Source organism: Halobellus inordinatus, from assembly GCF_024464655.1.
GTDB classification, from domain to species: Archaea; Halobacteriota; Halobacteria; order Halobacteriales; family Haloferacaceae; genus Haloquadratum; species Haloquadratum inordinatus.
Window position 1 is genome coordinate 442763 of the sequence record NZ_JANHAV010000002.1, and the last position, 55234, is coordinate 497996.

Genomic DNA, 55234 nt, shown 5'->3' on the forward strand with positions numbered 1-55234 from the left:
GCGCTGGCGCTGTTCGCGGCGACCGCGTTCGTCGGCCTGGGCCAGTCGCTGTACCCGATCGCGCGGATCACGATCCTCGCGACCATCTACCCCGATCGAATCGGGAGCGCGCTCGGCGTGACGATGGCGACAGGAGACCTCGGACAGACCGTCCTCCCGCCGGTCGCGGGGGCGCTGGCCGTCGCCGTCGTCTGGCAGGCGGGGCTCGCGTTTATGATCCCACTGCTCGCCGCCGCGGCGATCGCACTCTGGGTGTTGCTGCCGCGACAGACTGACTCCGAGAGCGGTATCGACGAACTCTCCGCCGACACGGCGCGGCACGTACTCGCCGAGATCCGCGCGAGCAACGTGGTCTTTCTCGCGTTCATCCTCTTTCTCTACATCCTCGTCTGGCAGGCGTTCACGGGGCTGTATCCGACGTATCTCGTCGAGGAGAAGGGGTTACCCTCGTCGACGGCAGCGCTTCTTTTCAGCCTCTTTTTCGCCATCGGCGTCCTCGTCAAGCCCGTCGCCGGAGCGGCCTACGACCGGATCGGGCTCCGTCGATCTCTCGTGATCGTGCTCTCGGGCCCCGTCGTCGGCTTTGCGCTGCTTCCGGTCGTCGACAGCCTCGTCGGACTCGTCGGGATCACGGCGCTCGTGAGCACGATGCTCGGCTCCGGCGCGATCACGCAGTCGTACTTCTCGGATGCGTTCTCAGAAGAGATCCGCGGGACCGGCCTGGGTGTGGTCCGTACCACGACCGCGACGCTCGGGGCTGCCGGTCCGGTCCTGTTCGGCGCAATCGCCGACCGCGGCTACTTCGACGAGGGGTACTGGATCGTCGCCGTCGTTCTCGCGGTCGTGATCCTCCTCACTCTCCGCGTCTCAGAATCGTAGGCAGTGACCGGCCGGGAGCGATGCAGGATCAGCCTGCGGCTGTCGGCTCACCAGTCTTTGCAGTCCACACAGACGTGTCGGCCGTCCTGCGACCAGAGCCGGTCGGCGACGTTGCCACAGGCAGGGCACTCGACGCCGTCTGGGTCCCAGCGGTACGTGGCCGTCGCCGCCTCGACGTCGTCAATGGGGGCTTTGCCGTCGTCGGCGTCGCCGCTGCGAGTTCCGGTGTCGACCTCGCCCTCGCCGTCGCCTGATTCCGTCTCGGCGCCGCCGTTTTCTGACTCCGTCTCGGGCTCGCCCGCTCCCGATTCCTCTGCGGCGTCGCCGACGAATTCCTCGAGGGACCGGTCCCGCTCCATACGAGTCTCCAGTGGCGGCGTCGGCTTAGCGGTGGCGACTCGCCACGCGGAGTTCCGCACACACATATACGATGAGGACGAACCCCCGGCTATGGTCTCGGTCATCGACTTCATCGTGCAGTTGGTCACGAGCATCGTCACTCTCGTCAGGACGTTCCTCTTCGAGGTGTTCCTCGGCGTCGATCCGCTCACCGCGGTGCTGTTCCTGTTCGGCGGCGGGCTGACGACCGCAGCGGTGCTGTACTTCACCTACCTCACGCTCGGTGCGCTCGTGAACCAGCTCACCGGCCTGGGATCGAGCGCCCGCGAATCGTCGCCCAACCGGCCGGTCCAATAAGCCGCACCGCGCTTTTCTTCCGCTGTACGAAGACCGCCGCCGAGCTACTGCGCCTGCTCGAACGCGTCGGCTGCGAGTTCGATCGCCGTCTCGGGATCGGGCCCGAGCGGCGATCCCACGACGATACCGTCCGCGTGATCGAGGAGTGCGCTCATTCGCTGGACGGCGTCCGCGGGTGTGCCGGCGATCGAGAACGCGTCGATCATCGCCGGCGTGACGCGCTCGAAGGCCTCGCCGAACGCGCCCGCACTGATCTGCTCGCCGATCTCTTCGGCCAGCGACGCGTCGATGCCGTGTCTGTCGAGCACCGGTGGAGCCGCTCCGGCGACGATGAACGCGACCGGTGGCCGGGCCGCCTCGCGTGCCGCCTCGGCGTCGTCGTCGACGCTGACGCTGGCGTACGCCAGCAACTCGAAGTCGCCGCGGTGGTCGGGGCGGTCTTCGCTGCCCTCTTCGACCCGGTCGCGCGCCCACGCGAGATCGTCCGGGTGTGAGCCGTTGTACAGCAGTCCGTCGGCGTGTTTGCCCGCCATCCGGCACATATGCGGTCCCTCGCCGCCGACGTAGACGGGGATCTCGCCGGGCACCTCGAAGTTGAGGCCGGCGTCGTGCGCCTCGAACGTGCCGTCGTGGGTGACGCGCTCGCCCGCCCAGAGGTCCTGTGCGACTTTGAACGCCTCCAGCACCGACCGCAGGCCGCGCTCGTCCTCGAGGCCGAGGTTCCGGAGCGTCGAGGGGTCGCCCGGGCCGATCCCGAACGCCGCCCGGCCGTCCGACAGTTCCGCGACGGTGGCAGTCTTCGAGGCGAGCGTCACGGGATGCAGTTCGTAGGGGTTCGCGATGCCCGGACCGATCCGCATCGTCTCGGTCTCGCTCGCGAGTCGCGTCAGGGTCGCGAAGGGGTCGCGATTGTTGTAGTGACACGTCACGAACGCGACGTCGTAGCCGACGGATTCGGCGGTGACGCCCTCGTCGACGACCGCCGAAATCCGGTCGTCGGGCACCAGTTCGATGCCGAGCGTGGGTCCGTCGTCTGCTCCGCTCTCGTCGTGAGGCTCGCTTCCGGCACCGGTCGCGTCGTCACTGTGCATACGACCACCCCCGGACCGCCTGGCGAACGAAGTCGGTCTCGATCTCCCGGAAGTGCGCGTCGCTGCCGCCGTGGTCGCCCCACTCGAAGTCGCGGACGACGACCGCGGGGGTGCCGTCGTCGCCCTCGCCGGCCACGAGGTTCGCGGCGGCGGCGAGTTCGTCGACGACGTTTTCGACGGTGACGCCGAGTTCGCGCCCGTCGCGGTCGGTCTCGCCGCGCCAGTCACGGGACGCCGAGAGTCCGGCCCAGCCGATGGCGACGCCGCGCTGGCCGTGCCGGAACGGTCTCCCGCAGGTGTCGGTGACCACCACGCGATCGGCGGGAAGGCCCTCCCGGATCCGTTTTGCACTCTCTGTGGGGCGCTCCGGGAGCAACAGCAGGTCGCCGTCGGGGACGTTCGAGCGGTCGATACCGGCGTTGACGCCGACGTGGCCGAACCGCGTCTCCGTCAGGAGGAACGGCGCGTCCATCAGAATCTCGACGCTCTCTTCGAGGACGGCCTGTGCGAAGCGCGGGTCCTTCTCCTCGCCCGTGTGCTCGGCGAGCGAGTCTGCGATCTCGCGGGCCCGCGGTCCGGCCGGGAAGTCAGACAGATCGGCGCTACGCCCCTCCGCCTTCGAGACGATAGTCGAGGCGACGCAGACGACGTCGTCGGGGCGGAGATCGACGCGCTCGCGGATCAGCGCTGCGACGTCGTCGCCTGCCCGTACCTCTGGCAGATCGGGGACAGCGAACAGTTCCATACAGAGTGAGCGTGCGCGGCGGTAAAAAGCGAACAGGTGATGGCTAGCGTCTCCGGTATACGGCCGAATACCACAGTTTTGCGACGCGTGTGAGTTGGACGACCGACGGTATCTCGGTGACCCACCGAAAAGACGTTTCGCCCGGCGTGCGAACTACTGGCAATGGCACACGTAGTCACTAGCTTCCTCAGAAACCGCGGGCAGATCCTGCTCACTCGCCGCAGCGACGCTGTCGGGACCTACCGGGGCCGCTGGGCCGGCGTCTCGGGGTACGTCGAGGGCGACCCGGCCGACGCCGAGCGCGACGCGTATCGGGAACTCCGCGAGGAGGTCGGCCTGACGGACACCGACCTCGCATTCGTCCGCGCCGGCGACGCACTCGCGGTCGACGACGAGCAGGGCTCGTTCACCGTCCACCCGTTCCTGTTCGAGACCGGGACGCGCGAACTCACGACCAACGAGGAACTCGCCGCCGTCGAGTGGGTCGACCCGACCGCGATCAGAGACAGAGCGACGGTCCCGCGCCTCTGGGAGACCTGGCTGCGAGTCGCCCCCACGGTCGCGGACGTGCGAGACGATCGGACTCACGGCTCGGCGTGGATCGCCGCACGCGCGCTCGAAGTGCTCCGCGATGCGGCCATCGAGGCCGACGACTGGGCGACGGTCGCGGAGGTCGCGCGCAGTCTCGGCGACGCGCGACCGGAGATGGCTGCCGTCCCGAACCGCGTGAATCGCGTCGTCGCCGAGGTGTGGCAGGCCACAGACGACGGCACGGCGCCCGACCCCCACGCGGTCGCAGAGCGCGCGATCGACGCGATCCACGACGCGTTCGAGGCTGACTCCGGCGCGGCGACGACGGCCGCGACCCGCCTTCGCGACGCCGATGCGACGGCGGTGGCGACGCTCTCGCGCTCCGGGACCGTCCGCGAGGCACTCGCGGCCCTGAACCCCTCGACGGTCGTCGTGGCGGAATCGCGCCCCGAATGCGAGGGCGTCGGCGTCGCGGAGTGGACCGCCGCCGAGACGGACGCCTGGGTGACGCTGACGACGGAGGCCGCGCTCCCGACGGCGCTCGACGACCGCGAGGTCGACGCCGTCCTCGTCGGCGCCGACGCGGTGTTCCCGAACGGGGACGTGGTGAACAAGACGGGGACCCGCGTGCTCGCGCTCGCCGCGCGCGACGTGGGCGTTCCCGTCTACGTCGTGGCCGCGCGGGATAAGACCCAGCCGGCCGCGATCGATGAGTCGGCCGCGACCGGTGGTGAGCACGGCGATGCCGAGCGCGCCCCCGCAGCGACCTCGCCCGCAAGCGCCGTCTACGACGGCGACGCCGACGTCGACGTCCACGCGCCGACGTTCGAGATTGTCCCCGGAACGCTCGTCGACGGCGTCGCCACCGAGGCGGGGCTGCTCGGCGGGCGCGACGTACAGGCGGTGGCCGAAGCCCACGCGGCGAACGCGGCGTGGGACGCGGAGCGCACGGACTGATAATGATTACTCTCGTCTCTTACCGCCGACCATCGCCACCGGGAGTGGCGCTCGGCGGTACACAGTGAGAGTAATCACTATGGGGGGCGCAGCGAGCGCGGCGAGGAACAAGCGCGACGGTCGGACAGAAGTACGAGAAGCGAGAGGTTCTTCACTCGCGCGCGCCGATCGTCTACTGGTGGCGATGACGAGGGTTACCCCCACTCAGCCCCTTGTGATGACGCCTCTTTACTGAGCCACCGTTTCCGAGACACGCACCCGAGTAGCAACGCCGCTAGCTGACGAACTTCAGCAGATCGTCGCGCTTCTGCTCGTGGAACTGCGTCCGGAGCGCCTCGTTCAGCGCGTCGACGTCCCCACGCTTCGCGCTGATCGGGGCGATCGTCTCGCGCCACTGTTTCCACGGCGGGTGCAGGCCGAGTCGGTCACAGAGCGCGTCCAGCCGCTCGTCGCGGTCGCCGACCTTGTCCATCTTGTTGACGGCGACGACCGTCGGTACGTCGAGTTCCCACAGGAAGTGGAACAGTTCGACGTCGTGGGGAATCTCGTCGGGACCGGAGTGCCGATCGATGATGTCGATGACGCTCTTGCCGTCGACGACGAGCACGGCCGCGAGAATGTCGTCGGCGTTGGACTCGATGTACTGGACGACGTCGGTTTTGATCTGCTCGCGCCGCTCCTCGTCGACGCCGGACATAAAGCCGAATCCGGGCAGGTCGGTGAACATAAAGTTCTCCGAGACCCAATCGAAGTGATTCGGCGACCGCGTCACGCCGGGCTTCTGTCCGGTCGTGATCTTCGAGTGCCCGGTCAACTCCCGCATCAGCGTCGACTTCCCGACGTTCGACCGGCCGACGAGCACGACCTCCTCGCGGTCCGGGCGATCTTCGAACATACGCGAGCGGAGGCCGTCGCCGCGGTTAACGCTGACGCTCACACCCCGAACCGGATTCGCCACCTGGACGCGGCGCTACAGCAGTCCTTCCTCGCGAGCCAGCAGCACGCCTTCCAGCGTCGCGTCGTTCGTCGGTTCGGCACGGGCGACGTCGATGGCTTCCTCGACCGGCACCGAGTGAACCGAGAGGAACTCGTTGTCGTCCAGGTCGCGCTCGACCGGCGTGAGATCGGTCGCGAAGACGAAGCCGCGGCGGTGCCGCAACACACCCGTCGAACACCAGAAGTCCTGCAGGAGCGCCGTGCTTCCGGCCTCGAAGCCCGTCTCCTCGCGGAGTTCGCGTGCCGCGGCGGTCGTGAACGACTCGCCCGCCTCGACGATCCCCGCGGGCAGTTCCAACTGCGTCTCTCGGATCGTCGGCCGGTACTGTTCGACGAACACCACCGAGTCGTCCTCGACGGCGACGACGACGACGGCCGTGGCGAGTTCGGCCCAGTAGTACTGCTTCGTCGTCCCGTTCGGCTGTTCGACGAGGTCGTAGCCGCCGGTGTACCAGCCCGTCTCGTACTCGGTTTCGGACTCGCGGACGGGCCACTCGGGATCCGGTAACGGTTCGTGTCTGCGTCCGTCGTCAGTCATCACCCGACAGTCCGGCGGGACGCGGCTTAATCGTGGTTACTCGGGGCCGTTCGTCTCGGTACTGCTATCTGCTTCGTTGCCACTGTCTCTCGTCTCGCTGTCCGTGTCGCTGGTCTGACTATCGTCGTCTGCCGATGCGCCGTCGCTGTCGACCTCGAACTCCGGCCGGTACAGCCGACTGAACGCCTGTTTGCGGAGCGTCCCGACCGCAGCCTCGCGCTCGTTCTGGAACGTCGCCGCGACGGCCGTCTCGGCGAACGGCGCGGCGTGCCAGGCGACGCGGTCGACGTCGTCGCTGCCGAGCGTGATCACTTCGTAGTCGGGATGCTCGTCGACCCACGCGTCGAACTCCGCGCGTGACCCGACGGTGACAGCTAGCTGATCGGCGAATAGGACGTTTCGCGCCCGTTCGACGACCTCGCCCGTCACGCGCTCGCGGTACTCCTCGCGATCGAACGCCATCGCCTTGGCCGCCTCCCGAACGACCTGCTTCGCGGTCGGGCCGGCCGACTCGAACGCCGCACGCGCCGTCGCCAGCGACTCCGGCGAGAGGGTTCCCTCGGTCTCCATACGCGTCCGTCGGCCACTCGCGAACAAACGTTTTCGGTCTCGTCATAGAGATTATCGTAACTGTTCGGAGATTCTCGCCGTCCCGTCCGGCGAGAAATCTATGCGGACTTACGATAGTCCCTATCAGTTCTCCGGCGCTACTCGTCTGTGTCTTCGCCCGCCGCACCCGTGTTCGGACCAGGTTCGGGTTCTGACTCCTCATCTGCCTCTCCGTCGGTCTCCGCGTCGGTCTCCGCGTCCGAGTCGATCATCTCGGCGGTCATCTCCCGCGCCTCCGCGAGAATCGAGCGGGCCTCCTCGTCGAGCGACCCTTGCCCGGCCGCGGCGGCCGCTTCGGGATCGACCGCGCCCGGACCGGACTGGTCGTGCTGGTGCCCGTGCTGATGGCCGTGCTGGTGGGTGTGCCCGTCGTGTCCGTGCGCGTGGGCGGTGTCTTCGAATACCTGTTCGTAGTCAGCCTCCGATGCAAGTTCGGCCACTTTCGGAGCGAGTTCCGCCTCGCCGTGCTCGGACCACTCGGGGACGTGCTCGTCGAGCCACGTCTCGTGGTCGTCGTTGTTGACCATCGCGGTGAACGCGAGATGGTTCGCGAGGTGGGTCGCATCTTGCTGCGGAACCTCACAGACCGGACAGGAAAAGCCCATACCCGCGGGTACGGCGTCGGAGTACAAGGGCGTGTGGTTCCCGAGCGGCCGTATGTTGCAGCCGTGGGCTATCCGTCGCTGTCCCGGCTCTGGAGGTCGACGACGAGCAAAAGGGCGTCCTCGCCATCGGAGTAGTACTGCGGAATCCGCCGGGTCGGTTCGAAGCCCTCGTCGCGGTACAGCGACCGGGCGACGTCGTTGCTCTCACGAACTTCGAGCTTCACGATCGCCGCGCCCGCGAGCGAGAGCCCGAACAGTGCTTCGCGGAGCAGCCGGCGACCGACGCCCTCCCCGCGCGCGTCGGGACGGACGGCGAGGTCTTTGATGTGGCCGATGTCGTGGCCGTGATTCGGCATCACGTCGCCGACGACGTAGCCGAGAATCTCCTCGTTGCTTCCGACGGTCTCTGTGGTCCGAACCGCCACCAGAAACGCCGGCGCGTCGAGTACCGACTCGAACGCCGCGTAGGGCCACGGCTCCGAGAAGGACGCGCGCTCGATGCCGAGAACGTCGAGCAGGTCGGCGCGGTCGACCGGACGGACCCGGACGTCGGGTGCGATGTTCGATCCGTCCGCACCGGATTCCGTCTCGTCCGTCCGGTTTCCGCGGTCACTCTCGGAGTCGCTCACGCCAGTGGGTTCGACAGTGAGAGGCAAAAATCCGCTGGCTCGGGGCAGTTCGACTGGCGATGAGACAGGGGTGTCGCGATCGTAGCCCCGCACCCCAGCGACGCGACGCTGCGGCTGCTGTGGCTCCGAGTCGATCGCAACGAAAGAAAAATCGCGCTGTCGTGAGTGCCGACGGAGCTGCTCCGATCAGTCGTCGGCGGGGGCTGCGCCGCTGCCGTCCTCTTTGTACTGCTCCTTCGTGAGTCGGAGCTTGCCGCCGGCTTCGAGGATGCCGCGCTCGCGCTCGGAAGCGTTGAGCTCCGCGGTGGCCTCCCAGTCGTCGTTCACGCGGATGGTGAACTCGGTTTCGCCGGACGCGACGGCTTCGGCGACGTCGGTGACGATCTCGACGTCGTCGCCCTGCTCGATGTCCGCGTAGGTCTCCTCGTCGATCGAGAGCGGGACGATTCCGAAGTTGAACAGGTTCGCCTTGTGGATGCGAGCGAACGACTCGGCGAGAACGGCCTCGATGCCGAGGTACTGCGGACACATCGCCGCGTGCTCGCGCGAGGAGCCCTGGCCGTAGTTCTCGCCCGCGACGAGGACGCCGCCGTCCGCGTCGAGTGCGCGCTGTGCGAACGTGTCGTCGACGCGCGAGAGCGTGAACTCCGAGAGCTTCTCGATGTTCGAGCGGTACTTGAGGATGTCGGACGTGGCCGGGATGATGTGGTCCGTCGTGATGTTGTCCTCCATCTTCAGGAGCACCTCACCCTCGATGTCGGCCTCGAGCGGCTCGCCGATCGGCGCGGAGCCGATGTTGGGGCCCTTGACGAGTTCGTCGTCGACGGCCTCCTCGGGCTCGATGATGTCGGTCTTCGAGCCGTCGTACGCGTCGGGGAGTTCGACGCCGGGCGCTTCGAGGTCGCCGAGTTCGTCGGCGAGGTCACGCGGGTCGACGAGTTCGCCTTTGATCGCCGCGGCGGCGGCGACCTCCGGCGAGGCGAGGAAGACGGAGTCGTCTTCGATGCCCGAGCGGCCCTCGAAGTTGCGGTTGAACGTCCGCACGGAGACGGAGTCCGAGGCGGGGACGTGGCCGATGCCGATACAGGCACCACACGTCGCCTCCGAGAAGTTGACGCCGGCCGCCATCATCTCGGCGGTCCAGCCTTCGCGGGCGAGGATCTCCGACGCCTGCTTGGAACCGGGCGCGACGATCATCTCGGTCTTCATGTCGACCTCGCGGCCTTCGAGCATCTTCGCGGCCGGGAGGATGTCCTCGTAGCCACCGTTCGTACAGGAGCCGACGATGACCTGCTCGACGGACTCGCCTTCGACTTCGCGGACGGGAACGACCTTGTCCGGCATCGACGGCTTCGCGACGAGCGGCTCGATCTCCGAGAGGTCGATGACGACCTCGTCGGCGTACTCGGCGTCCTCGTCGGGCGAGAGCTCGACGTACTCGTCTTCACGACCCTGTCGCGCGAGGTAGTCTTCGGTCTTCTCGTCGGTCGGGAAGATCGAGGAGGTCGCGCCGAGTTCGGTACCCATATTCGTGATCGTCGTCCGCTCCGGAACCGAGAGCGTCTCGACGCCGGGACCGGTGTACTCGAAGACCTTGCCGACGCCGCCCTTCACGGAGAGCCGACGGAGCATCTCGAGGATGACGTCCTTCGCGCTCGCCCACTCGGGGAGCTCGCCTTCGAGGCGGACGTTGACGACTTCCGGCATCTCGACGTAGTACGCGCCGCCGCCCATCGCGACGGAGATGTCGAGGCCACCCGCGCCGATCGCGAGCTGACCGAGGCCGCCGGGCGTCGGGGTGTGCGAGTCCGAGCCGAGCAGCGTCTTACCGGGTGCGGCGAAGTTCTCTTTGTGGACGTTGTGGCAGATGCCGTTGCCCGGGCGAGAGAAGTACGCGCCGTAGGTGCCGGCCGCAGAGCGGAGGAAGCGGTGGTCGTCGGTGTTCTTAAAGTCGAACTGGTAGGTCTGGTGGTCACAGTACTGCGCTGCGAGCTCGGTCTGGACTTCGTCGAGCTCGAGCGCCTCGAACTGCAGCCATACCATCGTACCTGTCGTGTCCTGTGCGAGGACCTGATCGATCTCGATCCCGATCTCCTCTCCGGGTTCGAGTTCGCCCTCGACGAGGTGGTCGTCGAGAATCTTTTCTGTGAGCGTCTGTCCCATAACATCCGTGGGTCGACCGTCTACGACTATAAATCCCGCATGTTTGAGGCCGGAAGTATGTCCATAATACACATAGTTTGTCCTAATTCAATAGGAACAGGCTCTCTCGCTGCCGATTAGTTTACCCCCAGTATAATAAATATCTCGCGCGCGGCTGGTCCGGTCACCCTCCCTCGACCCCGAAGAACGACACGGTTTTGCGCCCGGCCCGCAGCCTCCCGATATGTTCCGTTCCGGATCGTTCGTCGCCTCGCACATCGACGCTATCGACGACGAGCAAGTGCAGCCGAACGGCGTCGACCTGACCCTCGGCGACGTTCTCGAACAGACCGACCCCGGATTCGTCGGCACGGACGGGAAAACCGTCGGCGAGCGCGAGTCCGTCGGCACCGACGCGGACGACATCTTCCAGCTCGACACCGGCGGCTACATTCTCCAGTACGCAGAGACGATCGCGATCCCCGAGGGCCACGTCGGCTTCCTCTACCCGCGGTCGACGCTGATGCGTAACTCCTGTATGCTCAACACGGCCGTTTGGGACGCCGGGTACGAAGGGAAAGGGGAAGGGCTGCTTCAGGTGCACCATCCCGTCCGGCTCGAACGCGGCGCGCGCGTCGCCCAGCTCGTCCTCGCCGAGGCGTCGCACGAGGACGTCTACGACGGCTCCTACCAGCGCGAGCGCCTCGACGGGTGAGAAAGCCCGCGTCCCGCCGCCGGATACCCACAGGGGATCGGGACTACCCAAAAGCACATTTACGCCCACCTCCAAGTGCGGCTAACTGATGTCCCGGAGTCCGTCTCTACCAGACCGGCCGCGTCTGGACCTCGACCCAGAGATGTCGGATGCGGAGCGCTTAGCGGCGATCCGCCAACACTACGAACGACTCGTCTCCGTCAACGACGAACTCGACGAACGCCTCTCGGAGGCGACCGACCGCCAGGAGGAACTACACGAGGAGGTCGAACAGCTCAAGCGTCGCAACGAGACGCTGAAGACCTCCTCGCTGTACCTCGCAACGGTCGAGGAACTCACCGACGACGGCGTCGTGATCAAACAGCACGGGAACAACCAGGAGGTCCTCACCGAAGCGTCGCCACACCTCGATAGCGAACTCGAAGCTGGCGACCGCGTCGCGATCAACGACTCCTTCGCCATTCAGCAGTTGCTCGACGACGAGACCGACTCGCGGGCGCAGGCGATGGAGATCGACGCCTCCCCGACGGTCTCCTACGAGGACATCGGCGGTATCGACGACCAGATCCGCGAGGTCCGCGAGGCCGTCGAAGACCCGCTCACGAGCCCCGAGATGTTCGAGGAAGTCGGCGTCGACCCGCCCTCGGGCGTCCTGCTGTACGGCCCGCCGGGCACCGGCAAGACGATGCTCGCGAAGGCCGTCGCCAACGAGACCGACGCGACGTTCATCAAGATGGCCGGCTCCGAACTCGTCCGGAAGTTCATCGGCGAGGGCTCGCGGCTCGTCCGGGACCTCTTCGACCTCGCCGCCGAGCGCGAACCCGCCGTCATCTTCATCGACGAGATCGACGCCGTCGCCTCCAAGCGGACGGACTCGAAGACCTCCGGCGACGCCGAGGTCCAGCGGACGATGATGCAACTGCTCTCTGAGATGGACGGCTTCGACGACCGCGGCGACGTCCGGATTATGGCGGCGACGAACCGCTTCGATATGCTCGACGAGGCGATCCTCCGCCCCGGCCGCTTCGACCGCCTCATCGAAGTCCCCAAGCCCGGCCAGGAAGGCCGCGAACACATCCTCGAGATTCACACGCGCGATATGAACGTCGCTGACGACGTCGACTTCGGCGACCTCGCCAAGTTGCTTGAGGACTACTCCGGCGCCGAGATCGCCGCTCTCTCGACCGAAGCCGGGATGTTCGCCATCCGCGACGGTCGCACCGAAGTCCGCCGCCGGGACTTCGACGACGCCTACGCGAAGATCGAAGACGCCGACGAGCAGACGACGATTCCGGGTCCGACGACCTATCAGTACTGAGGCGGCACCTGAGCTCCTTTCTGCGGACTCCGCGTCCGACTGTCGTTTCGCGGTCGATTCGTAACCGCTTATTCTCCGCGCCGTCGTTGTCCGGTATGAGCACCATCCGGATCGTTCACGGCGTGGGCGACGCCCCCACGAAGATGGCGTCGTACGACGCCGCCCTCGCCGACGCGAACGTCCACAACTACAATCTGGTCGCCGTCTCCTCGGTGATCCCCGCCGACGCGACTGTCGAGGAAGTCGGCACTGCATCCGACCTGGGGCCGGCGGGTAACCGACTCACGGTCGTCGAAGCGCGGGCCACGACCGGTGGGGTCGGGAGCGTCTCCGCAGGGCTCGGCTGGGCGACGGGCCCCGGCCCGGGACTGTTCTACGAAGCGTCCGGCGAGGATCCGACCGCGGTTCGCCGGAGCGTCGTGGTCGGACTCGACGCCGGCCGCGACCTCCGCGACGAATGGGAGTTCACCGACGAGCAGGTCACGGTCACGACCGCCGAGGCCGACGGCGAAGGCTACACGACGGCGGTCACGCTCGCGGTCTACGGCGATAGCGAGTCGATTTTCTAGGGTTTGGGCTCTGTGGACGCTCGGCGGCGCTGTGAGGCCGAACGTTTTGATGCTGCCGACGGCTTTATACGACACGTAACCCTATTCACGGTGACCCACTGTATGAACGGAAACAACCCTTACGCAGGCGCTCCTGGTGTCGTCGACGCGGGCCGTCCCGAGGACGTCGAGCTTTCGGTGGCGCAGGTACGGCAGCTTCGGACCGCTGTCGCCGGCATCGTTTCCCGGACGCAGGCGTATCTTCCCGACGGCTACGCCGTCGGCTCGGAACTCTCCTACGGCGCGAACGGGCCGCAGGCGACGGTGGCGGTCCGTCCGCCCGCCGGTCGCCCGGTCAGCGCGGGCTTCACGCCCGACGAGGAGGACCTCGAATCGGGCCTCACCGACGAGGACCGCGACGAGGTCGCCCGCGGCCTCGCCGCCTCCGCCGCGCTCCAGGTGATGAACACCGTCGGCGACGGCCTCACGCCGACGGCGCGATAGTCGCGACTCGTTTCGCTCGGACTGCGTACTGGAAAAGAACTCGTCGACGCCAGCGTCGCTATTTCCCCCAGAAGGGGTCGCGCTTGCGGTGCTTGTCGAGGTAGCTCGTCAGTGCCTCCAGTTCGTCGGCCGGGATGTCGTCGGAGAGCTCCTGTTCGAGGATCTTCGCGTGCTTTTCGGGCAGTTCGATCCACAGTTCGTCACCCTCGTCGATCTGCCGACCCACGGTCGGTCCGTCGATGGCGACGGAGACGCGCGTGCCCGAACGGGCCTCCGAGACGTCTTCGCCCTGCTCTTGGATCCCCGAGAGCTGACCGACGCGGGTGGGTTCGTTACCCTCCCACTTCACGACGTTCTGGTTGTTCTTCAGCGTCCCCGAGAGGACCTCGACGCCGACGACGGCCGGATCCGACTGCCGGAAGACGTGGTCTTCGAGGATGCGGAAGCGACACGGCCGGACGATCTTGTCCAGGACGGTCTCCTGCTGGGCGCGTTCGAGGTCTTCGACGAAGCCCTCGTAGTCTTCGATGAGCTGATAGATGACGTCGTCGTCGAACAGTTTGACCTCGCTCTCGTCGAGCTCGGTCTCGGCGTTCGAGAGCACGTCGACGTTGAATCCGAGGATGACGCGGTGTTTCTCCTCGTTCGCGGTCGACGCGACGGCGACGTCCCGCGGCGCGATGTCGCCGACCTCGGCACGGAGGATCGGCACTTCGGCCTCTCGCAGGGCGTTCGCCATCGCTTCGAGGCTGCCGAGCGTGTCCGCTTTGACGACGACGCCCTCCTCCTCGGTGGAGACCTGAATCTCGGCGAGTTCGGCCTCGACTTCGTCGATGACGTCGTCGAGGTCGCGGTCGCGGACGACGCGGATCGGCGCGCCAGCCATCGCGTCGTCGAGTTCCGGGGCGGCGACTTTGATCCCCGCTGCGGCCCGTACTTCCTCGACCTTGTCGAAGCGCTTCTCGACCCGGATCTCCGCGTTCGGGCGTGGCTGGAGGAGCGCACGGACGTCGGTCACGATCGGCCCGTCGATGCCGCCGACGACGATCTGATCGTCCGCGCGGATGCTTCCGTCGTAGAGGACGACGTCGACGGTGGCCCCGAAGCCGCGCTCGTCTTTGACTTCCAGGACCGTCCCCGCGCCGGGGCCGGTGACGTCGACGGCCATCTGCTCTTTCATATAGCGCTGGGAGAGGCCCATCAGGACGGCCAGGAGGTCCGGGATCCCCTCGCTGGTGATCGCAGAGATCGGGACGACGCCGACGTTCTTCGTAAAGTTCTGGACGCGCCAGTAGAGGTCGGCCGAGAAGCCCTCATCGGAGAGGTCGCCGATGATCTCGTAGAGATTCTCGTCGAGGCGGCTTCGCGCGTTGCCCGACTGCTGTTCGTAGGTCGCCTGGATCGGCATCCCCTCGTTGGGGTTCCAGCCGGGCGTCGTGTCGATCTTGTTGGCGGCGACGACGAACGGCGTGCCCGTCCGCTGGAGGATTTCGAGCGCCTCGATCGTCTGTGGCTGGAAGCCGTCGTTGACGTCGACGACGACGACCGCGATGTCGGCCAGTGCCCCGCCGCGCGAGCGGAGCGTCGTGAACGAGTGGTGTCCCGGGGTGTCGATGAAGAGGAGACCGGGGAGGTCGAAGTCCGTTGGGTCGACGAGGTCGCCCGCCATCTCCGAGACGGTGTCGAGCGGGACGGCGGTCGCGCCGATGTGCTGGGTGATCGCACCGGCTTCGCCTTCGCTCACCGCGGAGCCGCGGATCTTATCGAGCAGCGTCGTCTTGCCGTGGTCGACGTGGCCGAGAACGGCGACGATCGGTGTGCGTAGCGCGTTCGATTCGGCTGTCGAGGCGGCGTCGGCGTCGGTGTCAGACATAGAGAATCACCCCGGAGAAGTTCCTTGTGTGTAGATCACTGCTGGACTGTAGTTAAGTCCATCGTCATCCGCGGATGGCGTCGTTTCTGCGATATCGAACGTCTGTGTGCGCCTTGGTACGTCGTCTGTGTGCGCCTTGGTACGTCGTCTGCGCGCGCCATCTGACCTCCGCTGTGCGGTCGCTGGCCGCGTGGCCCGTGGCGTTTATGTAACAGTACGCAGTATTGCGGGGTATGCCGGACGAACTCGCCGAGGACCTCTCCGGGAAAGGCGTGATGGGGTCAGACGGCGCGCAACTCGGAGTGCTGTACAACGTCGAGATGAACGTAAAGACCGGAACGGTCAACGATCTCCTCGTCTCACCGTACGAAGACGTCAATCCGGATCAACTCCGGTTCGAGACGATCCAGGACGACCACGAGCAGGTCATCCGGGTCCCCGTCTCTCACGTACAGGACGTCAAAGACTACATCGTCGTGCAACCATAACTCAGGGCGACGTCCGATGCAGGTTCTCGATTCTTCGGCGTTCATCCACGAGTATCACACCACAGACGACATCGCGTCGGTCCCGATGGTCCGCGAGGAACTGGAGGGCGAGGCGTCGTATCGCTACGACGCCGACGAGGGGTCTGGAATGCACATCCACATCCCCGCTGGCGGGACGGTCGAGAAGATCCAGCGCGCGGCCCGCGAGACCGGCGACTCCGAGACGCTCTCGGAAACTGACGTCAGGCTTCTCGCCGCGGCTTTCGAACTCGATGCCACGCTCGTCACTGACGACTACGCGATGCAGAACGTCGCAGACCACGTCGACATCGACGTGAAGATCATCGCCCGCGAGGGCATCTCGGAGAAGCGCGACTGGAAGTTCCAGTGTCAGGGCTGTGGCCGCGAGTTCGACGAACACCGCGACCGCTGTCCGATCTGCGGGATGGAGCTGGCGCGCAAGAACCCAGCGTAAGCGTCGGTCCGAACGCCGATCGCGCTCTCGCTTCTCGGGTCCAGATTACCTACTGAGCGACGCGTCCCTGTCTCGAACGCGCCTATGCGTACTTATAGGCTGACGAGCCCGGTCGTCGTCGCGTAGACGGCGACGAACTGCACGGTGTTGAACAGGCCGTGAATCACGGCGGGAACCACGAGGTTCTCGCTCTTCTCGTAGACGACGCCGAGGACACCCCCGAGGACGAGCACGGTTGCGAGCGTCGCGAGCAGGCCATCGCCGCTGTAGGACGTGACGTGCACGGCGGCGAAGACCGCGCTGGCGGCGGCGATAGCGAACCCGGAGCCGTACGCACGGCGGAACAGTCCCTGCACGACTCCCCGGAAGATCAGTTCCTCAGTCGGTCCGACGAGCAGGATCGTCACCGGAATCAGATACAGGAAGTAGATCGGCTGATCGCTCCCCTGGGCGACGATCGCGCTGTCGGCTCCCTGGATCCCGAGCACGCTGAGCAGCCCCGAGACCGCGACGAACAGTCCCAGTAGGCCGAAGAAACCGCCGACGAGCCACGTCAGATCCTGCCGCGTCGGCCTGCGAACCGGGACGAGATCGCTCTGGTCCGTCACGAGGAGGAAGCCGGCGCCCGCGATGCCGAAGCCGACGAACTGGAACGCGCTCCGGAGTGCGAGACCGAGCGCGCTCTCTCGATCGACGCCGGCGGCGTCCAGCAGCGGATACCCGAGCGAGACGGTCACTGACGCGAGTAGCACTACGAGCGCGACGACGACGAAGGTGCCACCGAACGCGCGGAGGTGCGTCCGCGGGTCGTCGAGCGAGGAGTGGGCGTCCGAGGCCATTGATTGCCTCGCGCTAGGGCGTCGGCGTGAATAGGGATACCGGTCCCGTGCCGCTCGTCGGCCGGGGAGCCACAGCGACAGCGTCTTTCAAGGCTGCCCGCGTAGGTTCACGTATGTCAGCAACGTGCTCGCACTGCGAGCGCCCCCTCGTTCGCGTCGCGGTCCCGTCAGAGATACGCGAGTTCGCCCCCGAATCGGCCGCCGTCGCCGGGTACTGTCCGCGCTGTCTTCGCACGTATCCGCTCGAAGACGACGAAGAATCCGAGACAGAAGCGGCTCTGGACGCTGGATCGGCGGAAGTCCCGTCGGCCATCCCAACCGGGGAGGGCGGAGTCGCGCTGGTGCTCGCGGTCGGCCTGCTCGATTCGCTGGCGACGAACCGCCCGGCGATCCAGTCGCTCGTCGAGTACGCCGAGCGAGCGGGTGCGGACGTCTTTCTGACGTTAGATCGACTCGCGGCCGACGAGACGGTCGAGCCATACGTGGATTTAGCGCGTCGACGGCGACAGCTCGAATCGATTCTCGAATAACAGCGTCCGCTTAGACGCCGGTGGAGTACCGCAGAATACCGGCGATGCCGCCGAAGGCGTCGTAGAGTTGTTCGCCCTTCTCGAAGTCCGTCGAGATGAACTTCGTCTCGGTGCCGCGCTGTTCGGCGATCTCCATCAGATGTTCGATCACGTCCTCGCGGTCGACTTTCTCGGCTTCCTCGCCGCACTCGCTGCAGACGTGGCCGGGGTCGCTGTGGCGGCGGTCGACGACCTCGTACTCCTCGTGGCCGTTCGGACACTCGTAGATCACGACGTCCGAGCGGAGATCCTCCGAGAGCAAGAGTCGGTCTACGGACCCCATCATCAGGTTCTTGCGGGTCGGTCCGAAGCCGTAGGTCGCCTCCTCGCCCGTATGAAGGTTCTCGAAGAACTCCTCCATCTGGGCTTTGTCCTTCATTACCTCCTGGTCGGCGAGGACGTCCTGTGCGGCGTCGACGAGGTCGTAGAGTCCCGACTCGTCGGTGTAGGAGACGTCGAACTTCCCTTTCACGTGGTCCTGGAGTTCGTGGTGCAGGTAGTCGCCGTCGAGGAACTCGTCTTTCGTCGGCGAGGGGCCGCCGACGAGGATCCCGTCCATCTCGTGGCGCTTGGGGACCATCAGATCGTTCGCCATCTCCGCGACCTCCTGATAGAAGTTGTCGATGGCTTCGAGACGGAGGCGAGCGAACCGCTGCGCTGACTGGCCACCTTTCCGCTGCTTGCCGGGGACGAGCGAGGAGGCGGACTTGACCGGCTCGACGCGCTTGCCCTTCAGCCAGCCGACGTTCGCCTCGCGCCGGTCGAGGACGATCAGGCCGAAGAGGCCCTTGTCGGTCAGCATCTCCTCTAACGGCTCGGTGAGGAAGTTCGAGTCGCAGTGATAGCGGAACGACTGGATCGGTTCGGGCGGACTTTCGAGCGCCCGCGTCACCATATCCGTCTGGCCGCCGCCGGAGTTGACTGCACCCGAGAACAGGACGATGCCGTTGTCCGGCGGGTACGTGTCGTAGTAGCGGAGCCGGTCTTTGATCGACGTGAGCGCGTCCTGCACGTTCGTCCGCGTCTGCTTGGACTTGATGTTGGACGCCTCCGAGTGCTCCTGGGTAACGTGGGCGACGACGTCGGAGATCTGCTTGTCCGGGGGGATGTAGATCGTGACGAGCTGCGTGCCGGAACCCTCGTAGTCTTTGAGTTCCTCGATGACCTTCCGGAACTCGTACTTCCGACGGTCCTCGTTCACCTCGTCGGCGTCGGTACTCATTACCCGTACTAGCCCCTCCAGTGGGTAAGTAACCTGCGACTATGTCGTCACAGCGTGCTCGCGCGTCACCTCGACGCCCCGGACAGATTTATATTCTCCACGCGGGACTCACGGAACGAAACAATGGGCCGTGTGTACGCAGTCGTCAGCGCGAAAGGGGGGGTCGGCAAGACGACGACGGCGGCGAATCTCGCTGCCACGCTCGCCGCCGCGGGATCGAGCGTCGCCATCGTCGACGGCGATCTCGGGATGGCGAATCTCGCCGGTGCGGTCGGCGTCACCGTCGGCGACGTAACGCTTCACGACGTTCTCGCCGGCGACGCCGACGTCGACGACGCCATCCACGAAGGACCGCACGGGATGGCGGTCGTCCCCGGATCGGCGGATCTCGACGCGTTCTCGCGCGCCGATCCCGAGGAGATGCAATCCGTCCTCGAAGTGCTCGCCGACCGCTACGAGTACGTCGTCCTCGACACGGGCGCGGGACTCAGCAACGACACCGTGGTACCGCTTACCCACGTCGACGAGGCACTTCTCGTCTCGACCCCGACGCGGGACGCGCTCGGCGACACCGACAAGACCCGGCAGGTCGCAGACCGACTCGGCATCCCCGTCGCGGGCACCGCACTCACGCGCGCCGATCCCGTCGAGGTCGACGCCGAACTTGTCGCCGAACTGCTCGATGCGGACGTCATCGAGACGATTCCGGACGCCGCCGCGGTCCGGCAGGCGTCCGACGCCGGTGAACCGCTGACCACGTTCGCCCCCGGGAGCACGGCGGCTGCGGCGTATCGATCGCTCGCGAGCAGTCTCACCGGCGAGGACGTCGCAGCAGACGAACCTCCCGAAACAGCATCCAACGACGTCTCAGGAGCGTCTGCAGACGATACACCCGACGCGTCTGCCGTCGACGACACGTCCGAAGCCTCCCTCGACGACGACGCGCCCGAAGCCTCCGCCGCCGCCGACACCGACGTTCCGGGTGCGAATGCCGCCGCCGAACTCGGCGCCGACGACGCGCTCGGTCCCGACGACCCCCTCGGCAACGCACTCCCAGAGGACGATCCACTTCCGGACGAGGAATCGCTGTCGGGAGGCGATCTCCCGTCGAGCGATGAGTCCGCTACGGCCTCAGAAGACGAATCGGAGCCGGGCGTCGACGACGATGCGGAGATCCTCGAGACGACCTCGGATGCGGACGAGACGGCTTCCGACGACGAGGCGGATGCGACTCCGGAAACGCCGTCCGACGACAGCGAATCGACGAGAGAAGACGACGAAGACGTACGCTTCTCCGAGGAAGACATCGTCGTCGCCGGGAGGCACGAAGGTGACCTCGACCCAGAGACAGTCGAGGTGATCGAAGCACACGAGGAAGCGTCGTCGGTCGATCCCGACGCCGAGGTCGATCCGACGCCGGCCGACGTTCGAGACGCCGAATCGGACAGGGACGTCGAGCCGAACGCGGATGCGGAGTCGGACTCGGATGCCGAATCGGACGCCGACGCTGCTACCGAGGACGAGCGGCCGCTCGTCGAGTCCGCGAGCGCCGCCGAAGTAACGCCGTCCGGGTCGGACGCGACTGCCGAGGAGGACTCGGAAGGCGGCGTCTATACGACGTCGCTGGCGGAGGAGGCCGATCTCGGAGAGGGTAGCGGCACCGACCGTTCCGGGCGAGACGACGCCGACGACCGTTCCAGCGCCGACGCCGACGACGAAGACGCCGCCGACGATGCCCCCGAAGACGGCGACTCCGAAGACGGCGACGACACCAAAAAGGGGTTCTTCGGACGCATCTTCCGCTAGCTGTCAGCGCGCCGAAGCGGGAGCTTCTTTTATGCGGGTGCGGTGAATCGAGGATATGGCAGAGAAAGATTCCAGCGTTCCCTTCTGGTGGCTCGTCCTGTTCCTACTGTTAGCGCTCGGAGCCGGGGTCGCAACGGTGCTTGCCGTCGGCGGATCGCTCGTCGCCGGGGCCATCGTTCCGGTCACACCGTTCGGACTGTAATCTAGGGAACTCGAGACTCTCGACGGGGTGTGCCCCTACGGGAGCTACATCGAATCCGGCGCCTCGATCCCGAGGACGTCGAGCGCGTTCGCGACCGTGTGCCGCGACGCCTCCACGAGACCGAGCCGTGCCGCTGCGACCGCCTCGTCGTCGGCGTTGAGGACCGAACACTCGCGGTAGAACGTGTTGAACGTCTCTGCGAACTCGCGAGCGAACGTCGCGACGACGTGGGGTTCGAGGTCGTCGGCCGCCTGTTCGATCACGGCCGGGAAGCGCGCGACGTCTCGCAGGAGCGCGCGCTCGGCGTCGGTGTCGAGCACCGAAACGTCGGCCGACGCCTCGATGCCCGCATCGGCGGCTTCGCTCTCGATGCCGCAACAGCGCGCGTGGACGTACTGGACGTACGGAGCCGACTGCGCCTCGAAGTCGAGCGCGCGTTCCCACTCGAAGGTGATGCCCTTCGTCGGCTGTTTCGAGACGATGTCGTAGCGGACGGCGCCGATGCCGACCTGGCGGGCGATGCGGTCGATGTCGTCGTCGGTGAGTTCGTCGCTCCGGATCCGCGAGTCCAGACGCTCTTCGACTTCTTCGCGAGCGCGCCGGACGGACTCGTCGAGTAAGTCGTCGAGGTCGACGCCGGTACCCTCGCGGGTCGACATCCCGCCCTCCGGGAGGTTTACCCACGAGTAGAACGTCTGCCGGAGCTGGTCGGTGTCGTTACCCAGAATGTCGAGCGCGGCTTCCAGCTGCTCGGCCTGGAGCTTGTGGTCTTCTCCGAGGATCGTCACCGCCTCGTCGTAGTTGTCGAACTTCCACTCGTGGTGTGCGAGGTCGCGGGTTGTGTACAGCGTGGTGTCGTCAGAGCGGAGGAAGACGAGGTTCTTCTCTAACCCGAACGCCGAGAGGTCCAACTGCCAGGCGTCCTCCTCGTAGACGGCGTGTTCGGAGTCTTTCAGCCGTCTGACGACGTCGTCGGCGTCGCCGTTGCGAATGAACTTCGTCTCCTTGACGAACCGGTCGAACTCCGCCGGGAGGCGTTCGAGGGACTCCCGCATCCCGCCGAGCACCTGATCGACGACGACCGCGACGCGTTCGTAAGTTTCCTCGTCGCCCGCTTCGAGACCCTGCATAATCTCGGCGATCGCCTCTTCGGCGGCCGCGAGTTCCTCGTCGTCGGCAGATTCGAGATACTCGTTGCCCTTCCGGTAGTAGCGGACGAGGTCGTAGTCCGCGCGGTCGCGTTCCGGCTCGGGGAGCTCTGACTCCTCGAACGTCTCGTAGGCCCAGGTGAAGACGGCGACCTGGCGGCCGGCATCGTTGACGTAGTAGTGCGTTTCGACGTCGTTGCCGGCGTACTCGAGCAGGCGGGCGACGGCGTCACCGAAGATCGGATTTCGAGCGCGACCGACGTGGACCGGACCGGTCGGGTTCGCGCTCGTGTGCTCGACGACGACCGATTGGCCCGTATCGGGGAGCGCCCCGTACTCGGCGTCGCGGCCGGCCGAGAGCGTGTCCGCGTAGTAGGCGTCGGCGACGTAGAAGTTCACGTACGGGCCCTGCGTGTCGACGCTCGCGATGTATTCCGCGTCGTCGAGGTCGATCGCCTCGGCGACGTCTTCGGCGACTGCCGGCGGCGGTGCACCGACCTCGCCGGCGAGACGGAAGGCGACGCTGGATGCGAGCGTCGCCGGGACGTCCTCCGGCGGCTCTTCGACCCCGAGGTCGTCGGTCGGGAGGTCGAGCGCGGCCAGCGCCGCCTCGACCGCGTCCTCGACCTCCGAACGGAAGGTTCTGAACATACTCGCCGTTCTCGAACCGCGGCTAAATGCCTTTCCGAACGCTCTCGCGCTCGGGGAGCACTCCTCGGGGGCGACGAACACAGTGCGATTGCTGGCCGGAACGGAGGTGATGCAACCGACCCGCCGCACTGCGATCGACGCCTTTAGAAGCGGGAAGGAACAATACTGAGATAAGTCTCGTCTCCGTGATTCCGGAGACGGTCCACCGTAACACTTCTGTTATACATCTCATAGCCGTTATACTTAACAGGGCAGCCTCCCAACTCCGGATAATGTCTGAATCGGCAGTCTCCGCCGTGGGAAACGACGAGTTGGCGGCGCTGAAATTCGTCGCCCTCGAAGGCGCGCTCTCCGGCCCGGTCAAGATCTCCTGTTCGAGCCTCGCCGAACGCCTCGACGCGTCGAGCCAGACCGCCTCGCGTCGGCTCCAGCGGCTCGAAACCGCCGGCCACGTCGAGCGCGACGTCGTCGCCGACGGTCAGTGGGTGTCGCTGACCGACTCCGGTGAGGCGGCGCTGCACCGAGAATACGCCCACTACCGGCGGATCTTCGAGGGCACTGACCCCTCGGCCGTCGAACTTGAAGGCACCGTCACGAGTGGAATGGGCGAAGGACGACACTACATCTCTCTGTCGGGCTATATGGAACAGTTCGAGGAGCGACTCGGCTACGAGCCGTTCCCCGGCACGCTCAACGTCGACCTCGACGAGGAGAGCATCCGTGCTCGCTCGGCGATGACGTCGCTTTCGGGCGTCCCCATCGACGGCTGGGAGGACGACGAACGGACGTTCGGGCCGGCGACGTGCTACGACGCGACCGTCGAGTACGACGGCGAAGTCGCCGAGACGACGCACATCATCGTCCCCGAGCGCACGCACCACGACGAGACGCAACTGGAGATCATCGCGCCCGTCCGGCTTCGGGATGCGCTCGATCTCGACGACGGCGACGCGGTTTCCGTTCGCGTGGAGGCGGTTCGATGACGCGCACGCGTTCGGACGTCGCTGTCGACACGACCGGTGAGAGCGCCGTCGACCGCGCCATCGAGGCGTTCCGCGAGGGCCAGCCAGTGCTCGTCCACGACGCCGCCGACCGCGAGGGCGAGACGGACATCATCTACCCCGCAGGCGCGGTCGACGCCGACGACGTCGTCCGTCTTCGGAGCGACGCCGGGGGATTGATCTGCACTGCCGTCTCACACCCCGTCGCAGAGACCCTCGAACTGCCCTTCCTCGAAGACGAGTTCGACCACCCCGCGGCCGCGGACCACGACCTCGGCTACGACGACCGCTCGTCGTTCTCACTGCCCGTAAACCACCGCGAGACGTTCACGGGCATCACCGACGACGACCGCGCACTCACGATCCGCGAACTCTCCTCGGCCGCCGAACAGGCAGCGGAGCCCGACAGCGACTACGACGCCTCGGAGTTCGCCGCCGAGTTCCGCACGCCGGGCCACGTGCATATCCTCCGCGGCGCACCGGGACTCCTCGACGACCGTCGCGGGCACACGGAACTCGGTCTCGCGCTCGCTGAGGCGGCTGACCGCCCGCCTGCGGTCGTCGTCTGCGAGATGCTCGACGCCGAGTCCGGCGGCGCTCGAACGCCGACTGCCGCGCTCGAATACGCCCGTCAGAACGATCTCGTCTACGTCGAAGGCGCGGACATCATCGAGCGATTGGCCGACGGGATAGACCACGTCTGAGCCGACAGTTCCGCGTTCCCGCTTGAGGGCTGCTGCTCTGATTGAGGGCTGCCGACTCCGTTTTCCTGCCCCCGCAGATCCACCGCACCGACGGCGCAATTCGCCGCAAACACTCCTGTAGGGTTTTATATCCCGGGGAGTAAATCACGGCATATGGGATTCGACGAGATGGACGTCGAGACGATTTGGCAGGACGGTTCGTTCGTCGACTGGGACGACGCGACGGTCCACGTTCTGACGCACGGTCTACACTACGGATCCGGCGTGTTCGAGGGCGTCCGCTGTTACGACACCGAAAACGGCCCGGCGATCTTCCGCTGGGAAGAGCACCTCGATCGGTTCTACGAGTCGACGAAGCCCTACGAGATGGACATTCCGTTCTCGCGGGGAGAACTCACGGAGGCGACGCTGGAACTGATTCGCCGTGAGGAACTGCGCTCCTGTTACATCCGTCCGGTCGCGTTCTACGGTTACGGCTCGCTCGGCGTCAGCCCGAAAGACAACCCGGTGAACGTCGCGATCGCGGCGTGGCCGTGGGGCGCCTACCTCGGCGAGGAAGCGCTCGAACAGGGCGTCGACGTGATGATCTCCTCGTGGCGCAAACACGCCTCCAGTCAGATTCCGACGAACGCGAAGACGACCGGCCTGTACGTGAACTCGCTTCTCGCGGGCGAGGAAGCCCGCCGCAACGGCTACACCGAGGCGATCGTCCTGAACAAGGAGGGCAACGTCGCGGAAGGCCCCGGCGAGAACATCTTCCTCGTCCGCGACGGCGAGATCTACACCCCCGGTCTCTCCGAGAGCATTCTCGACGGCATCACCCGAAACACGGTGATCGAACTCGCCCGCGAGCGCGGCTACACCGTCCACGACCAGGCGACCATCTCCCGCGGCGAACTCAACACCGCTGACGAACTGTTCTTCAGCGGCACCGCCGCCGAGGTGACGCCCATCCGGAAGGTCGACAACGTCGTCATCGGCGACGGTTCGCGCGGCCCTGTGACCGAGGAACTCCAGCAGGCGTTCTTCGACCTCGTCGAGCGTCGCGACGACGCCCACGACGAGTGGTTCACGTACGTCTAAACCCACCTTTTTCGACCGGGGCCTCGCGCCGCCGAAGGCGGCGCTCGACCCCGGTCCAAAAACCTGGAGGGAAAAATGCCGCGAGGCTCGCGTTCGCTCGCCTCGCGGTACGACTTCTCGACTACCGCACAGCACCGTACCGCCCGACACTGCCCGGGACCGCGCCGCCTCAGCACCGCGCCGCTTCCGCACCAGACCGACGGTCAGTCTTCTGACCGGGCGTCGATCTTGATCGGCGCGTCCCGCTCTTCTTCGCCGAATCCCGCGGACAACACCCGAGTCAGCGCCTCTTCGACGCTCTCGTCGGTTTCGGTGATATCCTCGGGATCGACCTCCATCACGAAGCCAGTCGTGATGTTCGGAGCGGTCGGCATAAACAGCACCACGCGGCCGTCGTCGGTCACCTTTCCAGTCTTGAATGCTGTCATCCGCATCCCCTGCCAGGGCTCGACTTTCACCGGCTTTTGGAGGTCCTCGGTCCCAGTCACGGCCGTTTCGACGGCTAACTTGGAGGCGTTGTAGAGCACGCGTATGAGCGGCACGCGATTCATCGCCGCATCCAGATACGTCTCGAACAGGCGGCCGACCGTCGTCCGCATCAGGTACCCCACCGACAGGACGAGCATAATGAAGACCACGACTGCGACGAGGAACCCGATGGGGTCGTCCAATCGTCGGATGACCGGGAGGTCGACGATCTTCGAGTAGAGGTAGTTGAGAACGAACAGAATGACGAGGATTGGCGTGAGAACGATCAAGCCGCTTGCGAAGTCGCGCCTCCAGGAGGACATCTATCTGCCAGTACGTCTCGCCGGAGAGTTAAAGGAACTGCTGTCGCTTCGGTCACAGAACCGCTGTTCTGCGGCGGCGCGTCGCGGTGGCCGAATTGGGGAGACTTTTGTCGTCGCCGTCGGACGCGACACGTATGCTCGTTGATCTCGTCGTCGTCGCTTTCTGGGCGATGCTCCCCGCCTACGTCCCGAACAACGCTGCCGTCCTCGCCGGCGGCGGCGCACCGATCGACGGCGGCCGAACGATGGGTGGCCGCCGCCTCCTCGGCGACGGCAAGACGTGGCGTGGAACGGCTATCGGCACGCTCGCGGGCGTCCTCCTCGCGCTCGGACTGAACGTCCTCGCGCCCGTCGTCGTCCGCGTGACCGGATTCGAGGTCCCGGTCTTCCCGCTCGCCGCCGCGTTCGGTCTCGCGTTCGGCGCGATGCTCGGCGACATCGCCGCCTCGTTTCTCAAGCGCCGGACGGGCCGCGAGCGGGGCGCGCCGTTCCCCGGTGTCGACCAACTGGACTTCGTCGCCGGCGCGCTCGCCTGTGCCGCCGTCCTCGACTTCGGCTGGTTCCAGACCACATTTACGCTCCCCGTGCTCGGAGTCGTGATCGTTCTCACGCCGGTCCTGCACGTCCTCACGAATGTCATCGCGTACGTGCTGGGGTTGAAAGACGAGCCGTACTAACCCACCTTTTTCGACCGGGGCCTCGCGCCGCCGAAGGCGGCGCTCAACCCCGGTCCAAAAACCTGGAGGGAAAAATGCCGCGAGGCTCGCATTCGCTCGCCTCGCGGTACGAACGCTTCGACTCCGCACCGCCTCCGCACTGCACCGCCCGACTCCGCACCGCCTCCGCACTGCATACCTTTGCACCGCATCGCATCCGAATCGCCCCGTTTAAGCGCCTCGCCCGCCCTCTCACACCCAATGGCGAACGACGAACTCATCGCGGCGCTCCGCGACGCCGACGCCGTCCAGTTCGGAGAGTTCGAACTCTCCCACGGCGGCACCTCCGAGTACTACGTCGACAAGTATCTCTTCGAGACAGACCCCCGCTGCCTCCAGCTGATCGCCGAGGCGTTCGCGGACGAACTGTCCGGCGAAAAGCTCGCGGGTGTTGCGCTCGGCGCCGTCCCGCTCGTCTCCGTCACGAGCGTCGAGACCGACACGCCGTACGTCATCGTCCGCAAAAAGACCAAAGAGTACGGCACGGCCAACCGTATCGAGGGGCGCTTCTCCGAGGGCGAGGAAGTCGTCGTCCTCGAAGACATCGCGACCACCGGCAAGAGCGCACTCGACGCCGTCGAAGCACTCCGCGACGCCGGCGCGGTCGTCAACCGCGTCCTCGTCGTCGTCGACCGTCAGGAAGGTGCACGCGAACGACTCGCCGAGGCCGACGTCGAACTCGACGCCCTCGTGACTGCGGCGGACCTCCTCGACGACGAGGACCGTTCGTAGCGCTTCTCGCGAACCTCGCGATTTCGGGCCGTTTTCAGCCCCGAGACCGGACGTTCTCTCTCGCCGTCTAATCCACGTTCGTGGTTTTTTCACGCTGTATCTGTATCGACATATTCATACTTACGCAACATCGCAGATCGAAGTATGAACAGAGCGGAGAAAGCGGCCCTCCAGTTGCAGGCGGTCGCCGTCCTTCGGATGCTGAAGGAGACCCGGACGTACGACGAACTCGCCGAACTCAGCGGACTCCCCGCCGGCGATCTCAATCGGTACGTCAACGGCCACGTCCTGCCGGGCGTCGAGCGCGCCCGCGAAGTCGTCGACGGGGTCGGCCGCGACGCCCTCGCGGCGGAACTCCGCGCGCGCGTCGAGTTCGACGACGAGGGCTACGTCGACAACTCCGGTATCGTCTTCGACCAGTCGTTTCTCGATCTCGTTGCTCCGGTCGCCGCCAACGCGCTCGGCTTCGAGCGCCCGGACGTCGTCCTGACGGCGGCGACCGACGGCATCACGCTCGGCGCGGCGATGGCAGGGTACTTCGACGCCCGCGTCGCCTACGCGAAGAAGTCCAAAGAGACGGCCGTCGAGGACTTCATCGAGTCCCGTCAGCGCCTCGCTTCGGGCATCGAACTGACCTACTACCTCCCCGGCCGCGCGATCTCCCGCGGCGAGAACGTCCTCATCGTCGACGACCTCATCCGCTCGGGCGAAACCCAGGAACTTCTCCTCGACATCGCGAAACAGGCGAATGCAGACGTTACGGGCGTTTTCGCGCTCATTTCCGTCGGTGAGGAAGGCATCGACCGCGCCCGGGAACTCACCGACGCACCCGTCGGTGCGCTCTCGACGTTCGACGCCGAGTGATCGGCCGCTACGGGCCTCACTGTGCCCGGCGTCGATGAAAACCCTTATCGACCGTATCGGGGTTATGCTCACACGTGCATTATGGGGCTCGCTGAAACACTCGGAAACTACTTCGATGTGCAAGAACACGGATCATCGGTCCGGACCGAACTCCTCGCCGGGCTGACGACGTTCCTGACGATGTCCTACATCGTCGTTGTCAACCCCTCGATCCTGACCGACCAGCCGAACATTCCCGGTGCCGACGGGATCTCGATCGCCGGCATCCCGCCGGGCGAGATCCAGTCGATGCTCGCCGTCGTCACGATCCTCGCGGCGGCGACGGCGACGTTCGTGATGGCCTTCTACGCCAACCGACCGTTCGCGCAGGCGCCGGGCCTCGGCCTGAACGCGTTCTTCGCGTTCACCGTCGTCAGCGCGCTCGGAATTCCGTGGCAGACCGCACTCGCGGCCGTCGTCGTCGAAGGGATCATCTTCATCATCCTGACGGCGATCGGCGCGCGCGAGTACGTGATCAAACTCTTCCCCGAACCCGTGAAGTTCGCCGTCGGGACGGGTATCGGGCTCTTCCTCGCGATCATCGGCCTGCAGGCGATGGGGATCGTCGTCGACGACACGGCGACGCTCGTCTCGATGGGATCGATCGCGTCGAACCCCGTCGCGATCGTCTCCGTGTTCGGCCTCTTTCTGACGTTCGCGCTCTACGCCCGCAACGTTCCCGGATCGATCATCATCGGAATCGCCCTCACGTCCGTCCTCGGGTGGCTGCTCACCGCGTTCGGCCCCATCGCGGCTGACGCTGGCCTCGTCGCCGGCTCTACGTCCGTCTCCTACGACATCACTCCGCTGGCCGGCGCGTTCATCTCCGGCCTCAGCGACGTCGAGGCGTTCACCTTCGCGCTGGTCGTCTTCACCTTCTTCTTCGTCGACTTCTTCGACACCGCCGGCACGCTCGTCGGCGTCGGACAGGCCGGTAACTTCCTCGACGAGGACGGTAATCTCCCCGACATCGACAAGCCGCTGATGGCCGACGCGATCGGCACCACGGTCGGCGGAATGCTCGGGACCTCGACCGTGACGACCTACATCGAGTCCGCCTCGGGCGTCGAGGAGGGTGGCCGCACCGGCCTGACGGCGCTCACTGTCGCTGTACTGTTCCTCATCTCGCTCGCGCTCGTCCCGCTGGCGGCCGCGATTCCCCTGTATGCCTCCCACATCGCGCTCGTCGTGATCGGCGTCGTGATGCTCCGCAACGTCGTCGACATCGACTGGGACGACCTCACGCAGGCGATCCCCGCCGGGATGACGATCCTCGTGATGCCGTTCGCGTACTCGATCGCCTACGGTATCGCCGCCGGTATCGTCTCGTACCCGGTGATCAAGTTCGCAGCTGGCGAAGGCGACGACGTCCGTCTAGGCCACTGGGCGCTCGCGGGCGCGTTCGTCGTCTACTTCGTCGTCCGCACCGGCGGCATTCTCACCGCGCAGGTGTAACCGACTGCTCGCTCGCGCTTTTCGCCTTCCGACTCACCCTCTATTTTCGCCTTCCGACTCACCCCCAGCTCCTCGCCGTCTGACTCTCACCCCCGCGACTGCCGTCGGACCGCAAGAGATTCATTATTCACTGTCGCAATCGAGTACGTGACGCTCCCTCCGCGCTCCCGAGCGAACGCAGTGCGGCTCATCGCGCTGCTGCTCGTCGTCTCTCTCCTCGCACCGGCCGGTGTGTCGGCGCTGACGTACGACCCCTCGACAGACACGAGCCTCGAACCGGGCACGATCACGAGTCCCGCGAACGGATCGACCGTCATCAGCGTCCAGGGCTACACCTTCCAGGGCAATACGAATCCCAAAAAGCCCGCGCGACTCCTCTCGGTCGGCCCGCGCGGTGACCTCCAGTGGACCCACAACGACTCTGTCGGCGGGAGCGCGTGGTTCTTCGACGTCGACCCGCTGCCGAACGGGAACCTCCTGGTCTCCTCGCCGCGGGCCGGCGATACGGTCGTCTTCGAGTTGGACCCCGAGACGCAAGAACGTGTCTGGCAGGAGCGGTTCAATATGACCGACACCCACGACGTCGCGTATCTCGGCGACGACCGCATCGCGATCGCGAATATGCGCGAGTGGAACGCGTCCGCCAAGGTCAGCGACGACCGCATCGTCATCTACAACCGGTCGACCGACGAGTTCACCTGGGAGTGGTACTTCAAGAACCACTTCCCCGAGAGCACCGACGGCGGTTACAACGACGACTGGTCGCACGTCAACGATGTCGACCCCGTCGGTGAGGACCGCCTGCTGCTCTCGCCGCGGAACTTCGATCAGGCCATCGTCGTCGACATCGAATCTAAAGAGATCGTCGAGCGACTCGGCTCCGACGACGACTACGACGTGATGCGCGAGCAGCACAACCCTGACTGGCTCCTGAGCGAGAACGGCACGCCGACGATCCTCGTCGCCGACAGCGGTAACAACCGGGTCGTCGAGTACGCGAAGGAAGACGGCGAGTGGGTCCGGACCTGGGAGGTCGGCACGGGATCGCTCACCTGGCCGCGCGATGCGGACCGACTCCCCAACGGAAACACGCTCGTCACGGACACGCTCAACCACCGCGTGATGGAACTCACGCCCACGGGCGAAGTCGTCTGGGAGTACTACGCCACGTGGGGCCCCTACGACGCCGAGCGCATCGGAACCGGCCCCGAGTCGTCGGGGCCGACGATCCGTGATCTGAACGCCAGCGGTTCCTACGACATCACCGGCAGTGCGAACCTCACCGCCGGCGGAAACGAGAGCGTCGGCTTCGCCGGGCGGATTCGCGCGACGTTCGCCGGCACGGCCCTCGAAGGGCCGATGAACGAGTTCGCGACGCGCTGGGCACACGTGACGCCGTGGCTCCGCCCGGTCTGGATGTCCGGCTGGGACTTCGTCTGGGCGATCAGCGCGCTTCTCGTCGGCCTCGTGTGGGCCGGCGGGGAGTTGATCGCCGGCCGCCAACAGATCGTCGCCGGCATCCGGCGCCTCGCGGACCGATAGCGACGCGATAACACGGTACGGGAGTGCGCCCGCCGCGCAGTCCACCACGTGACTCTTTAGGTCGGATCGCGTACCGATCGTCGATGTCTGATCTCGTCCTGTACGAAGTCGGGGGCTGTCCCTTCTGTATCAGAGTCAGGAACAAACTGGAGGAACTCGATCTGGAGTACGAATCGGTGATGGTGCCGCGATCGCACGCCAACCGGACGGAAGTGAAAGAGATCAGCGGGCAGACGGGCGTTCCCGTGCTCGTCGACGAGGAACACGACGTCCACGGGATGCCGGAAAGCACCGATATTATCGCCTACCTGGAAGAGACGTACGGCGACGGCGCGAACTGATAGGGATTATCGTCACTGTTCGGAGAGTCTCGCCGTATCGTCCGGCGAGAAATCTATGCGGACTTACGATAACCCCTATGAGCGTCGGGACCCGTCGGCGGCGACGGCTCGTCGTATTCGTCCTCGGTTACGGTCGCGCACTGATACGACTCAGAACACAGTCGGAAACAGCGCCCGCCCCCGTCGCTACGCTTCGGTCGGCTCTTGTGACCGCTCTCGGATGAGATCCCGGATGCGGTCGGGGTCGTCGATGTCCGCTAACTCCTCACAGCTGACGAGCGCCGTGCCTTCGACGGCGTCGCGCTTCGAGCGATCTTCGGTGAAGTAGACCGAACGGGTCTGTGTGACCTCGCCGAGCGAAGACATAATCCGGGCTCGCTTCTCTGCGCTCCGTGTGAAGGCTGAGTGCCCGGTAAGCATCGGCATAAAGTCCCGTCGGCGTTCGTCGTCCTCGCTGACTGCCTTGAACGGTGCGCGGGCGGTCGGGTGAACGGTGAAGCCGGCGCGCGTCAGAACGTGTACCACGTGCTCGTCGTCGGATTCTGGGTCGGGATCGTCGGGTGTCGGCTCGGCGTCGCGAACGTCTTCCGCACCCTCCATCACCTCGACGGGGCTGGAAAACGGCTGATCGAACATCTCCTCTAACCGGATCGCAACCTCGATGCTCGCGTTCATCCCGTCTTCGTACTTCGAGACGGTGCGGCGCGAGACGCCGAGTTCCGTCGCCAACTGCCCGAGACTCCACCCGCGATCGCGGCGCTCGTCTGCCAGGAGGTCGCCGTCGATGTTGACGTAGAGGCCGCCCGGCGCGGCGTAGATGAGCGGCGGGACGCCCTCGATGAACAGTTCCATCGCCGTGTCGGGATTCAGGACCGGAACGCCGTGCCGGAAGTACACGACACCGGGCTTCAGATCCTCGTCGCGCGTTCGCAGTCCCACGACCATCGGGGTCGCGTTGAGATAGGTACCCAGCCGTCGCATCTCCTCACCGGTCGTTCCGTCGAACGCGTCGATGTTGCCTAGAATCTTCAGCAGCACCAGGTCCTCGCCTCGCCTCGCGGCGACGTCGAAGCTCTTCGGCCGGATCGCACAGCGCTCGCTGACGAGGAATCCGGCGTCCTCGAGCATCGCTGTGACGTTTCCGACTAGCGCGGACCGAGACATACCCGGTTGTACGCGATTCAGCGCATATATGCGTTGTGCCGTCGAGGCCGCCTGCGTCCACCGGTTCTCCGGTTGTCGCTGCGACTGGGTCTCTCGAAGCCGTTAGCGAAAGCCGTTAGACGCCGCGCCGACTACGCCCCTCCGATGACTATCGTCGGCCTCGACGACACCGACTCCCGCGAGCGCGGGATGTGCACGACGTACCTCGCCGCGCGACTCGCCGAGGCCGTCGTCGACGCCGGGGGCCGCGTCGACCGCAAACTGTTGATCCGGCTCAATCCGGCGGTCGAGCACAAGACCCGCGGAAACGCCGCGCTCGCGCTCCACGTCGATCTCGACCCCGAACACGCGCTCGATCTCGCTACCGCCGAACTCGAACCGCTTGCGGAGACTGCGGATCCGCGGACGAGCCCGGGCGTGGTCGTCGCCGACGACGATCCGAGCGACGTTCCCGAGGCGGTGTCGACGTTCACGCGACGCGCAATCCGTGACTTTCTGGAGCCCGCCGACGCGCTTCGGGTCGCGGATGACGCCGGATACGTCCACCGCGGCTGGGCGGGGGGCCGCGGCCGCATCGGCGCGCTCGCGGCCGTCGGAGCGTGGGCCGCACTCGAGGAGTGGACCTACGAGCACATCTCCTACCGCGCGTTCGACCGGTGTGGCACTCCCCGAGAAGTCAACACGGAGTCCGTCTTCGATGCTGCAGCGGAATTCTACCCGCAGGCGTGGGACACGGTCGACCGCGAGGAGGACGAACCGGTCTGCGTTCCGAACGCGCCCGGACCGATCCTCTATGGGATTCGCGGCGACGATCCCGACGCCGTCTGCGATCTCGCAGCCCGCATCGACAGTGAGTCCATCGAACGGTCGGCGACGTTTCTGACGAACCAAGGCACCGATGTCCATCTCCGCGAGGGGACGCTCGGTGAACTGCGCGACGGGCGCGCGTATCGCGTCGACGGGACCGTCGCCTCCGACCCGGAGACGCGTCGTGGGGGCCACGTGTTCTTCGACCTCGAAGCACGCGGCGACGCCGACGATTCGGTCGACTGCGTCGCGTTCGAACCCACGAAGCGGTTTCGGGACCGCGTGCGGGCGCTTCGCTCCGGTGACGAGGTCACCGTCTGCGGCGAGGTGAGCGACGGGACGATCAAACTGGAGAAGTTCGCCGTCCGATCACTCCGGCGCACCGTGGAGACGACGCCGACGTGCGGCGAGTGCGGACGGTCGATGGAGAGCGCCGGCCGGAACCAGGGGTACCGGTGTCGCGACTGCGGTACCTCGCGGTCTGGTCCGGAAACCGTCTCGGTCGACCGCGACCTCGATGTCGGGTGGTACGAGGTCCCACCCTGTGCCCGTCGACACATCGCTAAGCCGCTCGTTCGTGGCGGCTTCGACGCGCCGACGCACCCCGAGCGGTGATACTGTCGGACAGCAGTTCGTGAACTGTGTTGACACCCACGGGGTGCCGATAATTTTCACATCGTTGTGTCCGACAGTATGAACGGCTGGCGTATAGTAGCGTTTGCAAGTCTTCACGCACCGAATTGCACGCAGTCGTGCGATTGGCTGTGTAATCAGTTGCAAACGCTACTATAGCCAACGCCAACGTCACCTGCGCTACTCCTCGACGACGAGAATCTCCGTGTTCGCGCGGCGGTCCACGAACTGGCTCCCCGACGGCGGTTTCACGTCGACGACGAGCGTTCCCGTCTCCTGATTCGCCCGGGTGTCTGCTTCGAAGGTGACGGTCGCGACGCCGTCGGCATCTGAGCTGGCAGTCACCACGCTATCGATCTCGGCGCTGCCGTCTTTCACGATCACCGTCGCACCTTCGACCCCGTCGCCGTCGTCGTCGACGACGGTCAGCGAGAGTTCTTGCTCGCCCGGCTGGACGACGTCGGGTGAGGGTTTGACGTCGAGTTCGGAGACGGCGAGTCCCTGCACGCCGGACAACATATTCAGCATCACGCTCATCGTCGCGACCCCCACGACGAGCGCGATGACGAGTCTGATCGGCAGTCCTTCGATCGCACGGTCGTCGTCGGCGAAGCGGCGGAGTTCGTCGAACATACCGGCCGTGGTCCCGTCTCAGTATATAAACAGTCGGCCGTGCGTTTATATCGCATCCCGAGGGCACTCTCGCTGATGCACACCGAAGTTCTCGGTCGTAGAGACGAGTGCGGCCGAACGGCTCCCGACGGTCCCGCCGGCCGCCTCGGGTCCCACCGCGCCCGCGACGGTAGCCGCGGCGCACCCGTCGGGATCGATCTCGACCGGCCGCACGCCGCGCTCGTCGTCGGCAAGCGGGGTTACGGTAAGTCCTACACGCTCGGCGTCCTGGCGGAAGAAGCAGCCAGGGCGCGTGGTGTCGCCCCCGTCGTCGTCGACCCGATGGGCGTCTTTCGCGGCTTGGCCGACGACGCGACCGGGACGCCCGTCCCCGCTCGGATCGTCGACGAGCCGACGATCCGCGCAGACGCGATTCCGCCGGCGCGGTGGCCGGAACTCGTCGGGAGCGACCCCGACCAGCCGGTCGGCGCGCTCGTCTGGCACGCCGCGTCGACGGCCGCGACGCTCTCTGAGATGCGTGCTGTCGTCGACGCGGCCGACGCAACGGCAGACGTTCGCCGCGCGGCCGGCAACCGTCTCCGGCGTGCCGATTCGTGGGGTGTCTTCGATCCCGCGGGACTCGACGCACACGCACTCGCCGGCGGCGAGGCGACGATTCTGGACTGTTCCGACCTCGACGACGCGCCTTCGAACGCGGTCGTCGCCGGCGTCGCAGCGGCGCTCTACGACGCCCGTCTCGGGCGTGGTGCTGCGGGTGTGGCGGGTGCCGAGCCGCCGACGGTCGAACGTCTCCCCTGGCTCTTCGTCGACGAAGCACACGTCTTCTTCGAGGGCGTCGCCGGTGCATCGCTCCGGGCGATCCTCACTCGCGGCCGCGCACCGGGCGTCTCGCTCGTCGCCGCGACACAGCGCCCGAGCGCGCTCCCGGCCGTCGCCGTCTCCCAGTCGGACCTCCGTATCGTCCATCGGTTGACGGCCGGGCCGGACGTCCGCGCGCTCGCGGCCGCAGATCCTGCCTACGTCGACACGGACGTCACAGACGCGATGCCGACGGCTCCCGGGGAAGCGCTCGTCGTCGACGACACCGCGGAAGCGACTCGCACGGTCGCGGTCCGCGAACGCGACACGCCGCACGGCGGGGCGAGTCCGCGCGCGTCGGCGGTTGCAGCGGCGTCGCCCACATCGGCTGCCGCATCTCACGCCGACAGTGCGGAGGCGACCGACGTAGAACTGATTGACACGGAGACGGTCGACACAGACGCGACCGAAACCGACGAGTACACGCGCGTGTGATCCACGCTCGATGGCCGACAGGCTCGTCCCCGTGCTCGTCGCACTCGGCGGATTCCTCGGAGCGACGTCACGCTATCTCGTCGGCACGGCCGTGCCGGGGCCACGCGGGACATTCGTCGTGAACGTCCTCGGAAGTTTCGTCCTCGCGCTCTCGATCGGCGTCGTCCGTTCGAGTCGCCTCCGCTTCTTCCTCGCGACGGGATTGCTCTCCTCGTTCACGACGTACAGCACCTTCGCCGTCGAGACGACGTCGCTCGGCCCGACCTGGGGTCTCGCGAACGTCGGGGCCAACTACGCGTTCGGCTTTCTCGCCGCACTCCTCGGACTCGCCGCAGGGAGGCGGTTCGCGTGAGCGTCGCCCTCGGTGTCGCTCTCGCGGCACTCACTGACCTCGACGGCGTTCCCCTGCCGGTCCTCGTCGGATTCGGGGGAGCGGTCGGCGCACTCGGCCGGTACGCAGTCGACGTCGCACTCGGCGGCGGCCGTCGGAGTACCTTCGCCGTCAACGTCCTCGGGAGCGCCGCGCTCGGGGCGCTCGTCACCTCGTCACCGCACGCGACGACTCTCGCTGTCGCTGGGACGGGATTCTGCGGCGCGTTCACGACGTTCTCCTCGTTCGCCGTCAACGTGGTTGAGGCCGCCTCGAAGGAAAATTGGCGGCTCGCGGCTGTCGACGCCGCTGGCACACTCGCGTCGGCGCTCCTCGGCGTGGCTCTCGGAACCGTTCTCGTGGGAGTATAGATAGATCGTCTCGCGGCCATCGGTCCACGAGAAAAAGCATCTGCTACGACGTTGTGAAATCGAGAAAGCGCCCGAGGCGGGATTTGAACCCGCGTCACGACCGTGACAGGGTCGTATGATGGGCCACTACACCACCCGGGCACACATCGGAGCAAAGCACAAGCGCCCGAGGCGGGATTTGAACCCGCGTCACGACCGTGACAGGGTCGTATGATGGGCCACTACACCACCCGGGCTTGCTCCACTTCTTCGTTGCCCGGTAGTCTAATTAAGACTTATCATCTGATGGCGGCGTGGGAGAGGTCACCGCGCGGCCGACGATGCGGGGAAATCCCTGGACAGAGCCCAGGCTCCGGCGAGAGTAGCGACCGGACGAAAGACAGCAAAGAGAGCGAAGAGCGATAACCGAAGACGCGCGGTTCCGTCGTTCGATTGGCGAGGTTGGTTCAGTCGTCGGCCGGGGCCGCTGCGGCCGCTTCCTCGGCCTCTTCTTCGGCTTTCTCTTCTTTTTCTTTCTTGTTCTTGATCTTCTTCAGACGGAAGATCTCCTCGCGCTCTTGCTCTTCGAGCTTCTGCTCGATGTACTCTTTGTTCTCGTTGAGTTCGGGGAGCAGCTTGAACTCCAAGGCGTTGACGCGGCGTTTCGTCGTCTCGATCTCTTTGAGCATCTTCTTCATCGCCGTCTCGACCTCCGCGGCGAGGATGATCGTCTCGAGCAGTTCCTCGTAGGCGTCTGCGGCCTCGTCGATCCGCGCCGAGGAGCCGAGGAGCCCGTAGCCGCGCTGGTCGAGGCTCTTTTTCACGCGCGAGGACTCGATCTGCGGGACGACGACGCCCATGATGTTCTTCGACTGCGTGGTGATCTCCGGATGCTCTTTGAGCGCCGCGGCGGCACCGCGCACGGCGACGTCGCCTTCCATCGCTCGCGCCATATTGATCTTCTCTTGGGCCGTCTCGTAGTTCTGGTTCAGCTCGGAGCGGACGTCCTGTGCTTGGTCCAGAATGTCCATAAACTCCATAATGAGGCCGTCTCGCTTCTGTTCGAGCGTGTCGTGGCCCCGCTCGGACAGTTGGATCCGATCCTCGATCGCCATCAAGTTCTTGCGTGTCGGTTTGACGTCTTCGGCCATTGCCTGCCAGTTGTGAACCGAGCCTGTTAACCTTTTACTGTTCGCGGACGAGGCCGGCCAGGCCGGCGTTCTCGGTGCGGTCCATCCACGTCACGATCACTACGTGGGGAAGCGTCAACACGGCGATGAAGACGAGGTACAGCGCGGCCAACGTCCGCAGGTCGGTCTGGACGCGTCCAACGAGTGCGACGCCGACGAGCAGTCCGACGGAGACCACCGTCAGCGGCAGCGCGTCGCGGCCCGTCCGCAAGAGCGCAGGGACGGCTCCGCGATCGGCGAACGCCCGCCTGGCGCTCGGGTCGACGCCGACGAGTCGGGCGATGTGTCGCAGCGAGTGCCACACACAGAAGTACACGCCGATCGCGAGGATCGGCGGAACGACGAGGAAGTACACCCACAGCAGCCCCGTCTCGGCGGCGTCGAGCCGCCATCCGTCACCGGGACTGCGCCGGTACCCAGCGAGGAGCGTCCCGACCGTCAGCGCCGCGAACGCCGCACCGACGCTGAGGCGCACGTCGGGCGCGACCAGCCACGACGCGTCGAGGCTGCCGCCGAACAGCGCCACCCAGGCGTCGACGACGTCTCGGTATCGCTCCGGGAATCGGAGTAGCGGCACGAGCATCGGCAGTCCCCCGCGCACGAGAAGCGTGCCGGTGCGTACCGTTCGACTGTCGAGATGTGACCCGCCGAGCGCCTCGAGCGCGTAGAGATCGCCTTGGCCCCAGTGGACCCAGGTCATCCCGATGAAAAACGCGGCTGATGCTATCGGTGAGAGGAGCCACAGCACCGCGTACGCCCCGCCGAGGAGTAGATACACGAGTCCGACGATCAGGAGCAAGCGAACCGACGGTTGCTCCCCGGCCGCCCGGGCGGGTGCCAGGTGGTCGACTGCGCCGTGCGGCAACCCGAACACGAGGAGGCTCACCGCCAGTGGGGCGTACCGCGCCCACGGCGGCAGCGTCGTCGCCGGCCCTACGAGCACCGCACCGGCCCCGAGAATCGCGACCCCGGCAGTGAGCAACCACGCCGGACGGCCACCAATCGTGCGCATCAGCGATTGTGTCACGTCGTCCTCGCTCTCGACGGCGCTCTCGTCGACCCGCCGTGTCTCTCCGTCGTGAGCTGTCGAGCCAGCCATCGTTAGCGGGCCGTTTCCGCGCCGGCGCGGAGGCGATCGTACCAGTGCCGCGCCGTCGCGGCCGTGCCGTCCGCCCACCGCTGCATCACGAGCCGATACAGGACGAGTCCCTGCACGACGAAGAGGTTCGTCACGAGGAAGAACATCGCTTCCTCGATGGGCAGCCCCGCGATGGAGAGCCCAGTCGTGTACTGCTTCGAGAGGATCCAGATGCCGTACTCGATGGCGATCCTGTCGGCAACGCAGAGATACAGTGTCGGGAGCACCGTTCCGAGAGCGACGGTGCGCCGGCGCGCCCACAACTGCGGTGCGCCGACGACCCATTGCAACGCCAACACCGGGGCCGCCCACGCGAGCGTCGCACCGAGGTAGAACGTCGCGTCGGTGCCGAGCAACTGCCAGCCTCCGAGACAGATGGCGACCGCGAGTCCGAACGCGACGAGGCGGCTCCTGATCGGATGCGACGCCGACGGCCACGCCGTCGAAAACGATAGGTGTGACAGCCACAGCGCAGTCAGCCAGGGTTGGACGACGATGAAGAGATACTCCTCAAGCGGCGCGTAACCGATCGTCAGGACGGTCGTCTCGGCGCCGTACCACCAGACTCCACGCGCGATGAGGTAGTTGTCCCACGGCGTCGTGTACACGAGCGCAACGACGGTGATGGTGGCTACCCCCGCCCAGTAGTTGCGCCAACTACTGCTGTCCCACGAGGCGATACCGCCGATCCGTGATCGGCTCACGAAGCCGGTCGCAGACAGCAGCATTACTGCTGGCAGTAAAAACGCGAAGTGGAATTGGAGGTACGTGAACTGAAACGTCATCTGTAATCTCGTCTCGTTGGCGGCCGTCTGCGTCGTCTCGGCGCCGTCGACTCACGCGTCGGCGTACGGTCCAGACTGCGAACGCGGGGTGGGCGGGGTACGCGTTCGGTGCTGCGTTCGAATCGACGGTGCTCGTCGATTAGTCTGCCGGTTCGGCGCTCGACGCTCGCGCCCCGGCAGCGTCGAGCACCTCACGGCTCGACAGCAGGATGATCCCGAATCCGACCTTTGCGACCAGGTCCAGGACCATAAATCCGGCCGTCTCGATGTTGAGCGACACGAGCTGTAGGCCTTCCGTGCCGACGATCCACCAGACGGGGTAGACCAGCCAGACGACGACGATCAGCGTACGGAGCGTGCTGAACGTCGACGCGGCGTCGCCGGTGAGTTTGCTCGCTTTCTCGTCGAGGGAGCCGTACAGCATGTACAGCAGCACCAGCAGGAAGCCGGTGGAGATCCCCCACCAGATCAGTCGGCGTGCGCCCTCGCTGAGGAAGCCGGGACCGGCGGACAGCGTCGCGACGACGCCCGTTCCGATCATCAGCATATCCAGCCCGACCAGCGAGGAGAGCTCGTTCCGGTTCGCCCCGACGAGCAGCCCGAGGTCGATGAGCAAAAGCGGTGTCGTGAAGAACCAGTCAGTGTACCGGGCCCAGTAGATCGGCAGTTCCTCGCCGCCGACCTCCACTATCGTCAACCCGAATCCCAACGCCATCGCAAGATAGTTTACAAATGCGATGGCGGTGATGAATATCGTGACGATGTAGAACTCCTGTCGCCGTCTGTCTGTTTCTCACCAGCCCCTGGCGATGAAGTACAGCATTCCCAGGAACATCCCGAGCGTTCCGAGCCAGAGCCATATCGATTCACTACCTGGTTGTGGCATATTGCGTCCCAAAATTTGCAGGTAAGAGTTGTAAGCAGTGTTCCCAACTAGTTGGGCTTCGATTAGACGGCACGGACCCCCGTACACAACTGTTGACCGTTGTCGGGGAGATCACGCGGCTGCAACGCTGTTGTGTTTCTCGGAAACTGGGCGTATAGAAGTTGCCGACTCCGTCGTGTCTCGATGCGTTTCGGCACGTCTCGCGGCGGTACGTCAATCGAACAGCGCGGCCGCGACCTTTCGCTGCGCCGCTCGCAGATGCTGGTGGAACGTCGATCGGCAGACGCCCATCGACTCGGCGAGTTCCTCGCCGCTGGTGTCGTGGGGCCACTCGAAGTAGCCGGCCGCGTAGGCCCGAAGGAACGCGGCGTGCTGTCGATCTGTCAATTCCGATTCCAGCTCGGCGACGAACCCCTGGCCCGTGTCGTCACGCGTCTCGCGACGACAGTAGCTGATCACCTCTGCGCTTTCGAAGCGCTCCATCGCGGCTGCAGCCAACGACTGGGCGAGCGCTTCCCGGCCCACTTCGACCGTCACACGAGCGATCCCGGGCTCGATCACGGCTGCACGGAGTTCGCCACTGTGCGCTGTGAGCAGTTCCTGCAGCGTCGGATCGGTCACCGCGAGTTCGATCACGGGTCCACAGGTGGTCTCGGCGAGCACCGTATCGACCTCGATGTCGTCGCGTTTTGCGGCCGCGCCGTGTACTGCCTCCCCGTCGAGTTGTGCCGTCGGCTCGGCCACCTCGAACAGCATCGTCGACCGGTCTTTGTCGCCGACGCTGCCGGCGTACTGCAGTTGACTCTGCAGATCGGTGGCGAACCCGGCCAACGGGTGGTCACCGAGTGCGAGCCGCAGTTCGACGGTCTCCTGCGTCTGGAGCGTCCGCTGGGTCTCGTGTGCGTTGATCCCGGTTGCGAGGGTTCGCCCCAGTGCCGCCAGAATGGCCCGCTCGTGGTCGTCGAATCCGTCGTTTCGAACGTACACGCAAACGACGCCGTACGTCGCCTCCCCGTAGTGCAACGGCACGGCGGCGACCGACGTCAACGCCGCTTCGGTGTCCCCGCCGAGAGATTCGATGCGGACGTGGCGTTCGGCGAGCGCGCCGGCCACGGCCCGTTCGACCGGGTTGCGCGATTCGTCCCCGTTGCCGACGTCGCCGTCACCCCCGCCCATCGAAGTCACGTCGCCGACGACGAACCGACTGCCCTGGGGGACGTCCGTTTCTCCGACTACCTCGTCGGGCTCGACCGCTTCGATCGAGGGATCGTACGCTCCGAACCACGCGCCGGCGTAGACTTCTCCGATCGCCTGGACGGCTTCACGCTGCAGGTCACTCCGTGACTGTGACTGGGTTACTGCGTCCGTGACCTCTGCGACGATGCCATCGAGCCGTTCGAGGAGATGCTTTTGTGCGGTGCGTTCCCGTTCGATCCGTTCGGCCCGATCCGCAGCAGCCTGCTCGGCGCGTTTTCGGCGCGTGACGTCCTGTTGGAATCCGACGTAGTAGGCGATCTCGCCCGTCTCATCGTACAGTGGCGCGATCGTCACCTCGTTCCAGAACAGCTCGCCGTTTTTCCGATAGTTCCGAAGCACGACGGTGGTGGCCTGCCCGTCTTCGATGGCAGCTCGCATCTGTGCGACGGGTTTCGCACGCGTCGCCTCTCCCTGCAGAAACCGGCAGTTTCGCCCGACCGCGTACTCCGGTGCGTAGCCGGTGATCCGCTCGAACGCGGCGTTCGCGTACACGAGCGGCATATCCGGCTTCGTCGCGTCGGCGATGGTGATTCCCACCGGGGCTTCGTCCATCGTGCGCGTCTTCAGCGACTCGTCGACGGCGTCGGTACTCGCAGACATCGTCCGCGAGTCGGTTTCGGGCCGCTCCCGTGCCACACCCGACCGCACCCGCACGTCCGCCTCCGACCGCTGTGTCATAGGCTAGATAGCGAGGGATGCAGTAAAACGTGTGTGGCCGATTCGGGGACGCGAGCGAGCCCACCCGAGCAACCCGCATAGAGGTTCTCGCGGGGGCCGAGAGCAGTCACTCGCGGGAGTGTGAGTGCTCGCTGAGCCGCAAAGAAAGTCGAAAAATCGCCGCCCGCGATCAGTCGGCGGTCGCTTCCGCTTCGGTCTCGCCACCGGCGTCTTCGCGGTAGTACTCCTCGATGAAGTCCTCGTCGACCCGGTTGAGTTCCTCTTTCGGCAGCATCGAGAGGAGGTCCCACCCGATCTCGAGGGTCTCTTCGAGTTCGCGGTTGGTCTCGAAGCCCTGGTCGATGAACTCCTCCTCGAAGCGGTCGGCGAAGTCGAGGTACTTGTTGTCACGCTCTGAGAGCGCCTCGCGACCGACAATGTTCACGAGGTCGCGCAGGTCCTCACCCTCGGCGTACGCGGCGTACATCTGGTCGGAGACGTCGCCGTGGTCCGCGCGGGTGAGGCCCTCGCCGATACCGTCGTCCATCAGCCGCGAGAGGCTGGGCAGGACGTTCACCGGAGGCTGGAGCCCCTGACTGTTGAGGTCGGGGTCGACGTAGATCTGTCCCTCGGTGATGTACCCGGTCAGGTCCGGAATCGGGTGCGTGTCGTCGTCGCCGGGCATCGTGAGGATCGGAATCTGGGTGACAGACCCCTCACGACCCTCGATCCGGCCGGCGCGCTCGTAGAGCTGCGCCAGGTCGGTGTACATGTATCCGGGGTAGCCACGGCGGCCCGGGACCTCTTCACGAGCCGCGCCGATCTCACGGAGCGCCTCGCAGTAGTTGGTCATGTCGGTGAGGATGACGAGGACGTGGTAGTCCTTCTCGAAGGCGAGGTACTCGGCGGTGGTGAGGACCATCCGCGGGGTGACCGTCCGCTCGACGGCGGGGTCGTCCGCGAGGTTCATGAAGACGACAGAGCGTTCGAGTGCGCCCGTACGCTCGAAGTCCTCCATGAACTCGTTGGCCTCTTCCTGGGTGATACCCATCGCGCCGAAGATGACGGCGAACTCGGAGCCTTCTCCTTCGCCTTCCTCTTCTTCGGGCACGCTCGCCTGACGAGCGATCTGCATCGCCAGTTCGCTGTGGGGCTGGCCCGAACTGGAGAAGATCGGGAGCTTCTGCCCGCGGACGAGCGTGTTCATCCCGTCGATTGCGGAGACGCCCGTCTCGATGAACTCCTCGGGGTACTCCCGGGAGTAGGGGTTGATCGCCGCGCCGACGATGTCCTGTCGCTCGTCGGGGACGATGTCGGGGCCGCCGTCGATCGGGCGGCCGGATCCGTCGAGAACCCGTCCGAGCAGATCCTCGGTGACGGGCATCTTCATCGTCTCGCCGAGGAAGCGAACCGATGCGTGCTGGTCGATACCACTGGTGCCCTCGAAGACCTGGATGGCGACGACGCCGTCCGAGGATTCGAGCACCTGACCGCGCAGCGTCTCGCCCTGGGCCGTTTCGATCTCGACGATCTCGTCGTAACCGATGGCTTCGTCGACCTCGGCGTACACCAGCGGACCGCTGATCTCGGTGATGGTTTGGTACTCTTTCATATCAGTAGAGGCTCCGGAGCTGTTCGGTGATCTCCGATTTGAGCTCGTCGACGTACTCTTCGTAGTCTTCCTGGACGCCGATCCGGTTGATGTTCGGGGCGGCGTCGATGTCGATGATCTCGTCGACCGGGACGCCGGCTTCCAGCGCGTCGAACGCCTCGTCGTTGAACGTCTGGATCGTCGTCAGCATCAGGTACGTCTTCTCCGGCGGACAGTAGGTGTCGACCGGGTGGAAGGCGTTCTGCTGGAGGTACGCCTCACGCAGGTAGCGAGCGACCTCGAGGGTCAGCTGCTGGTCCTCCGGCAGCGCGTCCTTCCCGACGAGCTGTACGATCTCTTGCAGTTCGGTCTCCTCGTCGAGGACGTCGACCGCCCACTGGCGCTTCTCTGGCCAGTCGTCGGCGACTTCGTCCTGGAACCAGGGGTCGAGCTGATCTTTGTACAGCGAGTACGACTCGTTCCAGTTGATCGAGGGGAAGTGTCGACGCTCGGCGAGGTCTGCGTCCAGCGCCCAGAACGTCTTCACGATACGCAGGGTGTTCTGCGTGACCGGCTCGGAGAAGTCGCCGCCGGGCGGCGAGACCGCACCGATCGCAGAGACCGATCCCTCGGTCCCGTTGACGTTCTCGAAGTAGCCGGCGCGCTCGTAGAACTGCGAGAGGCGCGCGGCCAGGTACGCGGGGTACCCTTCCTCGCCGGGCATCTCCTCGAGACGCGAGGAGATCTCACGCATCGCCTCGGCCCACCGCGAGGTGGAGTCGGCCATCAGCGCGACGTCGTAGCCCATGTCGCGGTAGAACTCCGCGATGGTGATCCCCGTGTACACGCAGGATTCACGCGCGGCGACGGGCATGTTCGAGGTGTTCGCGATGAGCGACGTCCGGGCCATAAGCGGGTTCCCGGTCGAGGGGTCTTCCAGCTCGGGGAAGTCGTCGATGACTTCGGTCATCTCGTTCCCGCGCTCGCCACAGCCGACGTAGATGATGATGTCGGCGTCGGCGTACTTCGCGAGCTGGTGCTGGGTGACCGTCTTCCCGGAGCCGAACGGCCCCGGAATCGCGGCCGTTCCGCCCTTCGCGATCGGGAACAGGCCGTCGAGGATGCGCTGTCCAGAGACGAGTGGCGTTCGCGGGGTCTTCTTCTCGACGGTGGGGCGGGCCTCACGGACCGGCCACTCCTGTCGCATCTGGACCTCTTCGCCGTTGTCGAGTTCGACGACCGTCTCGTCGACAGTGAACGAGCCGGACTCGACGGCGACGACTTCGCCACCCTCGTAGTCCGGCGGGACCATCACCTTGTGATCGATGGTGACTGTCTCCTCGACGATGCCGACGACGTCACCGGTCTCGACGACGTCGCCTTCCTCGACTTCGGGCTCGAACTCCCACTCTTTGTCGAGTTCGATCCCCGGCGCGTCGACGCCGCGGTCGAGGTAGGGACTTCCCATCTTGTCTTCGAGGACGTCCAGCGGACGCTGGACGCCGTCGTAGATGGTGTCGAGAAGTCCCGGACCGAGGTCGACACTCAGGGGTTCGCCCGTGCTCTCGACTGGCTCGCCCGGACTGATGCCCGAGGTCTCTTCGTACACTTGAATCGTCGTCGTGTCGCCCTCGATCTCGATAACCTCGCCCATCAGACCCTCGTCGCCCACATAGACGACGTCGTTCATCCGGGCGTCGAGATCGCGGGCGGTCACGACGGGACCACTCACGCTCGAGATAATACCGTCTTCGCGGACGGTTTGTGCTGTCTGGCTCATAGTTAGTCTTCCTCCATCAGATCGATACCGATGGCTCGTTTGATCTGGTCGCGGAGGCCGCCTGCGCCCGCGCCGCCGCCGAGGGTGACCAGCGTCGGTTCGATGCTGGTCTCGACGGCGTTGCGGACCGATCGGGAGAGGTACTCGAGGTCGTCGTCGTGCATCACCACGATGCCGACGTCTTCGTCTTCGAGTACGTCCGTCACGGCCTCGTCGAGCTGTTCGTCTTTCTCTTCGTCGGAAACCGTCTCGAACTTCCGGACGCCCGCGAGGCGGAACCCGGTCGTGAAGTCCGGACTTCCGACGACGGCGATCTCCTGGCTCATAGGATCACCAATTCCTGTTCGATCTGCTCCTCGGAGAGCCCCGCCTCGCGTCCGCGTGCGATCGCCCGAATGTTGTCGACCTCGCGTTCCTTCGCGAGGATGTAGGAGGCGATCGGCGTGATCGAGAGCGGGAACACGTGCCCGAGTGCGTCCGTGTACTTCAACAGGACGGCGTCGAGCGCGCGCTCGAAGCCGATGAGACTGTCGATGGCTTCGAGTTCGTCGAGCGCCTCCGAGAGTTCGTCTCCGTACTTCGACTCACGGATCGCCGACACGAGCTCGTCGCGGTTCTGCGCCAGCGTCGCGAGTTCGCTCGCCGAGAACAGCGAGCCGCCGTCGATGTAGTAGTCGGCGGGGTCGATGTCCGCGCCGCTCTGTGCGAGGCGCAGCGCGTTCCGGGCGTTCCGGAAGTCGATCTCGGCTTCGAGGAACTCGCGGTACTGCTGGGTCGCTTCGTCGACGACGAGCCCTTCGAGGAGGTGGTCGTAGTACGTTCGATCGACCGCGTTCTCGAGGGGCACGAGGACACCGGTGTCCTCGTAGTCCTCGTAGGCCTCCGCGAGCCCGGGACCGAAGATCGTTCCCGAGAGGCGGTCGACGACGTCCTCGATGCTCGGCGCATCGAGCAACTGATCGAGCAGTTGATCGTCGAACTCGCCAGCACGGATGAGATCGTCGGCAATCGCGTCCCGGTCGGCCTCCGAGTAGAGGCCGCGGATGACGGTCTTGACGTTCCACGCGTCGAACTTGCGTAGGTACCGCGCGATGAGGTCGTAGAGACGCCCGTCGGCCCACCGAAGCAGATCGTCGAACTGCTTCGCGAGGTTCCGGTTGAGCGCGTACTCGATGAGATCGACGCCCGAGTGTCGCGATCCGAGCGCGTTGATCTCGGACTCGTAGTCGGACTCCTCCATAAACCGGGCGATCTCGGCCGGCCCCATCCGAATCAGCTTGCGGTACTCTTCGTCCCCGTACAGCGCGCTTCGACGCGCCCTGACGCGGGCCGTCACGTACTCCGGGTTGGAACCGCCGGCGGTACTCATTGTTCGAACAGGATCTCGCTCACGTTCTTGAGGTTATCCTCCCAGACGCCTGCAAGAACCGAGTCGAAGGTGTTGTTCACGCGAACGCGGGAGTCGGCTCCCTCGACGACGACGCCGCCGAGACAGTCGTACTCGCCGGCGTACTCGAAGCCGTCGTACTCGTCGGCGAGCTCTTCGAGCAGTTCCGCGTCGTCGGCGCGGCCGTAGACCGACACCGACTCGCCCTCAGCAAACTCCGTGGTCGCGTCCTCGAGGAGCGTCCGGGTAAGCGTTTCGCGCTTCTCACTGGGGAGCTCGACGAGTTCGTCCTTGACCCGCTGGCGTACGTCTTCGAGGACGTCGCGGCGGGCTTCGAGCCGCTCCTGTTTCGCTTCGAGCTTCGCGCTCGAGAGCGCCTGTTCGCGTTCCTGTTCGATCTGGCGCTCGACGTCGGCCTTTCGCGCCTCGAGGAGTTCGTCGGCGTCCGTCTCGGCCGTCTCGACGATGTCCTCGGCGCGGCGCTCACCCTGCTCGCGTATTTCCTCCGCACGCGCGCGGGCTTCGTCTCGGATGTCTTCGACGACGTTGTCCAAACTCATTGATGGAAAGAGGCGGGGGCGGTTAGACCAGGAATACGACGACGAGCGCGAGGATGACGAGTGTCTCCGGCAGGACGGTCAGGATGAGACCGTTGACGAAGAGATCGTTGTCTTCAGCGATGGCGCCCATCGCTGCGGCGCCGATACCACGCTCGGCGTAACCCGCACCGAAGGCGGCGAGGCCGACCGCGATCGCGGCGGCGGCGGTTGGTTCGAGAGCCGGTGCAGCTGCCTGAGCTTCCTGTAGGAGTGCGTACATTGTCTTAAATTTTCGACCGGATAGTCGTCTCCGAACGTGCGTAATTGAACAGAGGCATCTCATAAAGCTTCCCAAACTAACTCGCCGTATCGGGGACAGAAGCGGCCGCACTCGGCCGTATTCGTCGATTCGAGGAATTGGCTGCGCCGCTAGTCGCGCCGCAGCGACCGGGTCGCATAGAGCGAGTCCCGCCTGCGGTGCGGTCGGATGCGTCTGCCGTCAGATGAGTGGTCGCCGACGCACGCTGCGTCGGCGAGGAGGTTCGTTGGTCTGCTCAGTCTTCGGTCGTGAAGCGCCGTTCGTAGCCGAAAGGCTCGTACTCGCGGCCGCCGCCGTCGAAGAACTTGTTGAAGAACTCGACGTACTCGAGACGCACCGCCTGCAGGCCCGCGCTCGTGACACCGAGCGCGAGGACGAGCAGGTGGCCGAGGACGAGCACCAGGAGGCCGATCAGGATCGTCGCGGCGTCGCCGTGGACGAGCCCGCCGAACATAATTTCGGTCACCTCGTAGCCGTGGTAGCTCAGGGTTTCACCCGGCCCGAGCGCCGCGACGGCGGCGGCGTCCGGCATCCCGCCGAGGCCGAAGTGCCAGCCGCCGTGGCTGTCGACGTACACGCCGAAGAACAGCAGGTTGACCGTGAAGGCCATTCCTGCCTTCGCCAGCAGCACCGCGGCGATACGCGTGTACGAGAGGACGTTCACGAGCACGTTCAGGAACTCGACGGCCTCGATCGGCTCGCCGACTGCGAGGAGGACGAGGCCGATGAGGAACACCACGAGCGGGATAGTAATCGGTCCAACGCCCGGGATGGTGAAGATCTCCATCGCCGGGAAGCCGCTGAACCCGAGCGGCAGCACGCCGTCGCTCGCGAACGTGGTGTAGAGGAACTCCGGAGCGACGCTACGGAGCGCGTCGCTGAAGACCCACACCCACAAGCCGTTCATCATCAGGAGCCACGAGCCGTTCTCGTAGATGGCGTGTTCGAGGTCGTGCAGTTCGAGGTCTTCGAGGAACCCGAAGATCCACGCGACGTTGAGGTGGAAGATCCCGATCAGCACGCTCACGACGAGCCAACCGCGGGCCCAGTCGATGCCCTCGGGCGAGAGTCCCTTCTCGATCGGCGGGTGTGCCATTCCGAGCGCACCCTCCCAGAAGTACGTCGAGATCAGGTGCAGGCCGAAGATCTCGCCGTAGAGGATCCCGAAAATCGCCGTGAACACACCGGCGGCGATCGTGACGCCGCCCATACTCCGGAAGGCCGGTCGGTCCGCGAAGGCGGTGTAGAGATAGTAGCCGATCCCAGTGTAAATGAGGCCGTAACCGAGGTCCCCGATCATGAAGCCGAAGAACGCCGGGAACGTGAGAAAGAGCACGATCGTCGGATCGAACTCGTAGTAGCTCGGCCGGTTGACCGCCTGAACCAGGATCTCGAACGGCTTGACGGCGCCGGGGTTGTCCTGCACCGTCGGCGGTTCGTCGTCGGCCATCACGACCGGGCTGCCGCCGTCGGCGCGTGCGTCGGCGTTCGAGCCGCCGTCGGCGGCCGCGGGCGACCCCGCACCGCCGCTGCCGCCGGCAGACACGTCTTCGCGCACGTGATCGGTTCCGTCCTTCGAGAACGTCGCGCGTTCGATCTCCTCGATCTCGGCGCGCTCGCCGACGACGTCTTTGATCGCGCCCTTGAACTCGGTGTAGCGCTCGCTCGGGATCCAGCCTTCGGCGATGAAGGCGTTCTCGGTCGTCGCGAAGGAGAGCGGCGCTTCGGTCTTTTGGACGTCGATCGAGAGTTTCTCCTCGGCAGCGAGCAGGAAGCCCGCCGCATCCATCTTCTCGGCTTCCAGTTCGTTCTCGACCGTCGAGAGCTTCGATTCGAGCTGCTGTTTCTCGTGTTCGAGCTCCTTTTTGTACTCGCTCGGCGTCCCCTCCCAGTCCGGGATCTCATAGGAGGAGAAGTCCGCGCTGACGAGCGCGTCGACGAGCGCGGAGTCGTCGGCGTCGGGCGTCGGCCGCGCGAAGACCCCGAGGACGCCGTCACCGGTGAATATTTCGTGCGAGCGGAGGTCGTCGGCGTCGATGATCGCCCGCTCGATCGTGTCGCGGTCGCCGTCGCCGACGGCGACCTGTAGCGTGTCGTACCCCGACAACAGGTCGAGGTCGATGCCGAGATCCACGAACGGATCGATCGCGTCGAGTTGATCCTCCACGTCGCGGATCTCCTGTCGGAGTTCCTGCCGTCGGTCGTCGAGTTCGTTGACCCGCGTCCGGATCTCCTCGAGTTCCTCGTCGAGCGCCTCCTCGGTGACGATGCGCGTCGGTCCCGCGTCCTCTTCGTCGACGTCGAGGATGCTCTCCAGCGAGCGGACGGTGACGAGGCGATCGGAGGACTCCTCGGCGCCTTCGACCGGATCGCCCGGCTCGAAGCCGTCCCAGGAGCCGTCGTACTCGGTGACGTGCAGGAGGTTCAGTCCGTGAGCGGTCTCGATGACCTCGTCCATCACGGCCTTTGATCCCGTCACCGAGACTTTGCTCATCTGCTCAGGTCTGAGCATTTACCGCCTCCTCGAACTGACTGATCGCGTATTCGACCGCCTCGTCGGCGTTCTCCTCGGCCGACGCGACCAGTTTCTTGCGCGCTTCCTGGCCCTCCTCGAGGAGCTCTTGACGCTCCGTTTCGATCTCCTCGCGGGCCTCTGTGAGCCGTTTCTCTTCGTACTCGTCGGCCTCTTGTTCTGCCTCGTTGCGGATCTCTTCGGCTTCGCGCCGAGCCGCCTCGATTCGCTCGTCGCGATCGTCCTCGGCCTCTGCAACGATGTCGTCAGCCTCGGATTCAGCCGTTTTGATCCGTTCGAGAACCTCTGGTCTCGGCATACTCGTATCACCGAAACGTTGCGCAAGCGCTGTATAAGGTGTTTGCGGAACACACCCGGGAAGCCTCGGCGTTGCGTCGTCCGTGACGCCCCGCGACTCGGATCCGCACCGTTATGATTCTCCCGTTCTAACCGCCGTCCAATGGGAGTCCTCGAAGACAAGGCCAACGCGCGCCTGTTCTACAAGTACCTCTCGAAGGTGTACGACCGGATCAACCCCTTCATCTGGAACGAGGAGATGCGCGACGAGGCGCTGGAGTGGCTCGCCATCCAGCCCGACGACCGCGTCCTCGACGTCGGGTGCGGCACCGGATTCGCCACCGAGGGGCTGCTTCGCTACACCGACGACGTCCACGGGCTCGATCAGAGCCGCCACCAGATGGAGAAGGCGTTCGAGAAGTTCGGCACGCGCGACCGCGTGCGATTCTACCGCGGCGACGCCGAGCGGCTCCCGTTCGCAGACGACTCCTTCGACGTGATCTGGTCGTCGGGGTCGATCGAGTACTGGCCGAATCCCGTGGCCGCGCTCGAGGAGTTCCGGCGGGTCGTCAAACCCGGACACCGGGTCTTGGTCGTCGGACCGGACTACCCGAGCAACTCGCTCTTCCAGCACCTCGCGGACGCGATTATGCTGTTCTACGACGAGGAGGAAGCCCAGCGGATGTTCGAGGAAGCCGGCTTCGTCGACATCGAACACCACATCCAGCAGGCGTATCCGGGGAGCCCACGGGCGATCACGACCATCGCACGCGCGCCAGAGAAATAAACCAGACCCCAAAAACCAGACTACAATCGAGATACGCGGATCGAGCGACCGGAACGGGCCTCCGGCGTCAATCGACGGTCCCGCGGACGCGGCTCACCCGATTCTCACCGACGTAGACCGTGACCGACACGGTTCGCCCGGGCTCCAACTGCGGATCGTTCGTTCCGGCGATTCGAAATGACCCTGTCTCACCGACCGCCCAGACCCCGTCGCTCGCGACGTTGAACGGGCCAGTCGGCCCGCCTCCGAACCCAGACGCGGCGAAGAAGGGGACAGGCGGCTGGTGCGCCAGCGGCTCTCCGTTTATTTCGACGACGAGACGAACCCTCGCGAGTCGAAGCGGTGCGCCGGCCTCGTGGGTCAGTGCGACCGTGTCGCCGTCTACATAGAGCGACACTGCAACTGGGCCCGGACGCGCAGTATCGCGCGCATCGCTGCCGGCCGCCACGCCCCCCGTCGCCGTCGCGACGGCTTCGGCACCGGCCGCGACGACGCCGCCTAAGACGATACCGACGAGAAGCAGGACGACCACGCCGATCACCGGAGCCGAAGCACGGGTCCTCACGGGGGGTGTGGCCGCCCGATCGGTGATGAACGTTCGGAGCCGGCCTCACCGCCGCCGGACGAGGTGACGTTGGGGTTCAGTCGGCTCGGCTTCCCGCTCGCTGGTCGCTCAGAAACCGGCTGTCGTCGCGGTTCCGCCACTCCCGGTGCTGTTGTTGACCGGTCCGTAGACGCTGGGCGTCGCCGTCGGCTCGACCGAGAGCAGGACGACCGAACTCCCGTCGATGGCTGTCACCTGGTACGTCCCGCTCGGCGCGAGCGTCCACAGCGATCCGTCTTCGCCCGTCCGTCCGACAACCGAACTCCGACCACCGGCCGGCCCGACCGTGATCTGGGCGTCGACGGGATCGCCGGTCGTCGTGCTGTTGAGTTGTAGCCGCACGGGGCCGCCGGGGTAGGTCCGGTGCGCCGTCAAGTTCAGCGCATCCTTGACGGCCGACGTCGAGGAGCCCGTCCGGACTTGGTCGAGCGGCCGGTACTGGTACTCCTCGAACACGCGCTGACTTCCGCTGTCGACGAAGGCGACGAGGCGGCCGCGCTGGTGCTCGATCGTGACACGCGTGCTGTCGCTGTCGGGGTTCCCGAGCGTATCGTCGCGGAGACGGAGCGCCGCGATCGTCGGGTACGCTTGCTCGGTCGCGTTGACCGCCTCCGCGAGCGAGAACGGGCCGCTGCTGTCGCCCTGCCGGAGCGCCCCGCGGTACGTCTCGCGGACGTACGTGCCGTCGCGGATGACGCTGAGCGTGACGCTGTCGGCTCCGGTCTGCACGTAGAACCGCGCGGAAGCGGCCTCGCCGCGGAGAACGGATCCCGCGTAGCCACGGACGGGACCGCTCAGCGTGTTCAACTCGAGCCCGATGTTCCCGAACCGCGCCGAGGAGATGCTGAATCCGGGCGTCGACCGGGCGAGGGATTCGAGTCGGTCCCGCCGCTGTTCGAGCTCACGCGCCTCGGCGTCGATCAGTGCGAGTTCGTAGAGGAACCGCCGCGGCGGGAGTTCGTCGCGGCCGTATGCAGCGACGGCTTGTTGCTGACGTGCGCGCAGAGCGACGATCTGCTGTTCGATCCCGCTGACCTCCTGCAACAGGTAGCGCTGGCGTGCCTCGGTCGTCTCCGCGGACTCGATCCGTTCGACCGCCGTTGCCGTTGCCAGGTGAGCGTCGGTCGTGGCCGACGAGAACGCGAGGCCGCTCCCGAGCTCGACGTACTCGGTTTCGAGCGTGCTCCGGGTCGACTCCGCGGACGGGATTCCGAGGACGTTGATCTGCGCCTCGCTGGCGTTCGCATCGACCACTTGTGCCGGTGTGCCGCCTCCGGGGCCCAACCGCTCAGTCGGTTGTGCGGCCGACGGCACTGGAGCCGACACCGACGACGCAGACGGTGTCGACCCGTCGATCGACGGGGCAGACGCTCCGTCCGCGTCCGACAGCGCCGGCACTGCGCCGACGACTGCCGAGAGGACCAAGAGGAGGGCGAGCGAGAGGGAAACGGCACGCATATCGCGAGATATGCCGTGACGTTACTAAAAACGACGCCTTTCGTCGCAGTTCACGCCGCTGCGGTTACGGGGCCACGACGGGGAAGGCCGCGAACGGGTCTGATAGGGATTATCGTACGTCTCCATAGATTTCTCGCCGGACGGTACGGCGAGAATCTCCGAACAGTTACGATAATCCCTATGAGACGGACCGAGAGGTACGCTCCGGCGCCGAGACAGTGCGATCGGGGCGTGAGAGGCGGTTGATGGAAAGCGTTTTGAGCGTTCCACGTGCAGTTTCGTCAAATGCGGACGCCCGCGCTGTGGTTGGCCCTCCTCGTCGTCGTCGCCGCGGTCGCCCCAGCATCAGCGCTCGCTCTGGACGCGTCACAGACGGCCGCGCTGGGTGACTCGGCCCCGGTTCCGCAAGTGGACGACGGATCGGACGCCACGCAACCGCGGACCACGGTCGACATCTCGCTCCGTTCGGACCGGAGCGCGTCCTGGCGCGTCGAGACGCACTACGCGCTCGATTCCGAAAACGAGACGCGCGCCTTCGAGACGCTCGCGAGGCAGTACGAAGCGGGCGAAGCGAACGCCGGACCGGACATCGTGCTCTTTCGGTCGCTCGCGGACCGAGCGAGCGAGTCGACCGGTCGGCCGATGGCGATCGAGAACGTCACGTATCACAGTTCGATCGACGAGGCGGACAGTCGCGGCACGCTCGCGCTCACTTTCCGGTGGACGAACTTCCTCCGCCGCGGCGATAACGAG

57 protein-coding genes, 2 tRNA genes and 1 pseudogene (2 of these 60 cut by a window edge) are annotated in these 55234 nt (G+C 65.8%); 27 read left to right on the plus strand and 33 right to left on the minus strand.

Annotation, left to right across the window (positions count from 1 at the left end):
• Positions 1 to 879, plus strand: partial view of an MFS transporter gene (locus NO347_RS06575; protein WP_256288829.1) — the 3' portion only. Its footprint begins 324 nt before the window's first position; 879 of the gene's 1203 nt are visible here — the last part of the coding sequence; the start codon falls outside the window, past its left edge; it ends in the stop codon at positions 877 to 879.
• Between the two features lie 47 nt (positions 880 to 926).
• Here the strand turns inward: NO347_RS06575 and NO347_RS06580 are convergent, their stop codons facing one another.
• Complete coding sequence (locus NO347_RS06580) at positions 927 to 1238, minus strand: DUF7573 domain-containing protein (RefSeq protein ID WP_256288830.1); 312 nt, start codon at positions 1236 to 1238, stop codon at positions 927 to 929.
• Positions 1239 to 1329: 91 nt separating this feature from the next.
• Between NO347_RS06580 and NO347_RS06585 the strand changes: the two genes are divergently transcribed.
• Complete coding sequence (locus NO347_RS06585; RefSeq protein ID WP_256288831.1) at positions 1330 to 1575, plus strand: DUF8024 family protein; 246 nt, start codon at positions 1330 to 1332, stop codon at positions 1573 to 1575.
• A gap of 44 nt (positions 1576 to 1619) precedes the next feature.
• On the opposite strand, the gene NO347_RS06590 is transcribed toward NO347_RS06585, so the two are convergent.
• Both NO347_RS06590 and NO347_RS06595 read right to left on the minus strand, forming a co-directional pair.
• Entirely contained in the window at positions 1620 to 2666 is a 1047-nt protein-coding gene (locus NO347_RS06590; RefSeq protein ID WP_256288832.1) for a 5,10-methylenetetrahydromethanopterin reductase, read from the minus strand.
• Positions 2656 to 3411 (minus strand): coenzyme F420-0:L-glutamate ligase, encoded by a 756-nt coding sequence (locus NO347_RS06595; protein ID WP_256288833.1) that lies wholly within the window; start codon positions 3409 to 3411, stop codon positions 2656 to 2658. The genes NO347_RS06590 and NO347_RS06595 overlap by 11 nt, the downstream gene beginning before the upstream one ends.
• Positions 3412 to 3573: 162 nt before the next feature.
• Between NO347_RS06595 and NO347_RS06600 the strand changes: the two genes are divergently transcribed.
• A complete protein-coding gene (locus tag NO347_RS06600; protein WP_256288834.1) occupies positions 3574 to 4899 on the plus strand; it encodes an eIF2B alpha/beta/delta subunit family protein in 1326 nt (441 codons plus the stop codon).
• Positions 4900 to 5173: 274 nt separating this feature from the next.
• Here NO347_RS06600 and engB read toward each other — a convergent pair whose 3' ends face one another.
• The 6 genes from engB to NO347_RS06630 all read right to left on the minus strand — a co-directional run bounded on the left by engB (position 5174) and on the right by NO347_RS06630 (position 10439).
• Positions 5174 to 5794 (minus strand): GTP-binding protein EngB, encoded by a 621-nt coding sequence (gene engB / locus NO347_RS06605; RefSeq protein ID WP_256288835.1) that lies wholly within the window; start codon positions 5792 to 5794, stop codon positions 5174 to 5176.
• A gap of 75 nt (positions 5795 to 5869) precedes the next feature.
• Positions 5870 to 6433, minus strand: coding sequence for an NUDIX hydrolase (locus tag NO347_RS06610; protein ID WP_256288836.1), 564 nt, complete (start codon positions 6431 to 6433; stop codon positions 5870 to 5872).
• A 36-nt stretch (positions 6434 to 6469) separates the two neighbouring features.
• Positions 6470 to 7003, minus strand: a complete 534-nt coding sequence (locus NO347_RS06615) for a DUF5809 family protein (RefSeq protein ID WP_256288837.1) — start codon at positions 7001 to 7003, stop codon at positions 6470 to 6472.
• A 137-nt stretch (positions 7004 to 7140) separates the two neighbouring features.
• A complete protein-coding gene (locus NO347_RS06620) occupies positions 7141 to 7647 on the minus strand; it encodes a DUF5810 domain-containing protein (protein WP_256288838.1) in 507 nt (168 codons plus the stop codon).
• Positions 7648 to 7715: 68 nt separating this feature from the next.
• The gene (gene rimI, locus NO347_RS06625; protein WP_256288914.1) at positions 7716 to 8207 is read right to left on the minus strand and encodes a ribosomal protein S18-alanine N-acetyltransferase; all 492 of its coding nucleotides are present in this window, start codon (positions 8205 to 8207) and stop codon (positions 7716 to 7718) included.
• Between the two features lie 255 nt (positions 8208 to 8462).
• Positions 8463 to 10439, minus strand: a complete 1977-nt coding sequence (locus tag NO347_RS06630) for an aconitate hydratase (protein WP_256288839.1) — start codon at positions 10437 to 10439, stop codon at positions 8463 to 8465.
• Positions 10440 to 10662: 223 nt separating this feature from the next.
• Here NO347_RS06630 and NO347_RS06635 point away from each other — a divergent pair, with 223 nt between their 5' ends.
• The 4 genes from NO347_RS06635 to NO347_RS06650 all read left to right on the plus strand — a co-directional run bounded on the left by NO347_RS06635 (position 10663) and on the right by NO347_RS06650 (position 13503).
• On the plus strand, positions 10663 to 11133 hold the full coding sequence (locus NO347_RS06635) for a deoxyuridine 5'-triphosphate nucleotidohydrolase (protein ID WP_256288840.1): 471 nt from the start codon (positions 10663 to 10665) through the stop codon (positions 11131 to 11133).
• 88 nt (positions 11134 to 11221) lie between these two features.
• Positions 11222 to 12451 carry a proteasome-activating nucleotidase Pan2 gene (gene pan2, locus NO347_RS06640; RefSeq protein WP_256288841.1) on the plus strand — a complete coding sequence of 410 codons (1230 nt, stop codon included), beginning with the start codon at positions 11222 to 11224 and terminating at the stop codon, positions 12449 to 12451.
• A 95-nt stretch (positions 12452 to 12546) separates the two neighbouring features.
• Positions 12547 to 13020 carry a pyruvoyl-dependent arginine decarboxylase gene (locus tag NO347_RS06645; RefSeq protein ID WP_256288842.1) on the plus strand — a complete coding sequence of 158 codons (474 nt, stop codon included), beginning with the start codon at positions 12547 to 12549 and terminating at the stop codon, positions 13018 to 13020.
• Positions 13021 to 13122: 102 nt separating this feature from the next.
• Entirely contained in the window at positions 13123 to 13503 is a 381-nt protein-coding gene (locus NO347_RS06650; RefSeq protein WP_121568493.1) for a DUF5811 family protein, read from the plus strand.
• Between the two features lie 58 nt (positions 13504 to 13561).
• Here the strand turns inward: NO347_RS06650 and infB are convergent, their stop codons facing one another.
• The gene (gene infB / locus NO347_RS06655; protein WP_256288844.1) at positions 13562 to 15376 is read right to left on the minus strand and encodes a translation initiation factor IF-2; all 1815 of its coding nucleotides are present in this window, start codon (positions 15374 to 15376) and stop codon (positions 13562 to 13564) included.
• Between the two features lie 233 nt (positions 15377 to 15609).
• On the opposite strand from infB, the gene NO347_RS06660 reads away from it, so the two are divergent.
• Both NO347_RS06660 and NO347_RS06665 read left to right on the plus strand, forming a co-directional pair.
• On the plus strand, positions 15610 to 15864 hold the full coding sequence (locus NO347_RS06660; RefSeq protein WP_121568491.1) for a PRC-barrel domain-containing protein: 255 nt from the start codon (positions 15610 to 15612) through the stop codon (positions 15862 to 15864).
• Positions 15865 to 15880: 16 nt separating this feature from the next.
• A complete protein-coding gene (locus NO347_RS06665; RefSeq protein ID WP_256288846.1) occupies positions 15881 to 16339 on the plus strand; it encodes an NOB1 family endonuclease in 459 nt (152 codons plus the stop codon).
• A gap of 92 nt (positions 16340 to 16431) precedes the next feature.
• Here the strand turns inward: NO347_RS06665 and NO347_RS06670 are convergent, their stop codons facing one another.
• Positions 16432 to 17178 carry a CPBP family intramembrane glutamic endopeptidase gene (locus tag NO347_RS06670; RefSeq protein ID WP_256288847.1) on the minus strand — a complete coding sequence of 249 codons (747 nt, stop codon included), beginning with the start codon at positions 17176 to 17178 and terminating at the stop codon, positions 16432 to 16434.
• Positions 17179 to 17291: 113 nt separating this feature from the next.
• On the opposite strand from NO347_RS06670, the gene NO347_RS06675 reads away from it, so the two are divergent.
• Positions 17292 to 17708, plus strand: a complete 417-nt coding sequence (locus NO347_RS06675; protein ID WP_256288848.1) for a DUF6276 family protein — start codon at positions 17292 to 17294, stop codon at positions 17706 to 17708.
• Between the two features lie 10 nt (positions 17709 to 17718).
• Here the strand turns inward: NO347_RS06675 and prf1 are convergent, their stop codons facing one another.
• Positions 17719 to 18969: a peptide chain release factor aRF-1 gene (gene prf1 / locus NO347_RS06680; protein WP_256288849.1), complete on the minus strand. Its 1251-nt coding sequence runs from the start codon at positions 18967 to 18969 to the stop codon at positions 17719 to 17721.
• A 123-nt stretch (positions 18970 to 19092) separates the two neighbouring features.
• On the opposite strand from prf1, the gene minD reads away from it, so the two are divergent.
• Both minD and NO347_RS06690 read left to right on the plus strand, forming a co-directional pair.
• Positions 19093 to 20775: a cell division ATPase MinD gene (gene minD / locus NO347_RS06685; RefSeq protein ID WP_256288850.1), complete on the plus strand. Its 1683-nt coding sequence runs from the start codon at positions 19093 to 19095 to the stop codon at positions 20773 to 20775.
• A gap of 55 nt (positions 20776 to 20830) precedes the next feature.
• A complete protein-coding gene (locus tag NO347_RS06690) occupies positions 20831 to 20977 on the plus strand; it encodes a hypothetical protein (protein WP_199722996.1) in 147 nt (48 codons plus the stop codon).
• Positions 20978 to 21021: 44 nt separating this feature from the next.
• On the opposite strand, the gene argS is transcribed toward NO347_RS06690, so the two are convergent.
• Positions 21022 to 22776, minus strand: a complete 1755-nt coding sequence (gene argS, locus NO347_RS06695; protein WP_256288851.1) for an arginine--tRNA ligase — start codon at positions 22774 to 22776, stop codon at positions 21022 to 21024.
• Between the two features lie 272 nt (positions 22777 to 23048).
• Between argS and NO347_RS06700 the strand changes: the two genes are divergently transcribed.
• The 3 genes from NO347_RS06700 to NO347_RS06710 all read left to right on the plus strand — a co-directional run bounded on the left by NO347_RS06700 (position 23049) and on the right by NO347_RS06710 (position 25564).
• Complete coding sequence (locus NO347_RS06700) at positions 23049 to 23759, plus strand: CTP-dependent riboflavin kinase (RefSeq protein WP_256288852.1); 711 nt, start codon at positions 23049 to 23051, stop codon at positions 23757 to 23759.
• Positions 23756 to 24481: a 3,4-dihydroxy-2-butanone-4-phosphate synthase gene (ribB, locus tag NO347_RS06705; RefSeq protein WP_256288853.1), complete on the plus strand. Its 726-nt coding sequence runs from the start codon at positions 23756 to 23758 to the stop codon at positions 24479 to 24481. The genes NO347_RS06700 and ribB overlap by 4 nt, the downstream gene beginning before the upstream one ends.
• A 153-nt stretch (positions 24482 to 24634) precedes the next feature.
• Positions 24635 to 25564: a branched-chain amino acid transaminase gene (locus NO347_RS06710; protein ID WP_256288854.1), complete on the plus strand. Its 930-nt coding sequence runs from the start codon at positions 24635 to 24637 to the stop codon at positions 25562 to 25564.
• Between the two features lie 203 nt (positions 25565 to 25767).
• On the opposite strand, the gene NO347_RS06715 is transcribed toward NO347_RS06710, so the two are convergent.
• Positions 25768 to 26355: a DUF502 domain-containing protein gene (locus NO347_RS06715; protein WP_256288855.1), complete on the minus strand. Its 588-nt coding sequence runs from the start codon at positions 26353 to 26355 to the stop codon at positions 25768 to 25770.
• 134 nt (positions 26356 to 26489) lie between these two features.
• Between NO347_RS06715 and NO347_RS06720 the strand changes: the two genes are divergently transcribed.
• The 6 genes from NO347_RS06720 (at position 26490) to NO347_RS06745 (ending at position 32044) form a co-directional block, all read left to right on the plus strand.
• Complete coding sequence (locus NO347_RS06720; RefSeq protein WP_256288856.1) at positions 26490 to 27032, plus strand: CDP-2,3-bis-(O-geranylgeranyl)-sn-glycerol synthase; 543 nt, start codon at positions 26490 to 26492, stop codon at positions 27030 to 27032.
• Positions 27033 to 27272: 240 nt separating this feature from the next.
• Positions 27273 to 27803, plus strand: a complete 531-nt coding sequence (pyrE, locus tag NO347_RS06725; RefSeq protein ID WP_121568479.1) for an orotate phosphoribosyltransferase — start codon at positions 27273 to 27275, stop codon at positions 27801 to 27803.
• 144 nt (positions 27804 to 27947) lie between these two features.
• On the plus strand, positions 27948 to 28667 hold the full coding sequence (locus NO347_RS06730) for a phosphoribosyltransferase family protein (RefSeq protein ID WP_256288857.1): 720 nt from the start codon (positions 27948 to 27950) through the stop codon (positions 28665 to 28667).
• A gap of 81 nt (positions 28668 to 28748) precedes the next feature.
• Positions 28749 to 30161 carry an NCS2 family permease gene (locus NO347_RS06735; RefSeq protein WP_256288858.1) on the plus strand — a complete coding sequence of 471 codons (1413 nt, stop codon included), beginning with the start codon at positions 28749 to 28751 and terminating at the stop codon, positions 30159 to 30161.
• Positions 30162 to 30308: 147 nt separating this feature from the next.
• Positions 30309 to 31703, plus strand: coding sequence for an NHL repeat-containing protein (locus tag NO347_RS06740; protein WP_256288859.1), 1395 nt, complete (start codon positions 30309 to 30311; stop codon positions 31701 to 31703).
• 83 nt (positions 31704 to 31786) lie between these two features.
• On the plus strand, positions 31787 to 32044 hold the full coding sequence (locus NO347_RS06745) for a glutathione S-transferase N-terminal domain-containing protein (RefSeq protein ID WP_121568475.1): 258 nt from the start codon (positions 31787 to 31789) through the stop codon (positions 32042 to 32044).
• Between the two features lie 186 nt (positions 32045 to 32230).
• Here NO347_RS06745 and NO347_RS06750 read toward each other — a convergent pair whose 3' ends face one another.
• Positions 32231 to 33208 (minus strand): transcriptional regulator, encoded by a 978-nt coding sequence (locus NO347_RS06750; RefSeq protein ID WP_121568474.1) that lies wholly within the window; start codon positions 33206 to 33208, stop codon positions 32231 to 32233.
• 144 nt (positions 33209 to 33352) lie between these two features.
• Between NO347_RS06750 and NO347_RS06755 the strand changes: the two genes are divergently transcribed.
• The gene (locus NO347_RS06755; protein ID WP_256288860.1) at positions 33353 to 34630 is read left to right on the plus strand and encodes a tRNA(Ile)(2)-agmatinylcytidine synthase; all 1278 of its coding nucleotides are present in this window, start codon (positions 33353 to 33355) and stop codon (positions 34628 to 34630) included.
• A gap of 198 nt (positions 34631 to 34828) precedes the next feature.
• Here the strand turns inward: NO347_RS06755 and NO347_RS06760 are convergent, their stop codons facing one another.
• Positions 34829 to 35281, minus strand: coding sequence for a DUF7382 domain-containing protein (locus tag NO347_RS06760; protein WP_256288861.1), 453 nt, complete (start codon positions 35279 to 35281; stop codon positions 34829 to 34831).
• 75 nt (positions 35282 to 35356) lie between these two features.
• On the opposite strand from NO347_RS06760, the gene NO347_RS06765 reads away from it, so the two are divergent.
• Genes NO347_RS06765 through NO347_RS06775 form a run of 3 tightly spaced genes read left to right on the plus strand, consistent with a single transcriptional unit; the run spans position 35357 to position 37315 of the window.
• Positions 35357 to 36574 (plus strand): ATP-binding protein, encoded by a 1218-nt coding sequence (locus tag NO347_RS06765; protein ID WP_256288862.1) that lies wholly within the window; start codon positions 35357 to 35359, stop codon positions 36572 to 36574.
• A 10-nt stretch (positions 36575 to 36584) separates the two neighbouring features.
• Positions 36585 to 36926, plus strand: coding sequence for a CrcB family protein (locus NO347_RS06770; protein ID WP_256288863.1), 342 nt, complete (start codon positions 36585 to 36587; stop codon positions 36924 to 36926).
• A 53-nt stretch (positions 36927 to 36979) separates the two neighbouring features.
• On the plus strand, positions 36980 to 37315 hold the full coding sequence (locus NO347_RS06775; protein ID WP_256288915.1) for a fluoride efflux transporter FluC: 336 nt from the start codon (positions 36980 to 36982) through the stop codon (positions 37313 to 37315).
• Positions 37316 to 37383: 68 nt separating this feature from the next.
• On the opposite strand, the gene NO347_RS06780 is transcribed toward NO347_RS06775, so the two are convergent.
• The 15 genes and pseudogenes from NO347_RS06780 to ahaH all read right to left on the minus strand — a co-directional run bounded on the left by NO347_RS06780 (position 37384) and on the right by ahaH (position 51654).
• Positions 37384 to 37456 (minus strand) — tRNA-Asp (locus NO347_RS06780).
• Between the two features lie 22 nt (positions 37457 to 37478).
• A tRNA-Asp gene (locus NO347_RS06785) sits at positions 37479 to 37551 on the minus strand.
• A gap of 210 nt (positions 37552 to 37761) precedes the next feature.
• On the minus strand, positions 37762 to 38445 hold the full coding sequence (locus tag NO347_RS06790) for a V-type ATP synthase subunit D (RefSeq protein WP_121568470.1): 684 nt from the start codon (positions 38443 to 38445) through the stop codon (positions 37762 to 37764).
• A gap of 34 nt (positions 38446 to 38479) precedes the next feature.
• Positions 38480 to 39583 carry a Brp/Blh family beta-carotene 15,15'-dioxygenase gene (locus NO347_RS06795; RefSeq protein ID WP_256288864.1) on the minus strand — a complete coding sequence of 368 codons (1104 nt, stop codon included), beginning with the start codon at positions 39581 to 39583 and terminating at the stop codon, positions 38480 to 38482.
• 2 nt (positions 39584 to 39585) lie between these two features.
• The gene (locus NO347_RS06800; protein ID WP_256288865.1) at positions 39586 to 40407 is read right to left on the minus strand and encodes a lycopene cyclase domain-containing protein; all 822 of its coding nucleotides are present in this window, start codon (positions 40405 to 40407) and stop codon (positions 39586 to 39588) included.
• Between the two features lie 139 nt (positions 40408 to 40546).
• Positions 40547 to 41242: pseudogene (locus tag NO347_RS06805) on the minus strand (bacteriorhodopsin).
• A gap of 264 nt (positions 41243 to 41506) precedes the next feature.
• The gene (locus tag NO347_RS06810; RefSeq protein ID WP_256288866.1) at positions 41507 to 43228 is read right to left on the minus strand and encodes a PAS domain-containing protein; all 1722 of its coding nucleotides are present in this window, start codon (positions 43226 to 43228) and stop codon (positions 41507 to 41509) included.
• A 169-nt stretch (positions 43229 to 43397) separates the two neighbouring features.
• A complete protein-coding gene (locus NO347_RS06815) occupies positions 43398 to 44819 on the minus strand; it encodes a V-type ATP synthase subunit B (RefSeq protein ID WP_256288867.1) in 1422 nt (473 codons plus the stop codon).
• 1 nt (position 44820) lies between these two features.
• Entirely contained in the window at positions 44821 to 46578 is a 1758-nt protein-coding gene (locus NO347_RS06820) for an ATP synthase subunit A (protein WP_256288868.1), read from the minus strand.
• A 2-nt stretch (positions 46579 to 46580) separates the two neighbouring features.
• Positions 46581 to 46904, minus strand: coding sequence for a V-type ATP synthase subunit F (locus tag NO347_RS06825; RefSeq protein ID WP_256288869.1), 324 nt, complete (start codon positions 46902 to 46904; stop codon positions 46581 to 46583).
• Positions 46901 to 47947: a V-type ATP synthase subunit C gene (locus tag NO347_RS06830; RefSeq protein WP_256288870.1), complete on the minus strand. Its 1047-nt coding sequence runs from the start codon at positions 47945 to 47947 to the stop codon at positions 46901 to 46903. The genes NO347_RS06825 and NO347_RS06830 overlap by 4 nt, the downstream gene beginning before the upstream one ends.
• Positions 47944 to 48525: a V-type ATP synthase subunit E gene (locus tag NO347_RS06835; RefSeq protein ID WP_256288871.1), complete on the minus strand. Its 582-nt coding sequence runs from the start codon at positions 48523 to 48525 to the stop codon at positions 47944 to 47946. The genes NO347_RS06830 and NO347_RS06835 overlap by 4 nt, the downstream gene beginning before the upstream one ends.
• A 22-nt stretch (positions 48526 to 48547) precedes the next feature.
• A complete protein-coding gene (locus NO347_RS06840) occupies positions 48548 to 48784 on the minus strand; it encodes a hypothetical protein (protein ID WP_121568461.1) in 237 nt (78 codons plus the stop codon).
• 274 nt (positions 48785 to 49058) lie between these two features.
• Entirely contained in the window at positions 49059 to 51335 is a 2277-nt protein-coding gene (locus NO347_RS06845) for a V-type ATP synthase subunit I (RefSeq protein WP_256288872.1), read from the minus strand.
• Positions 51322 to 51654: an ATP synthase archaeal subunit H gene (ahaH, locus tag NO347_RS06850; RefSeq protein ID WP_121568459.1), complete on the minus strand. Its 333-nt coding sequence runs from the start codon at positions 51652 to 51654 to the stop codon at positions 51322 to 51324. The genes NO347_RS06845 and ahaH overlap by 14 nt, the downstream gene beginning before the upstream one ends.
• 141 nt (positions 51655 to 51795) lie before the next feature.
• Between ahaH and NO347_RS06855 the strand changes: the two genes are divergently transcribed.
• Positions 51796 to 52419: a methyltransferase domain-containing protein gene (locus tag NO347_RS06855; RefSeq protein WP_256288873.1), complete on the plus strand. Its 624-nt coding sequence runs from the start codon at positions 51796 to 51798 to the stop codon at positions 52417 to 52419.
• Positions 52420 to 52486: 67 nt separating this feature from the next.
• Here the strand turns inward: NO347_RS06855 and NO347_RS06860 are convergent, their stop codons facing one another.
• Together NO347_RS06860 and NO347_RS06865 are read right to left on the minus strand one after the other, a co-directional pair.
• Positions 52487 to 52984, minus strand: a complete 498-nt coding sequence (locus NO347_RS06860; RefSeq protein WP_256288874.1) for a type IV pilin — start codon at positions 52982 to 52984, stop codon at positions 52487 to 52489.
• A gap of 108 nt (positions 52985 to 53092) precedes the next feature.
• A complete protein-coding gene (locus tag NO347_RS06865; protein ID WP_256288875.1) occupies positions 53093 to 54481 on the minus strand; it encodes a DUF7094 domain-containing protein in 1389 nt (462 codons plus the stop codon).
• Between the two features lie 285 nt (positions 54482 to 54766).
• On the opposite strand from NO347_RS06865, the gene NO347_RS06870 reads away from it, so the two are divergent.
• Positions 54767 to 55234 carry the 5' end (the start) of a helix-turn-helix transcriptional regulator gene (locus NO347_RS06870; protein WP_256288876.1) on the plus strand. 834 nt of this gene lie beyond the right edge of the window, so the window shows 468 of its 1302 coding nt (coding positions 1-468); the start codon lies at positions 54767 to 54769; its stop codon lies beyond the right edge, outside the window.

Bases quoted from the DNA above. Each gene is read 5' to 3' on its own strand.
- NO347_RS06590 (WP_256288832.1), bottom strand. From the start codon at position 2,666: ATGCACAGTGACGACGCGACCGGTGCCGGAAGCGAGCCTCACGACGAG.
- NO347_RS06755 (WP_256288860.1), top strand. From the start codon at position 33,353: ATGACTATCGTCGGCCTCGACGACACCGACTCCCGCGAGCGCGGGATG.
- NO347_RS06765 (WP_256288862.1), top strand. From the start codon at position 35,357: ATGCACACCGAAGTTCTCGGTCGTAGAGACGAGTGCGGCCGAACGGCT.
- NO347_RS06825 (WP_256288869.1), bottom strand. From the start codon at position 46,904: ATGAGCCAGGAGATCGCCGTCGTCGGAAGTCCGGACTTCACGACCGGG.
- NO347_RS06855 (WP_256288873.1), top strand. From the start codon at position 51,796: ATGGGAGTCCTCGAAGACAAGGCCAACGCGCGCCTGTTCTACAAGTAC.
- NO347_RS06810 (WP_256288866.1), bottom strand. From the start codon at position 43,228: ATGACACAGCGGTCGGAGGCGGACGTGCGGGTGCGGTCGGGTGTGGCA.
- NO347_RS06720 (WP_256288856.1), top strand. From the start codon at position 26,490: ATGCTCGTTGATCTCGTCGTCGTCGCTTTCTGGGCGATGCTCCCCGCC.
- NO347_RS06790 (WP_121568470.1), bottom strand. From the start codon at position 38,445: ATGGCCGAAGACGTCAAACCGACACGCAAGAACTTGATGGCGATCGAG.
- NO347_RS06760 (WP_256288861.1), bottom strand. From the start codon at position 35,281: ATGTTCGACGAACTCCGCCGCTTCGCCGACGACGACCGTGCGATCGAA.
- NO347_RS06795 (WP_256288864.1), bottom strand. From the start codon at position 39,583: ATGGCTGGCTCGACAGCTCACGACGGAGAGACACGGCGGGTCGACGAG.
- NO347_RS06610 (WP_256288836.1), bottom strand. From the start codon at position 6,433: ATGACTGACGACGGACGCAGACACGAACCGTTACCGGATCCCGAGTGG.
- NO347_RS06745 (WP_121568475.1), top strand. From the start codon at position 31,787: ATGTCTGATCTCGTCCTGTACGAAGTCGGGGGCTGTCCCTTCTGTATC.
- NO347_RS06630 (WP_256288839.1), bottom strand. From the start codon at position 10,439: ATGGGACAGACGCTCACAGAAAAGATTCTCGACGACCACCTCGTCGAG.
- NO347_RS06650 (WP_121568493.1), top strand. From the start codon at position 13,123: ATGAACGGAAACAACCCTTACGCAGGCGCTCCTGGTGTCGTCGACGCG.
- NO347_RS06845 (WP_256288872.1), bottom strand. From the start codon at position 51,335: ATGCTCAGACCTGAGCAGATGAGCAAAGTCTCGGTGACGGGATCAAAG.
- NO347_RS06580 (WP_256288830.1), bottom strand. From the start codon at position 1,238: ATGGAGCGGGACCGGTCCCTCGAGGAATTCGTCGGCGACGCCGCAGAG.
- pan2 (WP_256288841.1), top strand. From the start codon at position 11,222: ATGTCCCGGAGTCCGTCTCTACCAGACCGGCCGCGTCTGGACCTCGAC.
- NO347_RS06660 (WP_121568491.1), top strand. From the start codon at position 15,610: ATGCCGGACGAACTCGCCGAGGACCTCTCCGGGAAAGGCGTGATGGGG.
- NO347_RS06670 (WP_256288847.1), bottom strand. From the start codon at position 17,178: ATGGCCTCGGACGCCCACTCCTCGCTCGACGACCCGCGGACGCACCTC.
- argS (WP_256288851.1), bottom strand. From the start codon at position 22,776: ATGTTCAGAACCTTCCGTTCGGAGGTCGAGGACGCGGTCGAGGCGGCG.
- NO347_RS06750 (WP_121568474.1), bottom strand. From the start codon at position 33,208: ATGTCTCGGTCCGCGCTAGTCGGAAACGTCACAGCGATGCTCGAGGAC.
- NO347_RS06635 (WP_256288840.1), top strand. From the start codon at position 10,663: ATGTTCCGTTCCGGATCGTTCGTCGCCTCGCACATCGACGCTATCGAC.
- NO347_RS06645 (WP_256288842.1), top strand. From the start codon at position 12,547: ATGAGCACCATCCGGATCGTTCACGGCGTGGGCGACGCCCCCACGAAG.
- NO347_RS06735 (WP_256288858.1), top strand. From the start codon at position 28,749: ATGGGGCTCGCTGAAACACTCGGAAACTACTTCGATGTGCAAGAACAC.
- NO347_RS06715 (WP_256288855.1), bottom strand. From the start codon at position 26,355: ATGTCCTCCTGGAGGCGCGACTTCGCAAGCGGCTTGATCGTTCTCACG.
- NO347_RS06595 (WP_256288833.1), bottom strand. From the start codon at position 3,411: ATGGAACTGTTCGCTGTCCCCGATCTGCCAGAGGTACGGGCAGGCGAC.
- NO347_RS06865 (WP_256288875.1), bottom strand. From the start codon at position 54,481: ATGCGTGCCGTTTCCCTCTCGCTCGCCCTCCTCTTGGTCCTCTCGGCA.
- NO347_RS06835 (WP_256288871.1), bottom strand. From the start codon at position 48,525: ATGAGTTTGGACAACGTCGTCGAAGACATCCGAGACGAAGCCCGCGCG.
- NO347_RS06710 (WP_256288854.1), top strand. From the start codon at position 24,635: ATGGGATTCGACGAGATGGACGTCGAGACGATTTGGCAGGACGGTTCG.
- NO347_RS06700 (WP_256288852.1), top strand. From the start codon at position 23,049: ATGTCTGAATCGGCAGTCTCCGCCGTGGGAAACGACGAGTTGGCGGCG.
- ahaH (WP_121568459.1), bottom strand. From the start codon at position 51,654: ATGCCGAGACCAGAGGTTCTCGAACGGATCAAAACGGCTGAATCCGAG.
- NO347_RS06830 (WP_256288870.1), bottom strand. From the start codon at position 47,947: ATGAGTACCGCCGGCGGTTCCAACCCGGAGTACGTGACGGCCCGCGTC.
- infB (WP_256288844.1), bottom strand. From the start codon at position 15,376: ATGTCTGACACCGACGCCGACGCCGCCTCGACAGCCGAATCGAACGCG.
- engB (WP_256288835.1), bottom strand. From the start codon at position 5,794: ATGTTCGAAGATCGCCCGGACCGCGAGGAGGTCGTGCTCGTCGGCCGG.
- NO347_RS06815 (WP_256288867.1), bottom strand. From the start codon at position 44,819: ATGAAAGAGTACCAAACCATCACCGAGATCAGCGGTCCGCTGGTGTAC.
- ribB (WP_256288853.1), top strand. From the start codon at position 23,756: ATGACGCGCACGCGTTCGGACGTCGCTGTCGACACGACCGGTGAGAGC.
- minD (WP_256288850.1), top strand. From the start codon at position 19,093: ATGGGCCGTGTGTACGCAGTCGTCAGCGCGAAAGGGGGGGTCGGCAAG.
- prf1 (WP_256288849.1), bottom strand. From the start codon at position 18,969: ATGAGTACCGACGCCGACGAGGTGAACGAGGACCGTCGGAAGTACGAG.
- NO347_RS06620 (WP_256288838.1), bottom strand. From the start codon at position 7,647: ATGGGCTTTTCCTGTCCGGTCTGTGAGGTTCCGCAGCAAGATGCGACC.
- NO347_RS06665 (WP_256288846.1), top strand. From the start codon at position 15,881: ATGCAGGTTCTCGATTCTTCGGCGTTCATCCACGAGTATCACACCACA.
- NO347_RS06820 (WP_256288868.1), bottom strand. From the start codon at position 46,578: ATGAGCCAGACAGCACAAACCGTCCGCGAAGACGGTATTATCTCGAGC.
- NO347_RS06770 (WP_256288863.1), top strand. From the start codon at position 36,585: ATGGCCGACAGGCTCGTCCCCGTGCTCGTCGCACTCGGCGGATTCCTC.
- NO347_RS06675 (WP_256288848.1), top strand. From the start codon at position 17,292: ATGTCAGCAACGTGCTCGCACTGCGAGCGCCCCCTCGTTCGCGTCGCG.
- NO347_RS06800 (WP_256288865.1), bottom strand. From the start codon at position 40,407: ATGACGTTTCAGTTCACGTACCTCCAATTCCACTTCGCGTTTTTACTG.
- NO347_RS06730 (WP_256288857.1), top strand. From the start codon at position 27,948: ATGAACAGAGCGGAGAAAGCGGCCCTCCAGTTGCAGGCGGTCGCCGTC.
- NO347_RS06585 (WP_256288831.1), top strand. From the start codon at position 1,330: ATGGTCTCGGTCATCGACTTCATCGTGCAGTTGGTCACGAGCATCGTC.
- NO347_RS06690 (WP_199722996.1), top strand. From the start codon at position 20,831: ATGGCAGAGAAAGATTCCAGCGTTCCCTTCTGGTGGCTCGTCCTGTTC.
- NO347_RS06615 (WP_256288837.1), bottom strand. From the start codon at position 7,003: ATGGAGACCGAGGGAACCCTCTCGCCGGAGTCGCTGGCGACGGCGCGT.
- NO347_RS06600 (WP_256288834.1), top strand. From the start codon at position 3,574: ATGGCACACGTAGTCACTAGCTTCCTCAGAAACCGCGGGCAGATCCTG.
- NO347_RS06840 (WP_121568461.1), bottom strand. From the start codon at position 48,784: ATGTACGCACTCCTACAGGAAGCTCAGGCAGCTGCACCGGCTCTCGAA.
- pyrE (WP_121568479.1), top strand. From the start codon at position 27,273: ATGGCGAACGACGAACTCATCGCGGCGCTCCGCGACGCCGACGCCGTC.